This is a genomic window from Rhizobium sp. CF142 (genome assembly GCF_000281145.1).
Taxonomy (GTDB): domain Bacteria; phylum Pseudomonadota; class Alphaproteobacteria; order Rhizobiales; family Rhizobiaceae; genus Rhizobium.
Window position 1 is genome coordinate 1 of record NZ_AJWE01000132.1, and the last position, 55,765, is coordinate 55,765.

At 60.4% G+C, this 55,765-nt stretch carries 56 protein-coding genes, 1 other RNA gene and 1 pseudogene (1 of these 58 cut by a window edge); 26 read left to right on the plus strand and 32 right to left on the minus strand.

The annotated features are described in order from the left end of the window. The 3 genes and pseudogenes from PMI11_RS33370 to PMI11_RS33380 form a co-directional block, all read right to left on the minus strand. Positions 1–413, minus strand: a pseudogene (locus PMI11_RS33370) (dienelactone hydrolase); the annotation flags it as partial. A 132-nt stretch (positions 414–545) separates the two neighbouring features. Further along, complete coding sequence (locus tag PMI11_RS33375; RefSeq protein ID WP_007826450.1) at positions 546–1,520, minus strand: threonine ammonia-lyase; 975 nt, start codon at positions 1,518–1,520, stop codon at positions 546–548. 69 nt (positions 1,521–1,589) lie between these two features. Then, positions 1,590–2,648, minus strand: a complete 1,059-nt coding sequence (locus PMI11_RS33380) for an AraC family transcriptional regulator (RefSeq protein ID WP_007826451.1) — start codon at positions 2,646–2,648, stop codon at positions 1,590–1,592. 152 nt (positions 2,649–2,800) lie between these two features. On the opposite strand from PMI11_RS33380, the gene PMI11_RS33385 reads away from it, so the two are divergent. After that, a complete protein-coding gene (locus tag PMI11_RS33385) occupies positions 2,801–3,508 on the plus strand; it encodes a hypothetical protein (RefSeq protein WP_007826452.1) in 708 nt (235 codons plus the stop codon). 8 nt (positions 3,509–3,516) lie between these two features. Here the strand turns inward: PMI11_RS33385 and ggt are convergent, their stop codons facing one another. Both ggt and PMI11_RS33395 read right to left on the minus strand, forming a co-directional pair. After that, positions 3,517–5,259 (minus strand): gamma-glutamyltransferase, encoded by a 1,743-nt coding sequence (ggt, locus tag PMI11_RS33390; protein ID WP_007826453.1) that lies wholly within the window; start codon positions 5,257–5,259, stop codon positions 3,517–3,519. Between the two features lie 62 nt (positions 5,260–5,321). After that, positions 5,322–6,176 carry a helix-turn-helix transcriptional regulator gene (locus PMI11_RS33395; RefSeq protein WP_007826454.1) on the minus strand — a complete coding sequence of 285 codons (855 nt, stop codon included), beginning with the start codon at positions 6,174–6,176 and terminating at the stop codon, positions 5,322–5,324. Between the two features lie 114 nt (positions 6,177–6,290). Here PMI11_RS33395 and PMI11_RS33400 point away from each other — a divergent pair, with 114 nt between their 5' ends. Then, positions 6,291–7,007, plus strand: a complete 717-nt coding sequence (locus PMI11_RS33400) for an SDR family oxidoreductase (protein ID WP_007826455.1) — start codon at positions 6,291–6,293, stop codon at positions 7,005–7,007. A gap of 4 nt (positions 7,008–7,011) precedes the next feature. On the opposite strand, the gene PMI11_RS33405 is transcribed toward PMI11_RS33400, so the two are convergent. After that, entirely contained in the window at positions 7,012–7,377 is a 366-nt protein-coding gene (locus PMI11_RS33405) for a winged helix-turn-helix transcriptional regulator (RefSeq protein WP_007826457.1), read from the minus strand. Between the two features lie 106 nt (positions 7,378–7,483). Here PMI11_RS33405 and PMI11_RS33410 point away from each other — a divergent pair, with 106 nt between their 5' ends. Further along, positions 7,484–7,813 carry a nuclear transport factor 2 family protein gene (locus tag PMI11_RS33410; protein WP_007826459.1) on the plus strand — a complete coding sequence of 110 codons (330 nt, stop codon included), beginning with the start codon at positions 7,484–7,486 and terminating at the stop codon, positions 7,811–7,813. Beyond that, positions 7,810–8,613 carry an SDR family oxidoreductase gene (locus PMI11_RS33415; protein ID WP_007826461.1) on the plus strand — a complete coding sequence of 268 codons (804 nt, stop codon included), beginning with the start codon at positions 7,810–7,812 and terminating at the stop codon, positions 8,611–8,613. Before PMI11_RS33410 ends, PMI11_RS33415 begins: the two co-directional genes overlap by 4 nt. On the opposite strand, the gene PMI11_RS33420 is transcribed toward PMI11_RS33415, so the two are convergent. The 6 genes from PMI11_RS33420 to PMI11_RS33445 form a co-directional block, all read right to left on the minus strand. Further along, positions 8,565–9,614, minus strand: coding sequence for an alpha/beta fold hydrolase (locus PMI11_RS33420; RefSeq protein ID WP_007826463.1), 1,050 nt, complete (start codon positions 9,612–9,614; stop codon positions 8,565–8,567). The genes PMI11_RS33415 and PMI11_RS33420 overlap by 49 nt on opposite strands. 78 nt (positions 9,615–9,692) lie before the next feature. Next, positions 9,693–10,310 (minus strand): hypothetical protein, encoded by a 618-nt coding sequence (locus PMI11_RS33425; protein ID WP_007826465.1) that lies wholly within the window; start codon positions 10,308–10,310, stop codon positions 9,693–9,695. A gap of 99 nt (positions 10,311–10,409) precedes the next feature. Further along, on the minus strand, positions 10,410–10,535 hold the full coding sequence (ykgO, locus tag PMI11_RS33430) for a type B 50S ribosomal protein L36 (protein ID WP_007826467.1): 126 nt from the start codon (positions 10,533–10,535) through the stop codon (positions 10,410–10,412). 177 nt (positions 10,536–10,712) lie between these two features. Further along, positions 10,713–11,780: a 5-(carboxyamino)imidazole ribonucleotide synthase gene (locus PMI11_RS33435; protein ID WP_085990580.1), complete on the minus strand. Its 1,068-nt coding sequence runs from the start codon at positions 11,778–11,780 to the stop codon at positions 10,713–10,715. Then, positions 11,777–12,271: a 5-(carboxyamino)imidazole ribonucleotide mutase gene (gene purE, locus PMI11_RS33440; RefSeq protein WP_007826471.1), complete on the minus strand. Its 495-nt coding sequence runs from the start codon at positions 12,269–12,271 to the stop codon at positions 11,777–11,779. The genes PMI11_RS33435 and purE overlap by 4 nt, the downstream gene beginning before the upstream one ends. A gap of 16 nt (positions 12,272–12,287) precedes the next feature. After that, positions 12,288–12,491 (minus strand): YdcH family protein, encoded by a 204-nt coding sequence (locus tag PMI11_RS33445; RefSeq protein ID WP_007826473.1) that lies wholly within the window; start codon positions 12,489–12,491, stop codon positions 12,288–12,290. A gap of 230 nt (positions 12,492–12,721) precedes the next feature. On the opposite strand from PMI11_RS33445, the gene PMI11_RS36965 reads away from it, so the two are divergent. Beyond that, positions 12,722–12,895 carry a YdcH family protein gene (locus PMI11_RS36965; protein ID WP_007826474.1) on the plus strand — a complete coding sequence of 58 codons (174 nt, stop codon included), beginning with the start codon at positions 12,722–12,724 and terminating at the stop codon, positions 12,893–12,895. 154 nt (positions 12,896–13,049) lie between these two features. On the opposite strand, the gene PMI11_RS33455 is transcribed toward PMI11_RS36965, so the two are convergent. Beyond that, on the minus strand, positions 13,050–13,310 hold the full coding sequence (locus PMI11_RS33455) for an ArsR/SmtB family transcription factor (RefSeq protein ID WP_007826476.1): 261 nt from the start codon (positions 13,308–13,310) through the stop codon (positions 13,050–13,052). Positions 13,311–13,375: 65 nt separating this feature from the next. Then, positions 13,376–14,140 (minus strand): sulfite exporter TauE/SafE family protein, encoded by a 765-nt coding sequence (locus PMI11_RS33460; protein WP_007826478.1) that lies wholly within the window; start codon positions 14,138–14,140, stop codon positions 13,376–13,378. A 108-nt stretch (positions 14,141–14,248) separates the two neighbouring features. Between PMI11_RS33460 and PMI11_RS33465 the strand changes: the two genes are divergently transcribed. Beyond that, entirely contained in the window at positions 14,249–14,902 is a 654-nt protein-coding gene (locus tag PMI11_RS33465) for a thiamine phosphate synthase (RefSeq protein WP_007826480.1), read from the plus strand. Between the two features lie 10 nt (positions 14,903–14,912). Continuing rightward, positions 14,913–15,992: a tetratricopeptide repeat protein gene (locus PMI11_RS33470; RefSeq protein WP_007826482.1), complete on the plus strand. Its 1,080-nt coding sequence runs from the start codon at positions 14,913–14,915 to the stop codon at positions 15,990–15,992. 12 nt (positions 15,993–16,004) lie between these two features. Here the strand turns inward: PMI11_RS33470 and PMI11_RS33475 are convergent, their stop codons facing one another. Continuing rightward, positions 16,005–17,759 carry a methyl-accepting chemotaxis protein gene (locus PMI11_RS33475; protein ID WP_007826484.1) on the minus strand — a complete coding sequence of 585 codons (1,755 nt, stop codon included), beginning with the start codon at positions 17,757–17,759 and terminating at the stop codon, positions 16,005–16,007. Between the two features lie 343 nt (positions 17,760–18,102). Here PMI11_RS33475 and PMI11_RS33480 point away from each other — a divergent pair, with 343 nt between their 5' ends. The 11 genes from PMI11_RS33480 (at position 18,103) to PMI11_RS33530 (ending at position 32,069) form a co-directional block, all read left to right on the plus strand. Next, entirely contained in the window at positions 18,103–18,432 is a 330-nt protein-coding gene (locus tag PMI11_RS33480; RefSeq protein ID WP_007826486.1) for an STAS domain-containing protein, read from the plus strand. After that, positions 18,429–18,797 carry a response regulator gene (locus PMI11_RS33485; RefSeq protein ID WP_007826493.1) on the plus strand — a complete coding sequence of 123 codons (369 nt, stop codon included), beginning with the start codon at positions 18,429–18,431 and terminating at the stop codon, positions 18,795–18,797. The genes PMI11_RS33480 and PMI11_RS33485 overlap by 4 nt, the downstream gene beginning before the upstream one ends. Then, entirely contained in the window at positions 18,794–20,857 is a 2,064-nt protein-coding gene (locus PMI11_RS33490) for a chemotaxis protein CheA (RefSeq protein ID WP_007826495.1), read from the plus strand. Before PMI11_RS33485 ends, PMI11_RS33490 begins: the two co-directional genes overlap by 4 nt. Then, the gene (locus PMI11_RS33495; protein ID WP_007826497.1) at positions 20,854–21,363 is read left to right on the plus strand and encodes a chemotaxis protein CheW; all 510 of its coding nucleotides are present in this window, start codon (positions 20,854–20,856) and stop codon (positions 21,361–21,363) included. The genes PMI11_RS33490 and PMI11_RS33495 overlap by 4 nt, the downstream gene beginning before the upstream one ends. Before the next feature lie 30 nt (positions 21,364–21,393). After that, positions 21,394–23,106 carry a methyl-accepting chemotaxis protein gene (locus PMI11_RS33500; RefSeq protein WP_007826498.1) on the plus strand — a complete coding sequence of 571 codons (1,713 nt, stop codon included), beginning with the start codon at positions 21,394–21,396 and terminating at the stop codon, positions 23,104–23,106. 224 nt (positions 23,107–23,330) lie between these two features. Next, positions 23,331–25,268 carry a HAMP domain-containing methyl-accepting chemotaxis protein gene (locus PMI11_RS33505; protein ID WP_007826501.1) on the plus strand — a complete coding sequence of 646 codons (1,938 nt, stop codon included), beginning with the start codon at positions 23,331–23,333 and terminating at the stop codon, positions 25,266–25,268. Positions 25,269–25,466: 198 nt separating this feature from the next. Then, entirely contained in the window at positions 25,467–27,530 is a 2,064-nt protein-coding gene (locus tag PMI11_RS33510) for a HAMP domain-containing methyl-accepting chemotaxis protein (RefSeq protein WP_007826503.1), read from the plus strand. Between the two features lie 170 nt (positions 27,531–27,700). Further along, entirely contained in the window at positions 27,701–29,521 is a 1,821-nt protein-coding gene (locus tag PMI11_RS33515) for a methyl-accepting chemotaxis protein (protein ID WP_007826504.1), read from the plus strand. A 76-nt stretch (positions 29,522–29,597) separates the two neighbouring features. Continuing rightward, positions 29,598–30,074: a chemotaxis protein CheW gene (locus tag PMI11_RS33520; RefSeq protein ID WP_007826506.1), complete on the plus strand. Its 477-nt coding sequence runs from the start codon at positions 29,598–29,600 to the stop codon at positions 30,072–30,074. A gap of 33 nt (positions 30,075–30,107) precedes the next feature. Beyond that, positions 30,108–30,962: a CheR family methyltransferase gene (locus PMI11_RS33525; protein WP_007826507.1), complete on the plus strand. Its 855-nt coding sequence runs from the start codon at positions 30,108–30,110 to the stop codon at positions 30,960–30,962. A 9-nt stretch (positions 30,963–30,971) separates the two neighbouring features. Continuing rightward, on the plus strand, positions 30,972–32,069 hold the full coding sequence (locus PMI11_RS33530; RefSeq protein WP_007826508.1) for a protein-glutamate methylesterase/protein-glutamine glutaminase: 1,098 nt from the start codon (positions 30,972–30,974) through the stop codon (positions 32,067–32,069). Positions 32,070–32,128: 59 nt separating this feature from the next. On the opposite strand, the gene PMI11_RS33535 is transcribed toward PMI11_RS33530, so the two are convergent. Both PMI11_RS33535 and PMI11_RS33540 read right to left on the minus strand, forming a co-directional pair. Further along, entirely contained in the window at positions 32,129–32,869 is a 741-nt protein-coding gene (locus PMI11_RS33535) for a 3-oxoacyl-ACP reductase family protein (protein ID WP_007826509.1), read from the minus strand. Positions 32,870–32,941: 72 nt separating this feature from the next. Continuing rightward, the gene (locus PMI11_RS33540) at positions 32,942–33,520 is read right to left on the minus strand and encodes a TetR/AcrR family transcriptional regulator (RefSeq protein WP_007826511.1); all 579 of its coding nucleotides are present in this window, start codon (positions 33,518–33,520) and stop codon (positions 32,942–32,944) included. A 212-nt stretch (positions 33,521–33,732) separates the two neighbouring features. Between PMI11_RS33540 and PMI11_RS33545 the strand changes: the two genes are divergently transcribed. The 3 genes from PMI11_RS33545 to PMI11_RS33555 all read left to right on the plus strand — a co-directional run bounded on the left by PMI11_RS33545 (position 33,733) and on the right by PMI11_RS33555 (position 36,781). After that, positions 33,733–34,533, plus strand: coding sequence for an inositol monophosphatase family protein (locus PMI11_RS33545; protein WP_007826512.1), 801 nt, complete (start codon positions 33,733–33,735; stop codon positions 34,531–34,533). Between the two features lie 112 nt (positions 34,534–34,645). Beyond that, on the plus strand, positions 34,646–35,746 hold the full coding sequence (locus tag PMI11_RS33550; RefSeq protein ID WP_007826514.1) for a MotA/TolQ/ExbB proton channel family protein: 1,101 nt from the start codon (positions 34,646–34,648) through the stop codon (positions 35,744–35,746). 3 nt (positions 35,747–35,749) lie between these two features. Next, positions 35,750–36,781, plus strand: coding sequence for a peptidoglycan -binding protein (locus PMI11_RS33555; protein WP_007826516.1), 1,032 nt, complete (start codon positions 35,750–35,752; stop codon positions 36,779–36,781). Here PMI11_RS33555 and PMI11_RS33560 read toward each other — a convergent pair. The 5 genes from PMI11_RS33560 to PMI11_RS33580 form a co-directional block, all read right to left on the minus strand. Continuing rightward, positions 36,762–38,012: an RNA polymerase sigma factor gene (locus PMI11_RS33560; protein ID WP_007826518.1), complete on the minus strand. Its 1,251-nt coding sequence runs from the start codon at positions 38,010–38,012 to the stop codon at positions 36,762–36,764. The two genes, PMI11_RS33555 and PMI11_RS33560, sit on opposite strands and share 20 nt — an antisense overlap. Before the next feature lie 7 nt (positions 38,013–38,019). Then, complete coding sequence (locus tag PMI11_RS33565) at positions 38,020–38,361, minus strand: YciI family protein (RefSeq protein WP_007826519.1); 342 nt, start codon at positions 38,359–38,361, stop codon at positions 38,020–38,022. A 233-nt stretch (positions 38,362–38,594) separates the two neighbouring features. Then, positions 38,595–38,783 (minus strand): YegP family protein, encoded by a 189-nt coding sequence (locus tag PMI11_RS33570; RefSeq protein ID WP_007826520.1) that lies wholly within the window; start codon positions 38,781–38,783, stop codon positions 38,595–38,597. Positions 38,784–38,953: 170 nt separating this feature from the next. After that, a complete protein-coding gene (locus tag PMI11_RS33575) occupies positions 38,954–39,943 on the minus strand; it encodes a Bug family tripartite tricarboxylate transporter substrate binding protein (protein WP_007826522.1) in 990 nt (329 codons plus the stop codon). Between the two features lie 136 nt (positions 39,944–40,079). Next, positions 40,080–41,882, minus strand: coding sequence for an ABC transporter transmembrane domain-containing protein (locus PMI11_RS33580; protein WP_007826524.1), 1,803 nt, complete (start codon positions 41,880–41,882; stop codon positions 40,080–40,082). Between the two features lie 193 nt (positions 41,883–42,075). Here PMI11_RS33580 and rpmE point away from each other — a divergent pair, with 193 nt between their 5' ends. Further along, entirely contained in the window at positions 42,076–42,297 is a 222-nt protein-coding gene (gene rpmE / locus PMI11_RS33585) for a 50S ribosomal protein L31 (RefSeq protein ID WP_007826526.1), read from the plus strand. Between the two features lie 135 nt (positions 42,298–42,432). Here the strand turns inward: rpmE and PMI11_RS33590 are convergent, their stop codons facing one another. From PMI11_RS33590 to PMI11_RS33600, 3 genes are all read right to left on the minus strand, one after another. After that, entirely contained in the window at positions 42,433–42,948 is a 516-nt protein-coding gene (locus PMI11_RS33590; protein WP_007826528.1) for a protease adaptor protein RcdA, read from the minus strand. 374 nt (positions 42,949–43,322) lie between these two features. Then, positions 43,323–43,514 carry a DUF1192 domain-containing protein gene (locus PMI11_RS33595; RefSeq protein WP_007826530.1) on the minus strand — a complete coding sequence of 64 codons (192 nt, stop codon included), beginning with the start codon at positions 43,512–43,514 and terminating at the stop codon, positions 43,323–43,325. 121 nt (positions 43,515–43,635) lie between these two features. Further along, the gene (locus tag PMI11_RS33600) at positions 43,636–44,916 is read right to left on the minus strand and encodes an MFS transporter (RefSeq protein ID WP_007826532.1); all 1,281 of its coding nucleotides are present in this window, start codon (positions 44,914–44,916) and stop codon (positions 43,636–43,638) included. A gap of 175 nt (positions 44,917–45,091) precedes the next feature. On the opposite strand from PMI11_RS33600, the gene PMI11_RS37850 reads away from it, so the two are divergent. Then, positions 45,092–45,259, plus strand: a complete 168-nt coding sequence (locus PMI11_RS37850; RefSeq protein WP_007826534.1) for a hypothetical protein — start codon at positions 45,092–45,094, stop codon at positions 45,257–45,259. 6 nt (positions 45,260–45,265) lie between these two features. Here PMI11_RS37850 and PMI11_RS33605 read toward each other — a convergent pair whose 3' ends face one another. The 7 genes from PMI11_RS33605 to tkt form a co-directional block, all read right to left on the minus strand. Continuing rightward, positions 45,266–46,186: a PhzF family phenazine biosynthesis protein gene (locus PMI11_RS33605; RefSeq protein ID WP_007826536.1), complete on the minus strand. Its 921-nt coding sequence runs from the start codon at positions 46,184–46,186 to the stop codon at positions 45,266–45,268. Between the two features lie 162 nt (positions 46,187–46,348). Next, positions 46,349–47,374, minus strand: a complete 1,026-nt coding sequence (locus PMI11_RS33610) for a class I fructose-bisphosphate aldolase (protein WP_007826538.1) — start codon at positions 47,372–47,374, stop codon at positions 46,349–46,351. A gap of 213 nt (positions 47,375–47,587) precedes the next feature. Beyond that, positions 47,588–48,790, minus strand: coding sequence for a phosphoglycerate kinase (locus tag PMI11_RS33615; protein ID WP_007826540.1), 1,203 nt, complete (start codon positions 48,788–48,790; stop codon positions 47,588–47,590). An 81-nt stretch (positions 48,791–48,871) separates the two neighbouring features. Further along, positions 48,872–50,722, minus strand: coding sequence for a potassium/proton antiporter (locus tag PMI11_RS33620; RefSeq protein ID WP_007826542.1), 1,851 nt, complete (start codon positions 50,720–50,722; stop codon positions 48,872–48,874). Between the two features lie 279 nt (positions 50,723–51,001). Continuing rightward, positions 51,002–51,502, minus strand: a complete 501-nt coding sequence (locus tag PMI11_RS33625) for a GNAT family N-acetyltransferase (RefSeq protein ID WP_037072642.1) — start codon at positions 51,500–51,502, stop codon at positions 51,002–51,004. A 111-nt stretch (positions 51,503–51,613) separates the two neighbouring features. Further along, on the minus strand, positions 51,614–52,624 hold the full coding sequence (gap, locus tag PMI11_RS33630; protein ID WP_007826546.1) for a type I glyceraldehyde-3-phosphate dehydrogenase: 1,011 nt from the start codon (positions 52,622–52,624) through the stop codon (positions 51,614–51,616). Positions 52,625–52,705: 81 nt separating this feature from the next. Next, entirely contained in the window at positions 52,706–54,679 is a 1,974-nt protein-coding gene (gene tkt, locus PMI11_RS33635) for a transketolase (protein ID WP_007826548.1), read from the minus strand. A gap of 333 nt (positions 54,680–55,012) precedes the next feature. Between tkt and PMI11_RS33640 the strand changes: the two genes are divergently transcribed. The 3 genes from PMI11_RS33640 to ssrS all read left to right on the plus strand — a co-directional run. Next, positions 55,013–55,288 (plus strand): DUF4164 domain-containing protein, encoded by a 276-nt coding sequence (locus PMI11_RS33640; RefSeq protein WP_007826550.1) that lies wholly within the window; start codon positions 55,013–55,015, stop codon positions 55,286–55,288. Positions 55,289–55,303: 15 nt separating this feature from the next. Next, complete coding sequence (locus tag PMI11_RS33645; RefSeq protein ID WP_007826552.1) at positions 55,304–55,681, plus strand: cell division protein ZapA; 378 nt, start codon at positions 55,304–55,306, stop codon at positions 55,679–55,681. A gap of 59 nt (positions 55,682–55,740) precedes the next feature. Next, a non-coding RNA gene (ssrS, locus tag PMI11_RS36190) (6S RNA) lies at positions 55,741–55,765 on the plus strand; it runs 134 nt beyond the window's last position.

The window sequence follows — 55,765 nt, forward strand, 5'->3', positions numbered from 1 at the left end:
TCGGCAGGCCCCAGCCATATTTCGTGGAGGCTCTCCTCGCTCGTCATCGTCTGCGGATCTGGCTGGCGCATCATCGCTACCACGAAGCCTTTGGATGCGAGGCGTGACGCCATCCAGGCGCCGATGAACGGGCCGGATTTCAGGCCGCCGTGGGAAAGCAGGATCAAGGGGTGACTGCCGGCAGCGGCAGGCGCGTCCTGTTGCGCGGCCTCGCCTTTGAAAAGCGGACTGTCGCCGATAAGGATAGACGCTCCGCCTGCCATCGCCGGATACCAGAGCGTGATGTCCATGCTGCCGCCGCGTTCCGGCACGGGGACCGAGAGGAAAGAAAGGCCGATAGTGTCGGCCGCATGTGCCGGGGCGTTGGTGGCAAGGAGGCAGGCCGACAGCAGCAGGGTGAGAAGATGTCTCATGAAAACCTCGGAACGAAGACCGCCACATGACGGCAAGGCGAGGTTTCCGTTGTTTCCCAGGTGAGTGAGACCCCGATCATGATCGAGGTCGTCGCCGATCGCGATCAGGGTCTTCGAGAGCGTTGTCGAGCGTTAGCCGAAGCGTTCCAGTGCAGTGGTGAACACGTCGGCGTCGATATTGCCGCCTGAGGTGACGACGACGGCCGTGTCGCTATCCAGCTGGTCGCCGTGGAAGAGTGCGGCAGCAAGAGCGACGGCTCCGCCCGGCTCGACGACGATCTTGAGGCGGGTGAAGGCGAGGGCTACGGCGCGCAGCGCCTCATCATCCGTCACGACAATACCCTGTCCGGCCAGACGCTTGAGGATCGGGAAGGTAATGTTGCCCGGCTGCGGCGTGACGATCGCATCGCAGATCGACCCGCTCATGGTGGCATTGCGCTCGATCTTGCCTGACGCAAGCGATCGCGTGGTGTCGTCGAAATTTTCCGGTTCGCAGGGACGGACACGGAAGCCCGGCGCACTCGCTTCCAATGCCAGGGCGATGCCCGAGCTCAGGCCGCCGCCGCCGCAGGGAACGAGGACTTCGGCATTCCTGACGCCTTCTTCTTCCGCCTGTTCGGCGATTTCCAGCCCGGTCGTGCCCTGGCCGGCAATGACCAGTGGTTCGTCGAAAGGCTTGATGAGTGTCAGTCCGCGTTCGGCCGAAAGTCTCGCGCCGATCTCGTCGCGGTCTTCGTTGGCGCGGTCATAGAGCACCACTTCGGCGCCGAAGGCGCGCGTATTGGCAATCTTTAGCTTCGGTGCGTCGCTCGGCATGATGATGACGCTGGGGACGCCGTGCAAACGGGCGGCAAGTGCTACACCCTGGGCATGGTTGCCGGAGGAGAAGGCGATGACGCCCTTCTTGCGCAGTTCCGGATCGATGCCCGAGACGGCAGACCAGCCGCCGCGGAACTTGAAGGAGCCGGAATGCTGCAGGCATTCGGCCTTCACGAACAGCCGCCGGCCGGCAATTTCATCGAGGAAGGGGGAGGAGAGAAGCGGCGTGCGCCGCGCATGTCCGCGCAGGCGGGCCCTGGCGGCAACGATCATTTCAATGGAGGCCATGGGAATCTCTTCTGCTTTAATGCCGCTCATGCATAGAGCGCGCATCTTTGCTTGTGAACGGCGACTTTGTCACGGTGACATGAATATGACATTGGACGCAGCGCCACCCGATTCCCGCCGGACGCGCCGCTTTCTGAACTGTGTGGGGTTTTCGCCATTCATGCGCGCGAATTCGCGATTGAAGTTGGACTTGCTGATGAAGCCGGAGTCGAACATCACCTGTGTTATCGGATGATCGGTGCCGACCAGCTGCTCGCATGCGGCGCGGATACGGAAGTCGTTCACATATTGCGAGACGCTCATGCCGTGTATGCGGTTGACGGCCGTGGAGACGCGCCGGGCCGGGAGATTCATCTTGCGGGCAATGCGGGTGAGATTGAGATCGGGATCGCGATAGAGCTGACGGGCACGCATCAGCGTATCGAGGGCCGCGGCGACGGCCTCGTCTTCTTCCGTTGCCGGCGGCGGCGGTGGCTCCTCCGATATCACCTCCTTGCTGCTCCCACTACTCGCCACCGAAGCGGCGGTGCCAAGGATCAGCAGCGCGATGACGTTGCCGAGTGCGACGATGGCACCTGCATGAATGCCGCCGGTCTTGGTGAAATCGAAGCTGATGATGACGTCGGTGACGGCGGAGGCGATGAGGGCAAAGCCGGTGATCTGCAGCGAACGATAGGAAAGCACCGCACCGTCAAGGCGGGAGGCGACGAGCGCATCTGGACCATGCCGGGCAAGCCAGAGCAGGGCCGCGCCGTAGCCAAGGAAGATCAGAATGATGGCGAGACTGATCGGCTCTGGATAGAGCGCGATCAAGACGACGATTGAGGCCGTCGGCAAAAGGTGTGGCCAGAAACGGGAAAGGGTGGGTTGCTCTTCCATAGCAAGCCCCTTGAAGCAAACCCAGGCGAGGGCCGCGATTGTTGTCGCGATCAACGATTGAATCGGCATGATCGCGATGACGTCGTAACCCCAGCGGATGCCGATCACGACGGATTGGAGGATGTAGAACCCGATCAGCAGCAGGAAAGGCCGCTTTTCGGCAAGCGCCCCATCACCCTGACGCAGCATGCGGATCAGCAGGATGGCAAGCAGCAGAGCCACGACAAAGGGCAGGGGAACGAAAATCATCGGCGAATACCCGGACAGCGATAATGACCCTCAGAATGAACCCGATTGCGTTCGCGGTCGACCCGGATCGTGATCGAGGTCTCGAAATAGGGGCTGAAAATCCATCCTGAAAGTGTCCTCGACGGGAGGGCCTCATTCATGGACGGATTTCGATGATCATTCTTCTTGTGATGCCGGTGCTTCTGGTAGCTTCTGCAGCCGCTCTGCCGGACAAGGTATCGACAACTGCAATTCCCGATCTTTCCGGCGTGCGTGCGATTGCCATCAGCGGTGACGCAAGCTCGATCAACATCACCACGCGAAGCGACCAGCCCTATGGCGCATCGCTCAGCGGGCGACGGAAGGGCTGGTTCTCGTCCTGGTATTCGAGCTGGTACTTTGCCGATTGCCGCGACAACAGCAACATGCGGGTCGAAAACACGGTCTTGCATATCGATATCGCCGCATCGTCGTGGCTGGACCCGTCCGACTGTGTGATCGAGGTCAACGCCAATGTGCCTGCTGGTGCGGCCCTCCGGATCGATCAGAGCGCTTTTACGGCAAGGCTCACAGGGCATTTTTCCGAGCTTGCGATTGCCGGAAAAGCGGCCGACATCACCTTGGACGGCCATGCCGGGGGCATCGATATTCGCGCAGACGCCGTGCGGGCTTCCCTCGATTTCGACAGGGTCGAAGCGGACGAGAGAGTATCGATCCGCGCTCGTGCTCTCGATGCCTATCTCGGTTTCGGAGACAGCGCGCCAATCGATTACAAGGTGACGGCAAAGGCTTCCTGGGTCGATGCCCTGCAGCCAAGCGTGCCGGGCGCTATGCCACGTGTCGAGATCGATGGCGATTTCGTTCGGGTCAGGATCCGCTAAGCGGCTGTTCAATAGCCGCTGGCTGAGCCTTCAGTCGCGCGGTCGTCCATTGCGCCATTGTAGCGGGCGCCGCCGCCCTTCTGGATGGCTGCAAGGCTCTTGCCGCCGACGAGAATACCGGCGGCCTGTCCCCAGACCGGAGCATCAACGCCGCCATCGAGTTTGTAGCCCATGGCGGCGAGCGCCTTTTCGGTATCCGGCGAGAGCGCAAAAGGCTCCAGGTAGACGGTGTCCGGCTGCCATTGATGATGGATGCGCGGGGCGTTGACCGCCTGGCTGATGTTCATGCCGAAATCGACGACGTTGAGGATGGCTTCCAGGGTGATGGTAATGATGCGCGAACCGCCGGGGCTGCCGATTACCATGAAGGGTTTGCCATCCTTGGTGACGATCGTCGGGCTCATGGAAGAAAGTGGCGTCTTCTTCGGCGCGATGGCATTGGCTTCGCCCTGCACGAGGCCATAGAGGTTCGGCACGCCGGGCTTGGAGGTGAAGTCGTCCATTTCGTTGTTGAGCAGCACGCCGGTGCCGGGTGCGACGACGCCAGCGCCGAAGGAGCCGTTCAGCGTATAGGTCACGGCGACTGCATTGCCCTCGTCATCGATAATAGAATAATGCGTCGTCTCGGTGCTTTCCTTGCCGCCGAGCGGCTTCAGATTGGCCGAGGTGCCGGCCCGATACGGATCGATCTTGGCACGAATTGACGCCGCATAACTTCTGTCCAGCAGTTTGGAGACGGGATTGTCGATGAAGTCAGGGTCGCCGAGTGCGGCGTTGCGGTCCACATAGGCATAACGCATGGCCTCGACCATGATGTGGACGGTTTCTGCCGATCCGTAGCCAAGATAAGAGAGCGGATAGCCTTCGAGGACGTTCAAGATCTCGCATATGATGACGCCGCCGGAGGAGGGTGGCGGCGAGGAAATGATGTCATAGCCGCGGTAATTGCACTCGATCGGCTTCAGTTCCCGCACCTTGTACTGCTCGAAATCCTCCTTGGCGAGAATGCCGCCCTTGGCCTGGCTGGCACTGACGATCGCCTCGGCAGGCGCACCTTTGTAGAAGGCATCGGGGCCTTTTTCGGAGATCGATTGCAGGACAGCCGCAAGATCCGGCTGCACCAGCTTTTCGCCCGACGCATAGGGGCTGCCACCGGCTTTCAGGAAGATTTTGGCGGCCTCTTCATCCTTGGCGAGCCGTTTGGCGCTGCTCGCGAAAGCGGCTGCATCGCCCTGCTCCAGCGTAAAGCCTTCCTTCGCATATTTTAAAGCCGGGGCGATCAGTTCTTCACGCTTCCTGGTACCGTATTTCTCGCGGGCTGTCTCGAAGCCCATGACCGAACCCGGTGTGCCGACGGCGAGATAGCCGTCGAGGCTGGCACGTGGGACGATGTCGCCTTTGGCATCGAGATACATGGTCTTGGTTGCGGCAAGCGGCGCGCGTTCGCGGAAATCAAGGAAGGTCGTTTTTCCATCCTTCATCCGGATCGTCATGAAACCACCGCCGCCAAGATTACCGGCCGTCGGATAGACGACGGCCAGCGCGTAGCCCACCGCGACCGCGGCATCGACGGCATTGCCGCCACTCTTCAGCACGTCGACGCCGACATCGGTTGCCAGATGCTGGGCGGTGACGACCATGCCGTGTTCGGCTTCGACAGGTGCCGGTGAAGCGGCAAAAACGGGCAATGGCGCGAGACAAAGTGAAATGGCGGCGAGAATGGCGACGGATTGTCTGGGAAGGCGGTCCATGAATTTCCCCTCAAAGGACGGCGATGGGAAAGATATGGCGTCACTTCTGCGGCAGGCAATGATCAGGCAAGAAGCTCGGCGAGTTTCCTGTTCGTGTCGTGCTCGTCGAGAGGCGTATAGACGATCAGCTTCATGTCCGGCTGGCTCATCAGCGCAAGGCCGGTATGTTCGAAGGACATCAGGCCCTTGACCGGATGGTTCAGGCGCTTCATGCCGGTGAGCGGAGCCACGACCTCATGGCGTGGCCACCAGGTACGGAATTCCGGACTTGCCTGCTGGAGCAGGGTGATGAGCCGCTCGAAATCCGGGTCGCCGGCATAACGGGCGCTGTCGGCGCGGAACATGGCGAGCGAGACGCGGGCGACGGCTTCCCAGTCGACCAGCAGGCTGCGATGGAAATCATCGGCAAACAGCCGGTGCATGGTGTTGCGCTCGTCCGGCCCCAGCCGGTCATAACCACCGAAGAGCAGGTCGGCGGCACGGTTCCAGGCCAGCACGTCCCAGCGGCGACCAAGTACATAGGCCGGCTGATGGGTCAGATTATCCAGCATTCGGCGCAGCGGCTCGTCGACCACTTCCGGCGCGGACGAAAGCGGCTGCGGCGGCTGGCGGCTGTTCAGGGTGAAGAGATGCTGGCGCTCGGCCTCATCAAGACGAAGCGCATCCGAGAGCGCATTCAGCACCTGCGGGGAAGGGCGGATGTCGCGCCCCTGTTCCAGCCAGGTGTACCAGGTGGTGCCGACACCGGCGATCATGGCGAGCTCCTCGCGCCTGAGCCCCGGCGTGCGGCGGCGAAAGCCATCCGGCAGGCCGACATCGGCCGGGCGCAGGCGCTCACGGCGCGAGCGCAGGAAGGCCGCGAACTCGCGACGGCGGGCTTCAAACGTGTCCAGCTTCTGATCCATGGCGACGATCATATCAGTATCGATACCAGGATAAAATCAGGCCTGTTTGCGATTTTGGGACTCCGCAAGATGAGAGCGCACCCGGCAACGAAAGCCGGAAGTTCGATCATCCAAAGGAGTATTCTCATGTCATTGCAGCACGCAGTTGTTATCGGCGGCTCTTCGGGTATCGGCCTTGCCTCGGCGAGACTGCTTCTGGAACAAGGATTTCGGGTCACCATCGCTGCACGGGACGAGGCGAAGCTCAAGGCATCGGCTGATTATCTTTCCGGCGAGATCGGATTGATTGCCGTCGATGCCCGAGATCCCGCCACCGTGAAGCAGGCCTTCGAAAGTCTTGGATCCTTCGATCATCTCGTGCTGGCGCTGGGCAGCGGTCATGGCGCCGGTCCCTTCGCGACGCTTGACATGGCCGACCTCCTTTCTGGCTTCCAGACGAAGCTCATCCCGCATGCTGCGACGGCGCAAGCGGCTCTGCCGTTCCTGCGGCCAGACGGTAGCATTACTTTCGTGTCCGCCGTTAGTGCGCAGGCCGCGATGCCGGGGACCGCAGGCCTTGCCGCCGTCAATGCGGGGATTGAGGCGATGGTGCGGGTGCTTGCTGCCGAGTTGAAGCCACTGCGCGTGAATGGCGTTTCGCCTGGAGTGATCGATACGCCGTGGTGGGATTTCCTGCCCGCCGAACAGCGTCAGGCTGTGTTCCAGGATTTTGCCGGGCGCACGCCGGTTGGTCGCATCGGCCGGCCGGATGATGTCGCCAAGGCCGTCGCTTTCCTGGTCTCGAACGGCTTCATGAGCGGTCACGTCCTGACCTGTGATGGCGGCATTCACCTCGCGGCTTGAACGCTCATACAGTCCCGTCGGCGGCTTCCTCGGGTGCGAAAACCATCCCGGTCAGGTCCTTGTCCCTTAGGGCGGCCCATTTCAGCAGGGCGTCCAAGGCGGGGCAAAGGGCCTGACCCCAATCCGTCAGGCGATATTCCACCTTGGGCGGCACCTGATGATGGACGATGCGCAGCACGATGCCATCATTCTCCATCTGGCGGAGCTGCTGGATCAGCATCTTTTGCGAGATGGCGGGAATGGCGCGTTCGAGATCGGAAAAACGCAGCACCTTGCCGCCGAAGAGGTGGAAAAGAATGATGAGCTTCCAGCGCCCTTCCAGAATCTTCAGCACGTTTTCGACGCCGGTCGCTGCGGAATAGGGTGTCATCGCAGTACCTTACTTTCAGGTAAGTACCTGACTTTTTTGTAGGTTCTTGTCATCTGGTAAGCCTATGCCCATTCTTTTCGGCAAGCAACCGAAGAGGAGTTTCCGAATGAGTATCGAGCTTCCGAAACCGCTGGCCGCCTATTACGCCGCCAAGAATCAGAGGGATGTCGACGGCATGCTCGCCTGCTTTGCGGCAGATGCCAGCGTGCACGATGAGGGCGAGGACAGGCGCGGTCATGTCGACATCCGCGAATGGATGGAGGAGACGACGCGCAAATATGGTGTGGCGGTCAATGCCAGGGAGATTTCCGGCGACGCCGACAAGCCGATTGTGACTGCGCTGGTCTCCGGGAATTTTCCGGGCAGCCCTGTCACACTATATTATCACTTCACGCTTGCCGGCGGCGCAATCACGCATCTGGAGATCAATGCATGACTGTCGTATCGGCATTTTCGTTCGACCCGAATGAGTTCACCGGCAAGCGTGTTCTTGTCACAGGCGGCACGAAGGGCATGGGCGAAGCGATCGTGCGGCGACTTTCCGCAGCCGGCGCACGCGTCGCGACGAACGCACGTTCGCCGCTGCCCGAGGGGGAGACTTCCGCGCTCTTTGTTCAGGCGGATATCAGCACGGCGGAAGGCGTGAATAGCGTCTCCTCGAGGGTGCTGGAGGTCTTCGGCGGTCTCGATATTCTCGTCAACAATGTCGGCGGTTCATCGGCACCAAGCGGCGGTTTTGCGGCGCTGACGGATGCGCATTGGCAGGCGGATATCAATGCCAATCTGCTCGCGCCGGTGCGGCTCGACAGGGCATTCCTGCCCGGCATGATCGAGCGCGGCCACGGCGTCATCATCCATATTTCCTCGATCCAGAGGCGGCTGCCACTCTATGAAGCCACACTCGCCTATGCGGCGGCCAAGGCAGGATTGTCGAATTACAGCAAGGGATTGTCGAAAGAGGTCGGGCCGAAGGGCGTTCGGGTGAATGCCATCGCGCCGGGTTTCATCGAGACCACGGCTGCCACCGCCCTGATCCGGCGCATCGCTGATGAGGCCGGCACCGATGAAGATGGTGGCCGCAGGCTGCTGATGGATTCGCTGGGCGGCATACCGATCGGCCGGCCGGGCCGGCCGGAAGAGGTGGCGGAGCTCGTGGCCTTCCTGGCCTCGCCCCGCGCCGCCTCCATTCACGGCGCGGAATATACGATCGACGGCGGTACCGTTCCGACCGTCTGATTGAGAGAAGGGCCGGCAAGCCGCTCTTCCGCCTTGCGGGCAATCGCTGCAAGGTCACGCGGCTTGCCGGCAATCTTCTCCATGGCGGCAATGGCGACGTCGGTCGCAAGATAGTCAGGCTTGTGGCCGACGCCCCTGACCATGATAAGTTCCGAGCCCCTGATATCCCGCGCCAATCCACGCGAATGCAGATGCTCCCAGACGATCTCGTCCTTGTCACCAGTGATGATGACGGTTGGCGCTGATATTTCGGAATAGTGTGGCGCGTTGGCCGTCAGATATTCATGGAGCCGTTTGAAGTCGGTGGCGTTGTTGTAAAAGGCGCGCGGCCGCAGCACCAGCGACGGACCAGTCTTGGCGACGTAATCGAGAGGCCGGGGATTGGGATGGAAGACGTTCAGCGTGCCGCGTTCCAGCCGCCGCAGGCCAAGGGGCACGACGACCGCATGATTGAAGAGCCAGCCGACAAGCGGTGTCGTCGCGACATGATAATACCAATCGATGCCGCCTGGCCATGGATGGGAGGCCGGCGCGAGGAATAGCAGGCCGGCTGTCTTGTCGGGATGGCGGACACCGAAGGCCGCGGCGATTGCGCCGCCGAAAGAATGGCCGATGATGACAGCCTTTTCGATGCCGCGCTTTTCCATCAGTTTGGCAATGGCGTCGGCCTGGCCTGACGGCAGCGCGTTTTCCGGCCCGCCACGTTCCGAGTAGCCGTGACCGGGTCGATCGACGAAGAGCATCTCGGCGCGGCCCTCCAGTGGTTCACGAAAGGCGCCGGTCTGGTCGAGCAAATTGCCGCTGGCTCCATGAATGAAGACCAGGGGCGGAAGATCGGCGGTGCCGGGGCGCGGAACATGCACGGCATTCATGCGAAAGCCGCCGATATCGGTCAGTTCGCCGATATTGGGATAGGCGTGTTCGAACTGGCGGGCCTTGTAGGAGGAATAGCCGATGGCGGCGGCGATGGGGGCGAGGAGGGCAGAGATTTCGGCAAGCATGGCACTAACCGCACAGTGACGATATCATTGGGCTAAGATTGTGCGCCTTCCTACGCCGTCAAGTGCGCGCCGGATCTGTCAGGTGCGGCTGCCGGCAAGCTTTTCCGAGAGCGTGCTGACCTGCTCCTGCGCAGTGCGATCGGCGGGGTAGACATCCAGAACGCGCTCCCAGGCCTTGAGAGTGATCTGGTCATTGCCCGTGGTGGCGAGGATAGCCGCCATGCCTGACAGCGCGCCGAAATGGCGGGGCTCGAGCTTCAGCACCTGTTCGATATCGGCCATCGACTTGCGATAGTTGCCGAGCACGAAATTCAGCGTTGCACGACGGTTCCAGCTTTCGGCATAGGTGGGTTTCAGGGCGATGGCTTCATCGAGAAAATCGAGCGCTGCCGGATTGCGCTTTTCCTCGATCGCCTTGTCGGCCCATTGCATCAGGAGATTGATCGTCGCGCTGTTGGAATCGTTCCATTCCATGCGGATCTGATTGGCGATGCTGCTTGCCTTGTCGGGGTCGCGCTCACGCTTCAGCTGCCCATAGAGCTGGTCGAGACGTTGCTTTGGAGACGAATCGGAATCGGCCGGCTGTTCGACGATAACGTCCTTCTGCTGAGCCATAGCGGGGAGAGCAGGAGCGAACAGGATGAGGGCAAGCGGCAGGGCCGCTGAGGTCAAGGCAAAAAAGCGCATGGCGGACATATTAGCCCGCCATCGCTGAAGATCAAACAAATTTGGCGTGATCACCGAAGCGACCAACCGATATGCCCGCCTGAGGGCAGGCAAACCGGATACGCGCAATCAGCCCTGACGAGCCTTGTAGCGCGGGTTCTGCTTGTTGATGATGTAGATGCGGCCCTTACGGCGAACGAGACGGTTGTCACGATGACGCGCCTTGAGCGACTTGAGCGAATTCTTGATCTTCATTTTTCTGATCCGCGATGTTTCTGGGGGAATTCACATTCGCCCGTGTCTTTTAACAATCAAAAGCGCGCCGGCTGGGCGCGCTCTTTAGGTGGGGGAGCAGATAACCCGACCTCCGCCTTGTGTCAACCACGTGAAGGCTTTTTTCCGTGGGTTTCAGGCGCTGGCCGGGCAAACGGCTCAGCAGGCTTTGCCCGTCAGCGTTGTCACGTGGCCCATCTTCCGGCCGACACGCGCCTCGGTCTTGCCGTAGAGATGCACCAGCGTGTTGTCACGCTTCAGCCAGTTCGGAACGGCAAGGATATCGTCGCCGATCAGGTTCTGCATCACGCAATCGGAATGGCGGTGCGGATTGCCGAGCGGCAGGCCGGCGACGGCGCGGATATGTTGCTCGAATTGCGAGACGACGCAGGCGGCTTCCGTCCAGTGGCCGGAATTGTGTACGCGCGGCGCCATCTCGTTGGCGATCAGGCTGCCATCGGCCAGCACGAAGAACTCGATGCCGATGACGCCGACATAATCGAGGGCGGTGAGAATCTGTTCGGCAGCCTTGCGCGCCGCATCGGCGGTGGCGGCGGAGATTGTCGCCGGAATTGTCGACGTATGCAGGATGCCGTTGCGGTGCACGTTTTCGGCCGGGTCGAAACAGAGCACAGTGCCGTCGGTGGCGCGGGCGGCGATGATCGAGACCTCCCGTTCGAAGGCGACGAAGCTTTCGAGGATGAGCGGCACCGAGCCAAGTTCCGCATAGGCGCCCTCAGCACTGTCGGCTGCTGACCGGAAGACCTTCTGGCCCTTGCCGTCATAGCCGAGGCGGCGGGTCTTGAGCACGCCCTGGCTGCCGAAATCCGTCAGCGCCGAATCGAGATCGGCCTGACTGTCGATGGCATGGAAACGAGCCGTCGGGATGCCGCAACCATTGATGAAGCGCTTTTCGACCAGTCGGTCCTGCGCTGCTTCCAATGCCCTCGGCGGCGGATAGACGGGCACGCTCCTTGCCAGCATTTCGGCAGCTGCGACAGGCACATTCTCGAATTCGTAGGTTACGACATCGCAGAGCCCAGCCAGTTCGGCGAGCGCTGAAGGGTCATCATAGGCGGCAACGATCTGCTGGTTGGCGAGCTGAGCGGCAGGGCTGTCGGCCTGCGGCTCCAATATGATTGTGCGGAAGTTCAGCCGGGCTGCGGCCATGGCAAGCATGCGGCCGAGCTGGCCGCCGCCGATGATGCCTATTGTCCTGACCATCAGAGATCGTCCATCGGATATTCGGCGACGGAGGCGCTCTGGCGCTCGCGCCATTCGTCGAGGCGCTCTGCGATCTCCTCGTCCGAGAGGGCAAGGACCGCAGCAGCAAGAAGTGCCGCATTGATCGCGCCGGCCTTGCCGATGGCAAGCGTGCCGACGGGGATGCCGCCCGGCATCTGGACGATGGACAGCAGGCTGTCCTGGCCGGACATTGTCTTTGACTGCACCGGCACGCCGAAGACCGGCAGAGGCGTCATGGCCGCCGTCATGCCCGGAAGGTGCGCCGCGCCGCCTGCGCCTGCGATGATGACCTTGAAGCCTTCGGCGCGTGCGCCCTTGGCGAAGGTTACGAGCCGGTCGGGTGTGCGATGAGCCGAGATAATGCGCGCATCATACTCGATTTCCAGCGCCTCCAGCGTATCGGCAGCATTCTTCATGGTTTCCCAGTCGGACTGGCTGCCCATGATAATGGCGACTGGTGGTCTGTCTGTCATCGTCACAATCGTTCCTTCAGGCGATGATATCAGGGATGATCTGGTCTTCCAGTTTGGAGAGCTTGTCCTTGATGACCAGCTTCTTCTTCTTCATGCGCTGGATGCGCAGGGCATCGCAGCCCGTCTCAATCATGGCGTTGATCGCGGCGTCGTAATCCTCGTGCTCCTGGCGCAGACGCGCCACCATGAGCCTGATTTCCGCCTGTTCTTGATCGGCCATTTGCATTCCCCATAATCGTCTTCGGACCTTGTCCGGTCTGCCGATAAATTCCGCAAGCTCCTATCACCAAATAGAGGTAACGGGAAGTTAGTGTTGATCATGAATTTGCCGCTTAGTCTCCATCTTTTGGCCTTCGACAAGCCTTTAAAAATGTGTCACAGTCCGCTGGTTGACACCTTGGATCTCCAGCAATGGATGGCTGGGGAAGGGTAAGAGGAAGGAAGGGTCAAATGACTGTTCAAGCTCATCTTGAATCGCTCCAGAAAAAGCATGTCGCTCTCGAGGAGGAGTTGCATGCCCTGAGAACATCTCCCTCTATTTCCGATACTGAACTTGCCGAATGCAAGCGCCGTAAGTTGCGCATCAAGGACGAGATCGAGCGTCTCAAGTCATCCGTCCATTGATCTTTCCAGGCTATCGCCGGACATCTGTCTTGTGAAAGAAAAGGTAAATTCCCCAATTTTCTAGACTATCAAGCAAGACCCGGTGAATAACCGAAATCAAGCGCCAGTCCCTTGCATGCGGCATCGGGCTGGCGTTTTTACGATGAGGGGCGCCTTAGGCCCAGAACTGATCCAGCCAGAGATTGAGCTTGTCGAAGCCACGGTTATTGACCGTGTAAATGCGCTTCGTTCCTTCCGAGGTCACGGAAACGAGGTTGCTTTCGAGCAGCGCTTTCAGGTGTTGCGACACGGCAGGACGACTGATCGGCAGGCCCTCGGCAAGCTCATTGACCGTCTTCGGCGAGCGCCGCAATTCCTCCAGCAAGAACCGCCGGTTCGGATCGGCAATCGCAGCGAAGGGGTCCGTGTTCGACATCACAAAAAGCTACGTCAAACAGGCCTTTGCAGCAAGGAAATTGTGCATTGCAACGGAACGCAACCCTATTCGAGCAAGCCTTCGCGCAGGATGAGGGAAGCGGCGATCAGCGCCATGGCATACATGAAGGGGTAGAATATCTGCGGCTTCATGCGCCGCACACACCATGCACCGGCAATCGTTGCCAGCGGGGCGAAGGGCAAGAGCGTGGCAGAGGCCAGAAGGTTGCGGGTGTCGAGCTGGCCGAGCGCAAAATACGGAACGAGCTTTACAGCGTTCAGAATGGCGAAGAAGCGTACGCTGGTGCCGGTGAATTCGCGTGGCGGCAGCTTGAGCGGCAGGGCGTAGATCTGGAAAGGCGCGCCGCCGGCATGAGCAACGAAGCTGCCGTAACCGGAAAACGTGCCCCAAAGGCTTGCCAGTACCGGGCGCTGGGGTCGTGGCGGGATGACTATACCTTTGCCAGGGCCGAAATTGTTCCAGAAATAACGCAGACAGAAAGCAACGGTGACGGCGCCGATGAGAATGCGCAGCATGCTGCCCGGCACGAGAGCGGAGGTGGCCCAGCCGAAGGCAATGCCAAGAAGGGCGCCCGGCAGCATGATCTTCAGTGTCGTCCAGTCGCCGTGCTGGCGCCAGATGACCAGCGATATCATGTCCATGAAGACGAGGATGGGAAGCAGGATCGCGGCGGCTTCGACGGGTGCTACGACGAGGGCGAGAAAGGGAAGGCCGATCAGCGACAAAGCGTCGCCCATCCCGCCTTTGGCAAGCCCGACAAGAATGACAGCCGGGATTGCGGCGTAGTAGAATGACAGATCTTGCGGCATGCTTTTGAAGTTCCTCCCCTTGCAAGCCCCCTCTATCGGAATTACTCACTCAAAACGAGTGCGGATCCGCCATAGAGCGGGAAAAACCGCCGCAGATGGAAAGACTTCATGACCGAACCGGAAAACCGCTGCCGCCTTGTTCTCGTTGTGCCCGATATCGCCGATGCCGATGAAAGGGCGACGATCGTTGCCGATGCGTTGAAGGGCGGCGATGTTGCGTCCGTTATCCTGCCGCAATACGGTCTCGATGACGGCAGCTTCCAGAAGCACGCTGAAAAGCTCGTGCCCGTCATTCAGGACGCTGGTGCCGCGGCGCTGATTGCCGGCGACAGCCGCGTCGTCGGCCGTTCGAAGGCCGATGGCCTGCACATTGCCGGACCGGCAAGCGAGATTGCCGATGCAATCGATCGTTATGCCGACAAGCTGATCGTCGGCGGCGGCAATGCCGCTGACCGGCATACGGCGCTCGCAGTCGGCGAGGAGCGGCCCGACTATATCTTCTTCGGCAAGCTCGACGGCGACATCAAGCCGGAGGCGCATCCGAAGAACCTGGCGCTTGCCGAGTGGTGGGCGTCGATGATCGAAATTCCGTGCATCGTCATGGGCGGCACTGATCCGGCTTCCGCGCTCGCCGTTGCGGAGACTGGGGCCGAGTTTGTGGCGATGCGCATGGGCGTGTTTGCCGAGCCGGCTCAGGCGCCCTCGATCGTGGCTCAGATCAATGCCTTGCTTGACGAAAAAGCGCCACGGTTTGAGGATTGATATCGCGCTTATGCCGATCCCCGCCCGCTTTTCGAGATGCGCTCTCCTTTGTATGACCGTCTTACTGGCGGTCCGGCCGGAATTTGCGGCGGCGCAGGCAAATGAGGCGATTGCCGAGCCCTCGGCGACGCCCAGCCAGACATTCCGTACCGATCGACCGCAGCCACAGGGTATTGTGCCGTCCGATGGTGTCGGGGTTTTCGATCGCATGGGTGCGAAGCTGCCCGACCTGCCACCTGAAAAGGAATATAAGGGTCAGATCGACGAGGCGTTCGGCGCGTATCAGCGTGGCTATTATCTGACCGCCATGGACAAGGCGCTACCACGGGCGCAACTCGGCGATCCGGCGGCCCAGACCCTGATCGCCGAAATCCTGTCGCAGGGCCTCGGCGTCAAGCGGGACATGAAGAACGCTGCCTTCTGGTACGGCAAGGCGGCGGAGGGCGGCGATCCGACCGCCATGTTCAAATATGCGTTGCTCCTCATGGAGGGCAATAACGTCACGCGCGACAAGGCGAAGGCCGACGAATACATGCGCAAGGCGGCCGATGCCGGAAATTCATCCGCAGAATTCAATTGGGCGCAGACGCTCGTTGCCGACAATCCCGGCGACAAGGGATTGAAACTTGCCCTGCCTTATTATGAAAAGGCGGGGGAGCAGGGCGTCGCAGACGCGCAATATGCGGTAGCGCAGATCTATCAGCAGGTGCCGGACTTGCCCGGAGACAAGAAGCAGCTGGCCCGCGAGTGGATGGCGCGCGCGGCGCGGGCGGGCTTCGATACGGCTCAACTTGACATGGGTATCTGGCTGGTAAACGGCGTCGGCGGGCCGAAGGATTACGTGCGCGGCTTCGAATGGCTGAAGATTGCCGCCAATAGGGGCAATGTCGCCGCACAAAACAAGCTCGCGCATCTCTACATCAATGCGATCGGTACGGCGCCAGATCCGATCGAGGCTGCCAAATGGTATGTCCTGTCGCGGCGGGCAGGGTTGAGCGACCCGTCGCTCGAGGATTTCTATCTCGGCATCGAGGACGACCAGCAGAAGGCGGCGATCGAAGCGGCGAACAAGTTTCGCCGCATCAACTAACCCGCGGTCTTTCTAGAAAAGGGCGTCCTCGAACAGATCCTCGTCGCTCTGCGCCTTGGCCGGCTCAGCAGGAGCCGCTGCCGTTGTTTCCTCGGTGGCGGGAATGATGTCGCGATGGACATTGCGTTCCTGCACCATGGTGTAGAGCTTGAAGATCCTGCGGTCGAGCGGGGCGATTGCTTCGGCGATGTCGGAAATATCGGCGATCTGGTCGCCGGCCACGGTTTCCAGAACGTCGGCGCAGCGGGCAAGCACGTCGCCGAGATCGTGCTGGAAATCGAGCTTGCCGATCAGCAGGTTGATCCTGGTCGCGACCTCGCGGCCATGTTCGGCAAGTACCTTGAGCTCGTCTTCCATCAGGTTGGCAGCGGAGCGGATCGTGCCGACGGCCGAGGTGAGGCTTTCGGCAAGGCCGCCACTCTTGGTGCCGGCGGCAGGGGCAACACGTCCGGCCGAGGCCTCGAGCGCTGGCAAGCCATTGACGATGGCATCGGCTGAATCATCGAGCTTGCCGGCAAAGATGCGCAACTCGGCGGTGACGACGTTGATCGACTTGCCCTCTTCGCCGAGACGGCTGCAGCGCAGGTTGGTGTTCAGCGCCATATAGTGGATATCGGTCTTGACTGCGCGGATCGCCCCGATGGAGTGCAGAAGCGTCGCGGCGGTGCCGAGCGTTGACTGGCTGACCTGGTCGGCCTGATGGCTCGCGGCATCGACCTGCTTGACGATCTCGTGGGCGGCAGAGACGCTGGATTCCAGTGCGCGCATGAAATTGCCGTCGCTGTTTTCGCTGCCGCGGCTCTGGCCGCTCATCTGGTCGCGCAATCGCAGAATTTCCTGCGTATCCTGGCGGAAGCTCGTGATGGTCTGCACGACATTGCGGGAATCCCGCTGGAAGTCGCCGCACATATCCGCCATCTGCGCAGCCGTCAGGTGATGGATGACGTTTTGCAGGCGCTTGCGTGCATCGGTACCGAGCTTGGCGCCGTCCTCGCTTGTGAAGAAATCCTCCAGCAGAGAGAAGGTACTCTGCACATGTTCGATGCGCTGGCGGGTGATATCGCCGATCTGCAGCGCAGAAAGCGTGGATGCGACCTTGCTCTGCACGCCACGGGCAATGGCGCCCACGTCACGGGCGATTGCGCCGAGATTCTGGCGATGGTCGGTAATTTTCTTTGCATCATCCTTCAGCGCCCTGGCAACCGCAGGAACGGTATCGGCATAGTTCTTGGCGAGATTACCGCCGAAGGAGAGGGCGAGCTTGATCTCTTTGTGCAGGCTGTCGAGATGGTTGGCGAAGCGATTGACTTCGTCGGTCCCGGAATAAATGCGCTCGAGGATTTCCTGGGCGAAACCTGCGAATTCGGCGAGGCCCGCGCCTGTTATCTTCACCGTGACTGCGAAGGTGCGCAGGTAGCGCATCGTTTCCTGCATGTCCGCGACATGCCGGTGCAGTTCCGAGCCGGTCTGAGCAAGTGCCGTCAGAGCTCGCTGGCGGTTTTCTTCAGCGCCAGGAAGCTCGATCAGGTTCTGGACGGTCGCATTGAGGTCGGCGCTGGTGTCACTCGCCTCATTGTTGTCGAGCGCCTTGGTGATCTGGTCCAGTGACGTCAACAGACGATTGAGGACATCCATCACGGACAGCAGGACGGTGCCGCCTTCGAGGAAGCGTTCCTCGACCTGGGCGCGGGCCGATTCCAGGGTCCGGCTGATATCCGAACCTGATGCGTAGTGCGCAGTCTGTGCTGATGCCGTCGCGTTTGCCACTTTTGTACCTTTACTTATAAACACAGGCAATTTGACTCTATTTTTACGGGCAGGATGGAAACGGCAGGTAAACGCCGCAGACTCGTAAACGTTGTGATTAACAACCCATAAAACTATTCGGCAAGATTTTATAAGCTTCGCAGCATATGCTATCTATCGCGTTGTTTTTTCAGGTTATTTTATTATATGAAAAAGCTTCAGTATAAATTATCTCGGATGAGAATTCAGGGAGTCGGGACTCGCGTCAATTGCACTTTCCTACAACCGCTGTTTACGCACTGTTAAGCCTGTCATGAGAGTCCTTTTATGGTCGTTAAGTATTTCTCCGACCATGGAGGCTGCATTGGATACTCAGGCACAATATTGCGAATCTATATCCCTTCCCGAAGTTCTGAGCATTCGTAATGCTTCGGAAGTATATTCGAATATTATTGATCGATTTCGCGGCAATAATAACATTACCCTAAGTCTTCCCGAAAACGCGGAAGCGGATCTGAGTTTTCTTCAGCTCATCGAAGCCGCCCGCCGTCAGGCAAAGGCCGAAGGCAAGACTTTTACCCTTTCGGCTCCGGCCAGCGGTCCGCTTCTCAAGGTTCTTGAGCGCGCCGGATTTACCGAGGCCTTCGATGAAGAAGACAAGAAGTTCTGGTTGCATAAAGAGGTGACGTTATGAGCGCAAACATCCTGACTGTCGACGATTCCGCCAGCATCCGGCTGACCACCAAGGTCACGCTGACCAATGCCGGCTACACAGTCACCGAAGCCGTCAATGGCGCTGAGGGTCTGGCAACCGCCAAGAGCGGCAATTTCGACCTGATCGTCACCGACCTCAACATGCCTGTCATGGATGGGCTGACGATGATCGAGGAACTGCGGAAGCTGCCCGCTCAGGCCGGTGTGCCGATCATCTTCCTGACGACGGAATCCGATGCGGACCTCAAGGCGCGCGCCAAGGCTGCGGGCGCCACCGGCTGGCTTACCAAGCCGTTCGATCCGGAAAGTCTCGTTAAGATCGTGAAGAAGGTTCTTGGCAGATGAGCTCGCTTGATCCAGTCGCAGTATTCCGTACCGAAGCGGCCGAATGCCTCGAGGCGATCGAAGCCGGCCTTCTCGACCTCAACCACGACCTCGAAAACAAGGACCTCGTCGACGCCGTGTTCCGCGGCCTTCACACGTTGAAGGGTTCGGGTGCGATGTTCGGCTTCGAGGCGCTCGCCGCTTTCACCCATCATTGCGAAACGGCCTTCGACCGTGTCCGCAAGGGTGAGGTTCCGGCAACCGCCGAGCTCGTCGCCGCCGTCCTTGCCGCGCAGGATCACATGCGCGCCCTCGTCGAACAGCCCGATGCCGATCACGGCGATACTGGCCACAAGCTGCTTGCCCAGCTCCAGGCCGCCGTCGGCGGCCAGGCCGAAGTCAAGGAGGCTGTCGCGCCTGTCGCCGCAGCACCTGCCGTCGCGGCTCCTACCAAGAAGAAAACGACCTGGCGCATCCGCTTCAGCCTGCCAGCGAATTCCATGGCCAACGGTACCAATCCGCTCGGCCTTCTGGATGAACTGCGCGATCTCGGCGAATGCACAGTCCGCGCAAACATGTCAGGCATTCCGCCGCTTGATAATCTGGTCCCGACTGAGCTCTACGTTTCCTGGGACGTCATTCTGACAAGCGAACAGGACCGTTCGGCCATCGACGACGTGTTCATCTTCGTCATGGATGACATGGAGCTCGACGTTCAGGAAATCGCCGGCCCGCAAGCCGCACCGGCCGAGACAAAGAAGGATGTCGCTCCTGCTCCGGCCGCTCCGGTTGCCGCAGCACCTGTCGCACCGGTGCCCGCCGTTGCTCCGGAATTCCGCCCGGTCGAGGCGGTTCCGGTGAAGCGTGAAACGCCAGCGCCGGCTCAGGCGGCAGCCCAGGCAAAGGCGCAGGAAAACGTCCGCGTTCCGGCAGAGCGTCTCGACGAGCTGATGGACCGCGTCGGCGAACTCGTCATCGCCCAGTCGCGCCTCAGTCAGCTGGCAAGCTCCAGTTCGGATATCGCCCTACGCTCGGTTTCGGAAGAAATCGAACGTCTCTCCGGTGAGCTGCGCGACACGATGATGGTGCTGCGCATGGTGCCGGTCGGAACGCTCTTCTCGCGCTTCCGCCGCCTCGTACACGACCTCGCCCGCGAAACCGGCAAGGTCATCGAACTCGTCACCGAGGGCGAAACGACCGAAGTCGACAAGACCGTCATCGAGCGTCTCGCCGACCCGCTGGTGCACCTCGTTCGCAACTCGATCGACCATGGCCTCGAGCCGCCAGCCGAACGCCTTGGCGCCGGTAAGACGGAGGCCGGTACCGTGACGCTGTCCGCCCACCAGTCCGGCGGTGAAGTCATCATCTCCATCAAGGATGACGGCCGGGGCATCAACCGCGAGCGGGTTCGCGCCAAGGCAGAATCCTCGGGCCTGATTGCGCCCGGCCAGCCGCTTTCCGATCAGGAGCTGCTGCAGCTCATTTTCGCGCCGGGCTTCTCCACTGCTGCAACGATCACCAATCTCTCCGGTCGTGGCGTCGGCATGGACGTCGTCAAGAAGACGGTCGAGGCGCTGCGTGGCGCCATCGAGATCGTCAGCCTGCCGGGGCAGGGCTCGGAAGTCTCTCTCCGCATTCCGCTGACGCTCGCCATCATCGATGGCCTGCTGGTGCGTGTCGGTTCCGGCCGTTACGTCATCCCGCTCTCGGCGGTCGAGGAATGCCTCGAACTGTCGCTGGAAGAAGATCTCCGCTCGCGTGGGCGCAGCTTCATCTCGCTGCGCGACAGCCTGGTGCCGTTCCTGAGGCTTCGCGATCTCTTCCGCACCGGCACCAAGCCGGACGTGCATCAGAAGGTGGTCGTCATCTCGACGGGCACCGAACGTGTCGGCCTCGTGGTCGATCAGATCATCGGCGACCACCAGACGGTCATCAAGTCGATGTCGAAACTGCACAACGACGTGGCGACCTTCTCTGGCGCCACCATTCTCGGCGACGGCAGCGTCGCCCTCATTCTTGACGTCGGGCACCTCGTTGCCGCGGGTCAGCAACAGGAGGCGCAATTGCGCGTGGCAGGATGAGCACAGCAGCAACAGCCGAAAAATTCGACAAGCACTGGAACTATGCCGACGAAATCGAAGTTCTGACCTTCGATCTCAATGGCGAAACCTTCGCGCTGGAAGCGGTCATCGTCCAGGAAATCCTGGATCTGCTTCCCGAGACTGCGGTGCCGGGCAGCCAGCCTTTCGTCGCCAGCGTCATCAATTTCCGCGGCAAGGTCATTCCGCTTGCCGATCTTCGTCTTGCCTTTGGGATGGAAGCGTCGGAAGCGACGATCGACAGCCGCATCATCGTCATCGAGGTTGATCTGCAGGGGGAGCAGACACTCGTAGGAATGCGTACCGACAAGGTGAACGAGGTGACGACGCTGACGAAAAGCGCCAGCGAACCGCCGCCAAGCGTGGGTATGCGTTGGCGCGCGGATTACATCAACTGCCTGGTCAAGAGGGGAGGCGAGTTCATCATCCTTCCGAATTTGCAGGCGATTTTCTCATCGAGGCATGAGACGGCGGGGGCCGTCAACTAGCCGGGGGCCAATCATTGAGGGGTTAAGACGATGCGATTGACGATCAAGACTAAACTGGTGAGCGCTTTCACCTTCATCATTATCATGCTGATAGGCACCGCTGCCTACGGCATCTTCAGCCTCGGTTCGCTGAACGATACGATCAGCAATCTTCTCGCCGGTCCTGCCGCGCGCCTGGATCTGGCGCAACAGATCAATATCGCCCAGCTCGAAGCCATCCGCCAGCAGAAGAACCTTCTGACCGCGCGCAACGCCGACGACGCTTCCGGTGCAATCGAAAAAGGTAACCAGGCCCGCAAGGACTTCGCCGACGCATTCGCTGCCGTAACGAAGCTCGCAACTGAAGAAGGCAAGGCGCGTTGGGAGCGTGTTGCCGAGCTTTCCAAGACATTCAACCAGGCAGACGATCAGATTCGGGATTTCATCAAGGGCGGCAATACGGATGGCGCCAACAATGTCTCGGTCACGACGGCCCGCCAGGCAGCCAACGATATCGACTCCACGCTCGATGAAATTCTGGCGCTCGAAAAACAGCGCATGAAGGCTGCAGACGACAGCGCCGAGCAGCAGTACGGCACGACGCGCACGACGATGATCGCGGTTGCCGCCGCAGCGTTGCTGATTGCTGTCCTCACGGCCTTCTGGATCGCGAATACCATCAGCAAGGGTCTTAGCCGCGCCAACACCGTTGTCCGCGAAGTTGCCGAAGGCGACCTGACGAAGATGGCCGAAATCACCACGCATGACGAAATCGGCGAACTGCTCGGCAACGTCAATGTCATGATCGAACGCCTGCGCGGTGTCGTCGCCGATGCCCTGTCTGCCGCCGACAACGTTTCTTCCGGCAGCCAGGAACTGTCGGCCAGCTCCGAGCAGGTTTCGCAGGGTGCGACCGAACAGGCGGCTTCCGCTGAAGAGGCCTCCGCTTCGATGGAAGAGATGGCTTCAAACATCAAGCAGAATGCCGACAATGCCGCCCAGACCGAGAAGATCGCCCGCCAGTCCGCCAAGGACGCGGAAGCTTCCGGCGACGCCGTCAACCGCGCCGTCGATGCAATGCGCACGATCGCCGAGAAGATCGGCATCGTTCAGGAAATCGCCCGCCAGACCGACCTGCTCGCCCTGAACGCCGCCGTCGAAGCCGCTCGTGCCGGTGAACACGGCAAGGGCTTCGCCGTCGTCGCCTCGGAAGTGCGCAAGCTTGCAGAACGCAGCCAGTCGGCAGCCGCGGAGATCTCTTCCATGTCGAGCGACACGGTCAAGGCCGCTCGCGATGCCGGCGAAATGCTCGGTCGCCTGGTTCCTGACATCCGCAAGACTGCCGAACTGGTCTCCGAGATCAGTGCCGCCTGCCGCGAACAGGATATCGGTGCCTCGCAGATCAATGAAGCGATCCAGCAGCTCGACAAGGTGACGCAGCAGAATGCCGGCGCCTCCGAAGAGATGTCGGCTACTTCAGAAGAGCTTGCTGCTCAGGCCGAGGAACTGCAGGCTTCGATCGCCTTCTTCAAGGTTGATACCGCAGGCACGACCCGTGCTGGTGTACGGAAAACCGCTGCAAAGCCGGCTGCCAAGGTGGTCAAGGCTCCGGCCGCTGCCCCACGCAAGCCAACTCCGGCGACGCAAAACCACAATCACGGCCACACCGTCGCTTCCCAACAGGCACGTGCCAAAGGCTTTGCTCTGGACATGTCGATGGGCGGCCCGGACGCCGGCGACGACGATTTCCGCGAAAGCGCTTGAGCGCTTCTCAGTCAACCGAAATTCTCCGCGGCCGCCTCGGCGGCCTCGGACCGAAATATCCCGCAACGTGTGTATGCGTTAGCGTCGTGATCACTAGATGTCCGACTGCTGGGAAGTGAATCACTCGCTGTCCCCCCTTTTTGGCTCTTCATTGGTTTTACTTACTGGCGATCTGCTCACGGGCCGCCTTGCGAGACAGTATTTTCCGCTTTCAGGGGATAGAGATGCGTTTCACCATTAAAATGAAGCTGGGTATTGCTTTTGGCCTCGTAATATTACTTGCACTTGGGATGGCAGGTCTTGCCATTTCCAATCTTTATTCACTCAATGCCGCCATCAGCGATATCGTTGCTGGTCCTGCCAAGAACCTTTTGAATTCGGGTGGGCTCTCTGATGCGGTCGCCGCATCGATCCGCGCCGAGAAGAACGCCGTTATGAACACGGATCCGGCTGCCATCACCGGATATCGGGATACGGTCGCGCAGGAACGGAAGACTATCGACGACCGGCTGGCCGAGCTCGACAAGGAGACCAATCCGGCAGTCGTCAGCAAGCTTGCAGAATTCCGTTCGGTCTATCCGAACTGGACACGGATGCAGGACCAGATTCTTGATCTGGCAACCCAGAACACTGCTGAAAGCAACGCGCATGCCGCTCAGATTTCCATGGGCGAAGGTGCCAAGATCACCGATAATCTCCTGAAGATCGTGGGCGAACTCAACACTCATATTGTCGAAGATCTTCACGCCACCGATGTAGCGACGAATGTCCAATACGACAATTCCAGCAGCGCCCTGATCGGCATGGCGGTGGTGCTGTTCGTCTTCTCGACGGCCATCGCGGTCTGGATCGCTCTCGGTATCAACCGCGGCCTGAAGAAGGTTGCCTTCATCGCGGAAGCCGTCTCGAAAGGCGATCTTGAGCAGAAGGTCGAGATCAAGACCAATGATGAGATCAAGGATCTGATCGACACGGTCAATATCATGACCGCCAACCTGCGCAGCACTGCGGCCCTTGCCGACAAGATCGCCATGGGGGATCTCTCGGTCGACGCAAAGCCGCTGTCGGACAAGGATGCTCTCGGCATCGCCATGCAGAGCATGGTGACCAACCTGCGCACAACTGCCGAAGTGGCCAACCAGATCTCGAACGGCGACCTGACCGTTTCACCGAAGCCGCTTTCGGAAAAGGATGTGCTCGGCACTGCGCTCGAGCAGATGGTCGAGCGCCTGCGTGGTGTCGTCGCCGATGCGATCTCGGCTGCCGAGAACGTCTCTGCGGGCAGCCAGGAACTCTCGGCAAGCTCCGAGCAGGTCTCTCAAGGTGCGACGGAGCAGGCCGCCTCCGCCGAAGAGGCTTCGGCCTCGATGGAAGAGATGGCCTCCAACATCAAGCAGAACGCCGACAATGCCGCTCAGACCGAGAAGATCGCCCGCCAGTCGGCCAAGGATGCGGAAGCCAGTGGCGAAGCCGTCTCACGCGCCGTTGACGCCATGCGCACCATCGCGCAGAAGATCGGCATCGTCCAGGAGATCGCCCGCCAGACCGACCTTCTCGCGCTGAATGCCGCCGTGGAAGCGGCACGTGCCGGTGAGCACGGCAAGGGTTTTGCGGTCGTCGCCTCGGAAGTGCGCAAGCTTGCCGAACGCAGCCAGTCGGCCGCCGCCGAAATCAGCGCCATGTCCGGTGATACGGTGAAAGCTGCCCAGGAGGCGGGCGATATGCTCGGCCGGCTGGTGCCCGACATCCGCAAGACGGCGGAACTGGTTTCCGAGATCAGCTCGGCGTGCCGCGAGCAGGACATCGGGGCAGCCCAGATCAACGAGGCGATCCAGCAGCTCGACAAGGTGACGCAGCAGAATGCCGGTGCCTCCGAGCAGATGTCCGCAACCTCGGAAGAGCTCGCCTCCCAGGCCGAGGAACTGCAGACGTCGATCGCCTTCTTCAAGGTGGACATGGCCGGCAACCGCCAGTCCCGCGCGCCGGCCGCCAGGGTCACGGTCCGCAGCCCGGCTTCGGCAGCAACCCGCAAGCCAGTCGGCAAGAAGACCGCTGCCGCCAATACGGTCGCCGCCCAGCAGGCACGCGCCAAGGGCTTTGCCCTGGATATGTCGATGGGTGGCCCGGACGCTGGTGACGACGATTTTCGCGAAAGCGCCTGAGCGCTTTCTCACTCGAATACCGTCAGGGACCAGGCTTATGGCCCCTGACACAAGCTTCCGGTGTCCAGGAACGTCGGACGCAAGGTCGCAATTTCTTCGATAACTGTTTCGCCTCCGGAATGTTTTTGCTGCGTGACGCCGCGCCAAGGAAACCACCGGTCCACACTTATTCCGTCGCTTTCAAATAGGGGTATTGCGATGCGTATCACGATCAAGCTCAAGCTCGCAGCCGCGTTCGGCTTCGTCATACTGTTGCTAGTGGGTAGTGCAGTCTTTGGAATTATCAGCCTCAGCTCGCTGAACGATGCCGTCGGCAACCTGATTGCAGGTCCTTCAAAAAGACTGGAGCTGGCTCTGGAAGCAAAAGCTGCCGAGCTCGATGCCATCAGGTGGCAGAAGAACGCCCTTCTGGAAATGGATCCTGAAACGGCGATGAAAAACTACGAGAAGTCGGCAAAGAGCATGGATGAAATGCTCGCATTCGCGACAGGCGGCCAACAGCTCGCAACAGCCGACGGCAAGCCCACGTGGGACAGGCTGGTCGAGCTGAGCAAACGTTTCGTGGAAGGTTCCAAAAAAGTCGCTTCCATCCAGGAAAGTGGCGACAGGGCAGCGGCCACGGCCTATTCCGGTGGAGAGGTTCGCGCCATCGTCACGGAACTGGAAGACGTCTTTTCGGCGCTTGTCGCGCTTCAGCAGAAGTCGATGACCCAAGCCGACGACGATACGGAAATCCTCTACGGCAGCACCAGAAACCTGCTGATCGGCATCGCCATCGGCGCTTCCGTCATCGCTTTCGCTGCTGCCTTGTGGATCGCGCTCGGTATCAACAGCGGCCTGCGCAAGATTATGAACGTCGCCAGCGCCGTCGCCATCGGCGATCTGAACCAGAAGGTCGAGATCAAGAGCAACGACGAGATCAAGGATCTGGTGAACACGATCAACGTCATGACGGATAATCTGCGCAATACCGCTGACATCGCAAACGAGATTTCGAACGGTGACCTCAGCGTCACGCCGAAGCCGCTCTCCGACAAGGATACGCTCGGCATCGCCATGCTCGGCATGGTGAACAACCTGCGCGCCACCGCCGATGTTGCCAACCAGATCGCAGAAGGCGACCTCTCGGTCGACGTCAAGCCGCTTTCGGCGAAGGATACGCTCGGCATCGCGATGCAAAGCATGGTCGCCAACCTTCGTATCACTGCCGATATTGCCACGCAGATTGCTGCCGGCGACCTGACGGTTTCTCCGAAGCCACTTTCGGCCAAGGATACGCTCGGCACCGCGCTGGAACAGATGGTGGAGCGTTTGCGCGATGTCGTCGCGGACGCAATTGCGGCGGCCGAGAACGTTTCGGCCGGCAGCCAGGAGCTTTCGGCGAGCTCGGAGCAGGTATCGCAGGGTGCCACAGAGCAGGCTTCGGCGGCCGAGGAAGCCTCTTCCTCGATGGAAGAGATGGCCGCTAACATCAAGCAGAACGCCGACAATGCCGCCCAAACGGAAAAGATCGCGCGTCAATCCGCCAAGGATGCGGAGATGAGCGGGAGCGCTGTTTCCCGCGCCGTTGAGGCCATGCGTACGATCGCCCAGAAGATCGGCATCGTTCAGGAAATTGCTCGCCAGACCGACCTTCTCGCGCTCAACGCTGCAGTGGAAGCTGCTCGTGCCGGTGAACATGGCAAGGGTTTTGCGGTCGTCGCTTCGGAAGTTCGCAAGCTTGCGGAGCGCAGCCAGTCGGCGGCAGCGGAAATCAGCGCCATGTCGAGCGATACTGTCACTGCCGCCCAGGAAGCCGGGGACATGCTCGGCCGCCTGGTGCCTGACATCAGAAAGACGGCGGAACTCGTGGCGGAGATCAGTTCTGCATGCCGCGAGCAGGATGTCGGTGCGTCGCAGATCAACGAGGCGATCCAGCAGCTCGACAAGGTAACCCAGCAGAATGCGGGTGCTTCCGAGCAGATGTCTGCAACCTCCGAAGAGCTCGCTGCCCAGGCCGAGGAACTGCAGACGTCGATCGCCTTCTTCAAGGTGGATACGGCGGGTGGCAAGGCAACGGCGACGGGTGGCCGCCAGGGTCGCATACCGGCTGCCAAGGTGACCACGCGCAGCCCGGCTCCATCCGCACCTCGCAAGCCGGCCGGCAAGGCGGCTGCCGCCAATGGCGTTGCCGCTCAGCAAGCCCGCGCCAAGGGTTTCGCGCTGGACATGTCCATGGGCGGGCCGGACACGGCGGACGATGATTTCCGGGAAAGCGCATAGGCGCTTCCCGGCGGACAGGCATTGGGGCCGCGGCAACAGCGGCCCCGCTACGGCCGGCGCATGGAAGCGCCGGGGCACACCGGCTCGGCCGGCAACGCATGAAGCGTTTTTACGGCGGCACAATGTGTCATTTCGCGGGATATCCGCTGCAGTCCTAAAGGGGTCTTGGAATGCGCTTCACGATCAAACTCAAACTGGGCCTTGTGTTCGGTTTCATCGTTCTCCTGACCTGCGCCATGGCCGGTCTTTCGATCTACAATCTCTCGTCGCTGAATAGCGACATCTCGGTCATGGTTGCCGGTCCGGTTGCCAATCTGCGCGATTCCGGTGATCTCTCCGATGCCGTGATGCGTTCCATCCGCGCCGAAAAGGATGCGATCATCAATACCGATGCGACCAAGATCGCCGGCTATGTCGATGAGATCTCGCAGCAGCGCGAGCAGATCAAGACACTGCAGGGTCGCCTTGCGACTTCGGAAGACCCTGACATCAGGAATGGCATGGCTCAGTTCGGCGATCTCTACGGCAAGTGGACGGCGCTGCAGGATCGTGTTGCCGACCTCGCCACGCAGAACACCACCGAATCCAACACCCAGGCCGGCGTCATTTCGATGGGCGAAGGCCAGGCGGTGACGACCCAGCTTCTCGGCATTCTCACCAAGCTGAACGACACCGTGACCGGCAATGTCGCCGAAACCGACGCCGCCACCAATGACCAGTATGCGCAGTCGCGCAACATGCTCGTGATGATGACAATCGGTCTGATCATTGTATCCTCTGCTGCCGCCATCTGGATCCTGCTCAATATCTCCCGCGGCCTCAAGCGCGCAGTCCAGCTCGCGGATGCCGTCAGCATCGGCGATCTCGAACAGGACATCGAGCACAAGAGCAATGACGAGATCCGCGATCTGGTCAATTCCATGACGAGGATGACCGGCAACCTGCGCAACACCGCGCAGATCGCCAACCAGATCTCGAACGGCGACCTGACGGTTTCTCCGAAGCCTCTGTCCGAAAAGGATACGCTGGGTATCGCTCTGGAGCAGATGGTGGAGCGCCTGCGCGGTGTTGTCGCAGACGCAATCGCCGCTGCGGAAAACGTCTCATCTGGCAGCCAGGAACTGTCAGCCAGCTCCGAACAGGTCTCGCAGGGCGCAACGGAACAGGCAGCTTCGGCTGAAGAGGCTTCCGCTTCGATGGAAGAGATGGCTTCAAACATCAAGCAGAATGCCGACAACGCAGCACAGACCGAAAAGATCGCCCGCCAGTCCGCCAAGGATGCGGAGAATTCCGGCGATGCCGTCAACCGTGCGGTGGCTGCGATGCGCACGATTGCCGAGAAGATCGGCATCGTTCAGGAAATCGCCCGCCAGACCGACCTGCTCGCCCTGAATGCCGCCGTCGAAGCTGCGCGTGCCGGTGAGCACGGCAAGGGCTTTGCGGTCGTCGCCTCGGAAGTGCGCAAGCTTGCAGAGCGCAGCCAGTCGGCAGCCGCTGAAATCAGTGCGATGTCCGGCGATACAGTGAAGGCAGCGCAGGAAGCCGGCGACATGCTCGGTCGCCTGGTTCCTGACATCCGCAAGACTGCCGAACTGGTCTCCGAGATCAGCGCTGCCTGCCGCGAGCAGGATATTGGTGCAGCCCAGATCAACGAAGCGATCCAGCAGCTCGACAAGGTGACGCAGCAGAATGCCGGCGCTTCCGAAGAGATGTCGGCGACCTCCGAAGAGTTGGCGACCCAGGCTGAGGAACTGCAGGCCTCCATCGCCTTCTTCAAGGTGGATACGGCCGGCAACCGCCTGTCCCGCGCTCCGGCTGCCAAGGTCACTGTGCGCACGCCGGCTCCGACCGGAGGCCGCAAGCCGGTCGGCAATAAGACCACGGCTGCCAATTCGGTCGCCGCCCAGCAGGCACGCGCCAAGGGCTTTGCACTCGACCTTTCCATGGGCGGCCCTGATGATGGGGATGCCGAGTTCAAGGAAAGCGCCTGAGCATCCGGGTTCTTTCAATATGTTAACAGGCGTCTCCGATAATGGGGGCGCCCGAATCCAAGGAAAGCGGTTGATCATGGCAACAACATCTCTGGAAGCCCAATTCGTGACCTTCAGCCTCGGCGAGGAGATCTTTGCCGTTCCGGTGGAAGTGGTGCGCGAAATCCTCGACTATGCGGAAGCATTCAAGATTCCGAATGGTCCCGACTATCTGCTCGGTCTGCGCGACGTGCGCGGCCAAGGCGTTCCGACGATCGATCTGCGCCTGAAGCTCGGCATGTCGAAGACAGTGCCGACGCCTCATACGCGCGTGCTGGTTCTCGACGTTCCGATGGAAAATCGCCTTCTGACGCTCGGCCTCGTTGCCGACCGCGTTTTCGAGGTGACGCCCTTCCGTCGCGAGCAGATCGAGTCCGCACCCGATATCGGCGTACGCTGGCGGTCGGATTACATTGCTGGTGTCGTGCGCCGCGAGAACGGCTTCGTCGTCATCGTCGACCTTGCCCGGCTTCTGTCGCGCGAGGATGCCACTGTCCTGCAATCGGCCGCCTGAGGCCCTCAAGACCTGTTCGGAGCGTCGCGTTTTATGAGTATGGCAGCGGTAGAAACCCAATTGCCGGGTGACAGGATCAGCAAGCGTAATTTCGACAAGCTGGCACGGTTCATCTATGACTATAGCGGCATCAAGATGCCGCCGACGAAGCTGACGATGCTGGAGGGCCGGCTGCGCCGGCGTCTGCGCGCCACGCGCCATGCGAGCTTCGACGATTATTGTGATTTCCTGTTCAACGAGGATGGTCTCGAGCAGGAGACCGTCTACCTGATCGACGTCGTGACGACCAACAAGACCGACTTCTTCCGGGAAGCCAAGCATTTCGAATATATGCAGATGGTCGCCCTGCCGACGCTCGCCGACAGCGGCCTGCGGACGATCCGCACATGGAGTTCTGCCTGCTCGACGGGTGCAGAGCCCTATACGATGGCCATGGTGCTCGCCGAGTTTGTCGAGAACCGCAGCGATGTCTCCTACAATGTGCTGGCGACCGATCTCTCCACCGATGTGCTGCAGACAGCGCGCAAAGGTATTTATGCGGAAGATCTGATCGCTCCGGTGCCGCGCGACCTGCAGAAGAAATATGTTATGGTTGCCAAGCAGCAGGGTCGCCGCGAGGTTCGCATCTCACCGAAGCTGCGCAGCCGTGTCGGCTTCGCCCGCATGAACCTGATGGATGAGAAATATCCTATCGGCGACATGATGCACCTGATCTTTTGCCGCAACGTGCTGATCTACTTCGACAAGCAGACGCAGGCCGGTGTGCTCACGCGTCTCTGCAATTGCCTCGCGAAGGGCGGTTACATGTTTATCGGTCACTCGGAATCGATCACCGGCTTCGACCTTCCCTTGAAGCAGGTTTCGAATACGGTGTTCCAGCGCATCTGAGGGGATACCATGGCCAAAAAAGTCCGAGTCCTCATCATCGACGATTCCGCCAGTGTCAGGCAGACGCTGGCACGGGTTCTGGAAGGAGACCCGGAGATCGAAGTCATGGCCGTGGCTTCCGACCCGTTCATGGCGGCGCGCAAGATCCAGGAAGAGATCCCTGATGTCATTACCCTCGATGTCGAGATGCCGCGCATGGATGGTATCACCTTCCTGCGCAAGCTCATGTCGCAGCGGCCGATCCCGGTCGTCATGTGCTCCTCGCTGACGGAAGCGGGTTCGGAAACTCTGCTTCAGGCGCTTGAAGCGGGTGCCGTCGACGTCATCCTGAAATCCAAGATCGGTGCGGCAGATGGCCTGGCCGATGATGCCATGCGCATCCGCGAAGTGGTCAAGAGCGCTTCGCATGCGCGGCTTACCAATGTGCGCCGCGCTGCAGGCAGCATCCGCTCGGCTTCGGCAGAAGGACCGGCCAAGAAGCTGACGGCAGACGCGATGCTGCCGCCGCCAACCGGACGGGCAATGGCGAAGACGACGGAAATGGTCGTCTGCGTCGGCGCTTCGACGGGTGGAACGGAAGCCCTGCGCGAATTTCTGGAGGGGCTGCCGGCCAATGCTCCGGGCATGGTGATCGTTCAGCACATGCCGGAAAAATTCACAGCGGCTTTCGCCAGGCGCCTCAACGGTCTCTGCGAAGTCGAGGTCAAGGAAGCAGCCGACGGCGATCCGGTATTGCGCGGTCATGTGCTGATCGCGCCCGGTGACAAGCATATGCTTCTGGAGCGTCAGGGCGCGCGTTATCACGTGTCCGTCAAGCCGGGGCCACTGGTTTCTCGTCACCGCCCGTCCGTCGATGTGCTCTTCCGTTCCGCTGCCCGTTCGGCAGGCTCGAACGCGATGGGCATCATCATGACCGGGATGGGAGACGACGGTGCGCGCGGCATGCTGGAAATGCATCAGGCCGGCGCCTATACCGTCGCTCAGGATGAAGCGACCTCGGTTGTTTTCGGCATGCCGAAGGAAGCGATCGCCAAGGGCGGTGTCGACCGTATTCTGCCGCTCGACCAGATCGCCCGCGAAGTGCTGATCACACAGCAGAAGTCCTGAATTTCGGACACTGAGCAATGGAACGGCGGCGTATCTGCGCCGCCGTTCGCTTGTCTGCATCAGGCCAGATAACCGCCGTCGATCGTCAGGCTGGCGCCGGTGATGAAGGAGGCTTCGGGGCTGGCGAGATAGGCGGTGAAGCTGGCGATTTCCTTGTCCTCGCCGATGCGGCCGAGCGCCATCAACTGTTTCAGCATCTCATGGCTGGCTTCGTTCGAGTTCATGTCCGTCGCCGTCGGGCCTGGCTGGATGTTGTTCACCGTGATGCCGCGCGGGCCGAGATCGCGGGCAAGGCCACGTGTCATGGCGGCCACTGCACCCTTTGTCATGGAATAGACCGACGAGGTCGGGAACCCGCTCCGCTCGGCGACGATGCTGCCGATGGTGATGATGCGTCCGCCTGCTTTCATGTGGCGCGCGGCCGCCTGCGTGCCGGCGAAGACTGCGCGGACGTTGACCGCAAACATGCGGTCGAAGTCTTCGAGCGGGAATTTCTCTACTGAATTCAACATGAGAATTCCGGCGCTGTTGACGAGAATGTCGATGCCACCGAATGTCGAGACGGTCTCATCGACCGCATCCTGAACAGCCCTCGTATCAGCGCTGTCGGCCTTGATGGCCAACGCCTTCGCACCCTTCGCCTCTATTTCGGCGACGATGGCCTTCGCCTTGTCACGGGAGGCGGAATAGGTGAACGCAACAGCCGCGCCGTCGCTGCTGAGGCGGCGGACGATTGCGGCGCCGATACCGCGCGAGCCACCGGTTACGAGGGCGATCTTGCCGGAGAGTGGTTGGGACATTGTGGTTACCTTCCTTTTTTGGACTGATTAGTCTAGAATTGGGCATGCTAAATCGGGTTTGAACTTCCGGTTTTACCGGAGGCTTCGAATGGCGAGACGGGCTATCCCGCGGAGTGCTTCTGGGGAGGCGCCGTTGCGGGCGCTGACCTTCATGCCCGACAGGGTCGAGCCGAGGAACTGCACGGCATCGGTGGTATCGACATCATCAGCAATCTCGCCCCGCTTCTTGCCTTCCTCAAGGATTGTCCGCACGGCAGATGAAAGCAGGCGGGAGGCCTTGTCGGTCAGATCAGAGACTTCGCTGTCCGTGCGGCCGAACTCGCATACGGCGCTGACGCCAAGGCAGCCACGGCCGGCTTCGGTTTCCGGGCGAGAGGCAAAGGCAATGAGCGTCTCTTCCAAAGCTTTCAACGGTGTCGTATCGCGGCGCAGATCGGCCACGAGTTGAGAGACGCTGTCGAGATTGTAGCGGTCGAGTGCTGCCAGGTAGAGGCTGCGCTTGTCGCCGAAAGTATCGTACATGCTTTGCCGGCTGATCTTCATGGCCGACAGCAGCGCATCCGTCGACGTGCCCTCGTAGCCATGTTCGGTGAACACGATGATGGCCGCCTTGAGTGCGGTGTCGCGATCGAATTCCTTATGCCTTGCCATGACGCCTCAATAAGCTTTCCAGACTGATCTGTCCAGAATAATTTGGGAACTATCCTTTCGTGCTGCAACCCTGCCATGCGGCATTCCCCTTGAAATTTCCCTGATTTTGTGGTCTTGAGGCCGCCAATCTATGCAGCGCTGTCGCTTCCGGCGTTCAGGGACATATCCCGCCCCTGACAGCGCGTCCCGTATTATCCAAGGAAAATGCCCACATGGCCCGTTCAGCTCTTCTCAATGTCATGGTTCAGGCTGCCATCAAGGCAGGCAAGTCGCTGGGGCGTGATTTCGGGGAAGTGCAGAACCTGCAGGTATCCGTAAAGGGACCGGGCGACTTTGTTTCGAATGCCGACCGCAAGGCCGAGAAGATCGTCAAGGAAGAGCTTCTCAAGGCTCGTCCGACCTATGGCTTCCTTGGCGAAGAGAGCGAAGAGATCAAGGGTACCGACGGTGCGCACCGCTGGATCGTCGATCCGCTCGATGGCACGACCAACTTCCTGCACGGTATCCCGGCCTTTGCCGTTTCCATTGCACTCGAGCGCAACAATGAGATCGTCGCAGGCGTGGTCTTCAATCCGGCGACGGACGAGCTTTACACTGCTGAGCGTGGCGGTGGCGCGTTCCTCAACGATCGCCGCCTGCGCGTCGCCTCGCGCCGGGTGCTTTCCGACAGCGTCATCGGCTGCGGCGTGCCGCATCTCGGCCGCGGCAATCACGGCAGGTTCCTGATCGAGCTGCGCCATGTCATGGGCGAAGTCGCTGGCATCCGCCGCATGGGCGCAGTCTCGCTCGATCTTGCCTATGTGGCCGCCGGTCGTTTCGACGGCTTCTGGGAAGTGGCGCTGTCGCCCTGGGACATGGCGGCCGGCATTCTGCTCATTCGCGAAGCGGGTGGTTATGCGACTGACTGGAACGGCGGGGCGTCAATACTGGAGACCGGCGCGATCATTGCCGGCAACGAGCACATCCACAAAGCGCTTACGGAAGTCGTCAAGCGGCCGGTTCCGACCAAGTGACGATCCGGGCAACAGCCTGTTGTAAAGTCCGGCTTTTCGCCCGCGCATACTTCAATTCGGCACAATGTTGATCTAGTCTTCGGCTGTAATGAGTCCGGAGGCCGAGGAACCTATGGAAAATGTGAATGTGGCCGAGTTCGGCTCGACCGAGAAGACGGCCGGTGGCTACGCTTACAAACTCTCCAGCCCCATGTCGTTCTTCTGGACGATGGTGTTGTTCCTCATCATCGTCGGCTTCATAGCGGCGATCCTATTCCGGCAGACACAGACTGCCTTCATGCATAATCCCGGCCTCAACGGTCTCATCGTCGGCGTTCTTGCCGTTGGAATCATTCTCGTTTTCAATCATGTCCTGTCGCTTCGCCCCGAAGTACGCTGGTTCAATTCTTTCCGCGCGGCCGGCAGTGCCGACAAGGTGAACCGCAATCCGCGGCTGCTCGCGCCGATGCGGGCGCTGATCGGAAATCGTAGCAGGTCCGGGGTTGCATTATCGACCACCGCGCTGCGCTCCATTCTGGATTCGATTGCCAACCGCCTCGACGAATCGCGTGACGTTTCCCGCTATCTCATCGGCCTGCTCGTTTTCCTCGGCCTGCTCGGTACCTTCTGGGGCCTTATCGGCACGATCGGCTCGATCAGCTCTGTCATCCAATCGCTCGATGCCGGCTCGAACGGCACGGGCGATGTGCTTTCGACGCTGAAAGAAGGGCTTGCGATGCCGCTTTCCGGCATGGGCCAGGCTTTCTCGTCTTCGCTGCTCGGTCTTTCGGGTTCGCTGATCCTCGGGTTCCTCGATCTGCAGGCCGGACGTGCGCAGAACCGTTTCTATACGGAGCTGGAAAACTGGCTCTCCTCCGTTACCGATGTCGGCTCCGATATTCCGGTACCTGCGCTCGATGGCGTTTCCGGCGGCTCGTCGGAAGATATGAAAGCCCTGTCGGAATATCTGCGAAAGGTCGCCGAAGGGGACGGCGCGTCCAGCCAGCGGTCGGTCGCCGCCATGGCAAGCCTTGCCGAAGGCATTCAGGGTCTCGTCAAGAACATGCGCAACGAGCAGCAGATGCTGCGTGACTGGATCGAGGTCCAGCAGGACGAGGCAAAGGCGATGCGCCGCACGCTCGATAGACTGGCTGAACGCATCGGTGTCCAAGACCGCGGCAGCGACAGGGCGCGCGAACGGTCCAGTCAGGTCGAAAAGAGCGAGGGCAAGTAAGCCATGCCTCTTGGCCGCAACCGCCGCCACCAACGCGCGGTGGACTACTGGCCGGGCTTCGTCGATGCTCTATCGACGCTGCTCATCGCCATCATGTTCATCCTCACGGTTTTCGTTGTCGGCCAGTTCATTCTCAGCCGCGAAATCAGCGGCCGTGACGAGGTGCTGACGCGTCTGAACGGTCAGATCAACGAGCTCACGCAGTTGCTGGCGCTTGAGAAGGGCAGCAATCAGGATCTTCAGGATTCCGTCGCCAATCTGCAGGCGTCGCTTGCGAGTGCCGAGGGCGAGCGTACGCGATTGCAGGCTCTTCTCAGCGCCGGTGCCGGCGGCCAGGATGCGGCAAAGCAGCAGATCGGAACGCTGACGCAACAGCTCGATGAGCAGAAACAGGTCAGCGACCGTGCCCTCAGCCAGGTCGAGCTCCTCAACCAGCAGATCGCGGCGCTACGCAGCCAGATCGCTGCTGTCGAGGCAGCACTTCAGGCTTCCGAGGAGAAGGATCAGACCTCGCAGACGAAAATTGCCGATCTCGGCCGCCGCCTGAACGTTGCGCTGGCTGCGCGCGTGCAGGAACTCAATCGCTACCGCTCGGACTTCTTTGGCCGCTTGCGCGAAATCCTGTCCGATCGCGAGAACATCCGCGTCGTCGGCGACCGTTTCGTCTTCCAGTCCGAAGTGCTGTTTCCATCCGGCGGTGCCGACCTCAATCCGGATGGCCAGGCGGAAATGGCAAAGCTTGCCGCCGCGCTGCTCGATCTCGCCAAGGAAATTCCGCCTGAGATCAACTGGGTTCTGCGCGTCGATGGCCATACGGACAATGTCGCGCTGTCGGGCTCGGGCCGCTACCGCGACAACTGGGAGCTTTCATCCGCCCGCGCGATTTCGGTCGTGAAGTTCCTGATCGCGCAGGGCGTGCCCGCAGACCGGCTCGTTGCGGCAGGTTTTGGCGAATTTCAGCCGATTGCACCGGGCGATACGCCGGACGCGCGCGCCACCAACCGTCGTATCGAGCTCAAGCTGACCGAGAAATAACGGCCTGAAGTTTGCTGGTGAGGAAGGTGCGGACGGCGGGACTGTCGCTGAGGTCGATCGCCATCCTGTAGGCTGCTGCCGCGGTATCGCTTTCGCCAAGGTCTTCCAGCAGATGCGCCCGCACCGCCCAGTAAGGCTGGTAGCTGGCGATGCCCCGTTGTTCCAACCCGTCCAGCAGGGCGATGGCCGGGGCTGCGCCGTCGACCCTGCCGACGACGGCGGCATGGCTGACCTTTGAGCCGAGTGTCGGTTTCATCGCGATGAGTGCCCGGTAGAGGGTAATAAGCGCCTTCCAATCCGTCGTGCCCGTCCGGCGGCGCGTGGCGTGGACGGCCTGGATCGCCGCCTGGCACTGGAACGGACCGAAGCGGTCGAAAGTGCCCGCCTTGCGCAGCAATGCGTCGGCTTCGGCCATCATGATTTCGTTCCAGAGACCGGTATCCTGCTCCTCAAGCGGTATGTAGGCGCCATCGACATCACGCCGTGCGTGTCTTCTCGCCTCGCAATAAAGCATCAGCGAGAGCAGCCCGATGACCTCCGGCTCCTCGGGCAGGATGGTCATGAGTGCGCGGCCGAGCCAGATCGCCTCATCGGTCAGGCCCGTGCGACTGTCTCCTTCGCCATCGAGACTGTCCCAGCCGAGCCCGTAGGCGGCATAGATTGCCGAGAGCACGCCTGCCAGCCGTTCCGTCAGGATCTGCCGCTCGGGAATAGCGAAGGGAATGCCGGCGTCCCGGATCTTGACCTTGGCCCGCACCAGGCGCTGGCTCATGGCATCCGGCAAGACGACGAAGGCCTGTGCTATTGTCTTCGCATCAATGCCGAGCACGGTCTGAAGCATCAGCGGCGTGTGAACGGACCGGTCAATTGCCGGGTGTGTGCAGGCAAAAAGCAGCTTCAGCCGTTCATCGGAAAAGTCGGCGTTGCGTGCATCGTTCATGCGCTCCTCGGCTTCCTCGACGGCCAGCGCAATCGTTTCGCTGGCGTTGTCGCGGACAGTTCGATGACGGGCAGCCTGTATGAGGTTGCGGCGGGCTGCAGTTAGCAGCCAGCCCTCGGGATTGTCGGGAATGCCGCGCTCGAGCCAGACCCGCAACGCAGCCGCCAGTGCATCAGACAGGGCGTCCTCCGCCGCCGGAACATCGCGGGAGCGGGCGGCAAGGAAGGCGATGAGCTTGCCGTAGGATTGCCGCGCCACCCTCTCGGCGGCACGGCCCGCATCAGATGTCACAACGGCCTCACGCGACCTGCAGCCGGGGCCGTATTTCCACCGAGCCCTGTTCGGAGACGGGAACGCGCGTGGCCCATTCGAGTGCCGTATCGAGATCGGGCACGTCGATCACGTAGAAGCCGCCGAGCGATTCCTTGCCTTCCGGGTAGGGGCCATCCTGCACATCATGGTTCTCGCCCTTGCGACGCACGATCGTGCCTGTCTCAGGCGGAGTCAGGCCGGCACCTGCGGTCAAGATCCCGGCTTGCACCAGTGCCTTGGTATAGGCCGTCCAGCCGTCGCGGTAAGCGGGGTCGCCGCGGCGGACGAAGTCTTCTGCGGATTCACGGATGATAAGTGCGTATTGCATCGGAAACTCCTGATCCTCTGGGGGCGTTTGACCGGGCAGACAGCATGTAAGGCCGAATTCGCCCATGCTGCAATGCTCCGGTGGCACGGCCTCAAGCCGTTCCGAAACAATGAGGTGTCAGTCGTCCCCATTTCGACATTGCGGTCGAAAAAAATCGATCAGATGGAAATGCGTGCAAAAAAAACGCTGAGCGCAAAGTGCTGGAGGCGACTGATGCCGCCTCCGCTTCTCAGTCAGGCTTCCGCCTTTGTCTGATCCACTACATCAGCGCCAGGCGAATTCTTCTTGATGGATTCGATGGCGTTTATCGCGGATGCCTTCGCCTTGTAGCCTTCGGACGAGAACATGGTCTCTCCGTTCGACGCCTTGAAGCGGAAGCGGAATTCACCGGCCTTATCCTTGTAAACTTCAAATCTGTACATGGATCCCTCCTGGTAAGCTGAAATTGTGCATCAGCCTTTTGAAAGCTAGCCCAGAATTGTGAGCTTTTCCACTACCTTAATTAGAATTCAATTGCATGGCGTCCAATTGCCGCCGGTTGGATTGAGCGCGAGAGAAGGGGATAACGGCATGCTGTCCCCTCCGGTTGTGATCATTCCATCTGGATATGGGCGCCGTCCACGACTGGTTTCCATTTCGCAAGCTCGGCCTTCACATGGGCGCCGAGTTCTTCCGGCGTGGAGCCGACGATCGTTGCGCTGAATTCCTTCATCCGCTCAGCAACGGTCGGATCGGTCAGCGCCTTGTTGGCAGAGGCATTGAGGCGTGTGATCACATCGGCCGGCGTATTGGCCGGCGCAAAGAGAGCGTTCCACGTATAGGTCTCGTATCCTGATATACCGGATTCCGCGATGGTTGGAATATCAGGGAAGGATGACGCGCGTTCGGCGGTCGTTACGGCGAGTGCTCGCAGCGTGCCGGCCTTGATGTGGCTCGAAGACGAGGGCAGGTTGTCGAACATGATCGGCACCTGATTGCCGATGACGTCGTTCAGTGCCGGTCCAGCGCCCTTATAGGGAATATGCTGCATGTCGACACTCGCCATACTTTTAAAAAGTTCGCCGGAAAGATGCAGCGGCGTGCCGTTGCCGGATGAGGCATAACTGTATTTGTCCGGATCGGCTTTCAGGAGCGCGATCAGTTCCTGCACGTTCTTTGCGGGCAGTTCCGGATTGACGACCAGCACGTTGGGGACGATCACGAGCAGCGAGATCGGCGCGAAATCCTTCTCTGCATCGTAGGGGGTCGATTTCAGGATCAGCGGATTGAGCGCGTGGGTGGCGACAGTGCCCATCAGGATCGTATAGCCGTCCGGCGCGGCACGCGCGACGTTATCAGCGCCGAGATTGCCGCCGGCTCCCGCGACATTCTGCACGATGACCTGCTGGCCGAGATCTTCGGACATTTTCTGCGCGACGATACGCGCGACGACATCGGTCGAGCCTCCGGCCGCGAAGGGCACGATCATGGTTATGGATCGGTCAGGATAGCTCTGGGCCGATGCGGCCGTGCCTGTGGCTGCTGCGAGCAGGCCAAGGCCGAGCGCCAGGCTCATGCGACGGGTAATATCAGAAAGCGCCATTCGAATCTCCTCCCACAGACTTCAACAGCAAAGGCCCTACCTCGGGCATAGGGAGGTTAGGGCAGGTTGCCGCAAAGGCAACCGCGTCCGGGGAGCTATAGCGATCAGACTTTAGTCGCGATGACGTATGAGGCAGCTATTTGGCGGCAGCCAACACATCCTCGTTGGCTGCATCGAATTGCAGGCGGGCGAGCTTCGCATAGATACCGCCGTGCCGGATCAGGCTCTGATGCGTGCCTTCCTCGACGACCCGGCCCTGATCCATGACGAGAATACGGTCGGCCTTGAGAACGGTGGCGAGACGGTGGGCGATGACAACAGTAGTGCGGCCATGCATAAGCCCGTCAAGCGCCCTCTGCACAAGCGTTTCGCTCTCGGCATCAAGGGCCGAGGTCGCTTCGTCCAGGAGCAGGATAGGTGCGTTCTTCAGGATCGCGCGGGCGATGGCGATGCGCTGGCGCTGGCCACCGGACAGCGTGATGCCGCGTTCGCCGACCTGGGTATCGTAGCCCTTGTCCAGCCGATTAATGAACTCATCGGCCTGGGCCGCGATCGCGGCGGCGCGTACCTGCTCGCGCGTGGCGCCTTGAACACCGAAAGCGATATTGTCGTGGATCGAGGCGACGAAGATGGTGACATCCTGCGGCACGATGGCGATGCGCTGGCGTAGTGCATCCGGGTCCGCCTGGCGGGCATCGACACCATCGATCCTCACGCTGCCTTGCTGCGGATCGTAGAAGCGCAGCAGGAGCGAAAAGACCGTGCTCTTGCCGGCGCCGGATGCACCGACGATCGCGACCGTTTCCCCCGGCAGCACCGTGAAATCGAGGCCGTGCAGAGCCGATCTGCCAAGGCGGGAGGGATAGGCGAAATGCACGCCGTCGAATTCCACGCGGCCCTGGGTGGGCGAGGGGAGCGGCTGCGGATTTGCGGGGGCGGCGATCGGCGAGACTTCGTCGAGAAGTTCAGTCAGGCGGTCAGCTGCACCTGCTGCCTGCGAAAGCTCGCCCCAGACTTCCGAGAGTGCACCGAGCGATCCGGCCGCGATGACCGCATAGAGCAGAAACTGTCCGAGCGTGCCGGCCGAAAGCGTGCCGGCGAGGACACTATGGGCGCCAAACCAGAGAACGGCGACCACGCTGCCGAAGATCAGGGTGATGGCGATGCCCGTCAGCAGGGCGCGGGAGGAGACGGCGGAACGTGCGGCCTGATAGGCGGATTCGACAGCCGAGCCGTAGCGGTCCGCTGCGGCGGTTTCGGCGTTGAAGGCCTGCACGGTGCGGGTTGCAGCGATCGTCTCATTAGCGAAGGCGGAAGCCTCTGCCAGCGTATCCTGCGCCGCTCGGGAACGCTTGCGCACCGACCGGCCGCCGGCGACAAGCGGAAAGACGATGATCGGGATTGCGACGATGACGAGGCTCGAAAGCTTTGGCGAGGTCACGATCATCATGCCGAGCGCGCCGATACAGAGGATCAGGTTGCGAAGCGCCACGGAAGCGGTGGCGCCGACGGCGGATTTGATCTGCGTGGTATCGGCCGTCAGCCGCGAGACGATCTCGCCCGACTGGTTGACGTCGAAGAACGAGGGTGAGAGCCGTGTGACATGAGCAAAGACGTCACGGCGCAGATCCGCAACGATGCGTTCGCCGATGGTAATGACGAAATAGTAGCGAAGAGCGCTGGCGACGGCGAGCACGATGGCCATGATCATCAGCATGGCAAAGTAGCTGTTGATGAAGGTACCATCGGCCTGGGTGAAGCCGTGGTCGATCATGCGGCGCACGGCAAGCGGTATAGCAAGCGATGTGACGGCGGCGAGCGCCAGGGAAACCAGAGCGCCCGCGACTAGGCCGCGATAACGCGCCACATAAGGTGTCAGCCTGCCGAGCGGCCTTAGCGAACGCGACTTCTTTTCCCCAAGCTCTGCCTGCTCTGCCAAATCATCTCCGATCGCCCTCAAAGACCGCGTATTGCGGCTCCTTGGCCCTTGTTATCCCGGCGCCCTTCATGTATAGGCACCGCATCCTAATGGGAAGCCGTAGCCTTCACGACTGCGGCTTCATTTATTCAATCGGTTCTTTCCCCGCAACTGTCTGCGGCAAATTGAACCCCGGCATCGCAGGAAGATTGTCATGAAGGAAGGCATCCATCCCGACTACCACGTCATCAAGGTAGTCATGACCGATGGCACCGAGTACGAAACCCGCTCGACCTGGGGTTCGGAAGGTGCTGTCATGAACCTCGAAATCGACTCCAAGTCGCACCCGGCCTGGACCGGCGGTAACCAGCAGTTGATGGACCGCGGCGGTCGTGTTTCGAAGTTCAACAAGCGTTTCGGCGGCCTCGGCCTCTAATTCGCTTCCGCTTGGCGGAATATTCAAAAGCCCGGCCTTGTGCCGGGCTTTTTGTTTTCCGGGTCTGTACCGGTGAGCAAACAAAAAACCGGCCGCGTTGCCGCAGCCGGTTTCATGACATTCTATGATGCCAGATCAGTTGTTGCCGAAGGCCGTCTGCAGCAGGGAAAGCTGAGCCTGGACGCTGTTCTGGTTGTCCGGGACGATCGCAGCTTCTGTCGGGCGATAGATTTCGCGGTCGAGCAAGGCGATGCGGTTCTGCAGGCGAAGCGAGCGCTCTACGAGATCGCGGAAGGATTCCGGCAGGTCACCCCAGCCCGGAGCGTTGCGGTCAACGTTGAAGCCGTCGAGGCGAACCTTGTTCTTCTCGGCCAGAACCTGATCGCGGGACATTTCGCCATTGTTGACGGCGCGCTGCAGGAGCAGCCAGGAAGCCATCTGCATGAGGCGCGTGGTCAGGCGCATCGATTCAGCCGCGTAAAGGACCGAGGCCATGCGCGGCAGCACCTTGGAGGCTGCGCGACCCTGGCCGTCGAGGTAGGATGCGGTTTCTTCGACCAGCGACATGCCCTCGGCATACAGCGTCTTGAACTGCGAGGATGCGGCAGCGCGACCCGCAAAACTGATCGTATTCAATCCAAGTTCCGACATCTAAAGAATCCCTGTTGCACGCATCCACTATCAGGTAACGCCGGTTTCCGCGGAAAAGTTTCCCAGGCCGGTCTTTATGATTTCAAGATGGTATCTTTAGCCTAATTGCGCAAGCCGTTTCTTAAGAAAAGGTTAATCTCCACAGTTTCGTGGAAAGGTCTAAGGCAGCGCAAAAAAGAAGAGCCGCAAAAGCGGCTCTCAAGGTAAAACAGGGAGAAAAATCAGACCAATTCACCGCTTGGAAAACTGTCTGAGGTCCAGAAAGATCTGAACGACATGAGTAATATCTTATAAAGCTTAATTTTTTATTAATATCGTCCCAATTTAAGACTTACCGAAAGTAATTTTGAAGCAATAGTTGCTCGTTCACAGTCTTATGATCGGAAAAGGCCTTCGGCGGCAATCCGGCCGGACGCCTTCCTGGCCGCCTCGGCTTCGAGCCGCGCGATCTCGGTTTTCAAGAGTTCCACGCGCGCCTTCAACTCATCCACCGAAAGCATGGAGAGATCGGAGCCGATCTCGTGTGCGGTCTTCTTCTGCGGCCTGTCGTCATCCATGAAGCTCATTGTCGCTCCTCCTTTAAACCGTGTCGCGATCTTCAGATTCGCTTCCACGCTTTAAGTCTCTGTTTCAAGCGTGTCGTTATCGCAAACCGCTGCACAGTTTTGCCCGACATGCTTCAGTTCGTCAGCCGAACTTTACAGCAGGATCGCCGCTTTCGGGAGACTTGTTGGAGCCGCGATCGGCAAGCGACATGCTTTGCGGCGTGAGCGTAGGAGATGTTGCTGTCGGGATCGTGGTATAGGCATCGCGGTCGCTCGCCGGAATGGCTGCGCGAATACGGCTCCTGACGATGGCATAGCCGGTGATCAGAAGATGGGCGAGCGCCGTCACCAGGAAGAGTGCATGCGGGCTGATGACCGACATGACCGGACCTCCGATCGTCGGGCCGATGACGGTGCCGATACCGTAGAGAAGCAGCAGTCCGCCCGAGACCTTCACGAAATCCTCCGATGCGGCAAAGTCATTCGCATGGGCGACGGCGATTGGATAGAGCGTATTGGCGACGGCACCGTAGAGGATGACGAGGCCGATCAGGAAGGTAGGGGACGAGGGGTGCAATACGAAGATCAGGAGGCCGGCGAGCGCTGCGATGGCTGACATGGCCGCCAGCACATAACGGCGGTCGATGCGGTCGGAGAGGCGCCCGGCCGGAAGCTGCATTATGGCGCCGGCAAAGATGGTGGCGCTCATCATGACAGCAATCGAGGTATCCGAGAGCCCGGCACCCGCGCCGAAGACGGCGCCAAGCGTACCATAGGCGCCGTTGGCGATGCCGACGAGCAGGATGCCAAGGCAGGAGACAGGCGAGTTGCGATAGAGTGCCGGCAGGTCGAGTTTCACCGCCTTCAGCGGCTGCGGCGAGGCGGCGGTCGAGAGCGTCGTCGGCAGCATGGCGATGCAGTAGAAAATGCCGCAGATCATGAAGAGCACCGGCGTGCGCACGTCTTCCAACGGGATCATCAGCTGGCCGCCCACGACGCCCAGAAGGGTGATGCCAATATAGAGAGAGAAGATCGCGCCGCGGCTTTCATTGTTCGCCCGTTCGTTCAGCCAGCTTTCGATGATCATCGAGGTGCCAGCGGTTGAGAAGCCTGTGACGGCGCGCAGGATGACCCACCAGACCGGGTCGATGATGATGCCGCTGACCAGCGCGATGATGGCGATAATGGCGATGAAGCCGGAGAAGGCGCGTACATGGCCGACGCGTCGCACCATCTTCGGGGCGATAAGGCAGCCGATGACGAAGCCCGCCGCCCAGGATGTGCCGAGCAGGCCGAGCGTGGTCGTTGCGTAACCTTCGAGATTTCCGCGTACGGGAAGCAGAATGCCCTGCAGTCCGTTGCCCATGAAAAGGAAGAGCGTGCCAAAGAGCAGCGCAGCGACGGACAGCAGATTTCTTGTCATATCCCCAGACTCGGCGTGTTCGCTTTGAAAAAGGACATAAGGCGAGACCTGTATCTGCCCAGTCCATAAGAATGTTGATTGTGTCCCGGAATGCCTTTACGGCGAGTAGATATTCTCTGTTCGCGTGAAAAAATGTCCGTCCTGTGACATTCTGATAAATGGAAAAAATAAAGCCATGACAAAGCTGATAGCGTTGCTACTCATCCTTGCCATGGCAATCCAGATCATCAAGCCGCTTGGTTATCCGGGGCTGCGCCGCCGGATGGATTTCTGGAGAATCGCGTTGATTGCTTTTGCTATCTGGGCGGTGGCGCTGCTGGCGCGCGATTTCCTGGTGCAATAGGCTGGTTCAGTCCTGCAGGATGATCTCGCCTTTCATGACCGGTACGCAGGTTCCCGAGATCGTCACGTCGGTGACTGTGCCTGCCTTCTTGACGAGATCGAGTTCGATGACGCTGCGCCGGCCCATTTCGACGCCTTGTTCGATCGTCACATGCTGGCTGATGTCCGCCTCCGGCAGCAGCGAGACGAGATAGGCGGAAAGGGCTGCCGAAGCGCTGCCGGTCGCCGGGTCTTCGATGACGTTGTCCAGCGGCGCGAACATGCGGGCGCGGATATTCCATGGGGTAGCGGCGGGGCGGACGTAGAGGAACAGGGAGAAATCATGGCTGCCGGTTACAGACTTGGCCGCAGCCTGGAAGCCGTTGATATTAGGGCTTGCCGCGGCCAGAGCCTCGAGGCTTTCGAGTTCGGCAACGGCAAATTTCAGGCCGACGGAGACGAAGACCGGGGCATGCGTGGTCTTGCAGATTGACGCCGGATCGATGGAGATGCAGCTGGCGACGATCGCATCGGGTATCGTGTCTTCTATTTCAAGCGGTCGTGGGGCGCGGATCGTTGCTGCGGCGACACGACCTTCACTGCGCTGCAGGGCGACTTCCACGAGGCCAGCCTTTTCCTCGAACCGCAGCGTATCACCGATGGGCCGGCCGAAGATTTCGCTCTGCTGGCCGAGTACATAGGCGGTGCCGACATTGGGATGACCGGCGAAGGGTATCTCCATCGTCGGCGTGAAGATGCGCACCCTTGCCGTGTTTTGCGGGTTCTCCGGAGGAAGCACGAAGGTCACTTCCGAATAGCCGAATTCGGCGGCGATCTTCTGCATTGCCGTGTCGCTGACGCCCCTGGCGTCGCTCATGACCGCGAGCGGATTGCCCTCGAAGCGAGTGGAGGTGAAGACGTCGACGGTGATGTAGGGCAGGCTGTTCATGGCGGCTCCAATGGTTAAGGCGCCATGATTAATGAGGCCAGCGATTGCAGCGAAGGATTATCTTGTCGCCATGACAAATCGTCTTTGCGACAGGCAAGCGCAAATAAAACAGGCGGCGAAGATGTTCGCCGCCTGTCTCATTTTCTCAAGCATCAAAAAGGCTCATGCAGCCTTTTCGAGTTCGGCCTTCCAACTGCCCTTGGCGGCGAGACTGTTCATTTCGGCGCGATGAGAGAATTCGCGCTGGCCGGCGGCGACGTTTTCCTGCTTGCCGTTCCAGGCCTTGAGCGCGCTGTCCTGCAGGGCGCGGCCATAGGAGAAGGTGACAAACCAGGGCAGCTCATAACCGGAGTTGATTGCGGAGAGATGGGCGGTGGCCTCTTCCGTGGTCTGGCCGCCGGAGAGGAAGGCAATGCCTGGAACGGCGGGCGGGACCGTGCGTTTCAAAACCTGGACGGTGCGCTCTGCAACTTCGGCGACGGAGGCCTTGCGGGCATTCTTGCCGTCGATGACCATGTTCGGCTTCAGGATCATGCCCTCAAGGCTGACACGGGCATCGGCCAGTTCCTCGAACACGATGCGCAGCGTGGATTCAGTCACTTCGGCGCAACGGTCGATATTGTGATCGCCCGGCTTGCCGTCCATCAGGCATTCCGGCTCGACGATCGGTACGATCTCGGCCTCCTGGCAAAGCGCAGCATAACGGGCAAGCGCCTGGGCATTGGCGCGGACGGAACCGCGGCTCGGCAACGTTTGCGAGATGGCGATGACGCCGCGCCACTTGGCGAAGCGGGCGCCGGCCTCATAATATTTGGCAAGGCGGTCTGCGAGGCCGTCGAGGCCTTCGGTGATGGTTTCACCCGGGTATTTTGCCATCGGCTTTGCGCCGATATCGACCTTAATGCCCGGAATGCTGTCGGCGGCCCTGATGATGTCTACGAAGGGCGTGCCGTCGGCCGCCTTCTGGAAAAGGGTTTCCTCATAGAGAATGACGCCGGAGATGTACTTCTTCATCGCTTCGTCGGAGCGGAAGAGCATTTCGCGATAGTCGCGCCGGCTGGTTTCGGTCGATTCAAGATTGATCGCGTCGAAACGCTTCTTGATGGTGGCGGTCGATTCATCGGCGGCAAGCAGGCCCCGACCACCAGCAACCATCTTAACTGCAATGTCTTCCAGTCGTTCGCTCATCTCGTTCTCTCCACAATGAAACCCGGTAGAATTGACAATATAGAACTCGGATAACAGAAGTTTATAGGGAGAAAAAAGGGAGCGCTAAGTCATTGAAACGATTGAAATGATTTCAATCGTTTGAAAGTTCGGGAATTTTTTCTCTTCTTGAGCAAAAGACCGCGGAAGCGTTCGCTCCGCGGTCTATCCTGCTGGAATATCTGCCGAATCGGCTTATCGATTGGCGGAGAGAACGGCCACGCCCGGCAGTTCCTTGCCTTCCATCCATTCAAGAAAGGCGCCGCCTGCGGTCGAAACATAGCTAAACTCTTCGGCAACGCCGGCATGGTTCAGCGCCGAGACCGTATCACCACCGCCTGCGACTGACGTGAGCTTGCCGGCCTTGGTGCGTTCGGCGGCATATTTCGCGGCGGCGACGGTCGCTGTGTCGAAGGGCTCGATTTCAAAGGCGCCGAGCGGACCGTTCCAGACGAGCGTAGTGGCGCGTTCGATCCAAGCCTTGACGGCATCGACCGATTTCGGGCCGACATCGAGGACCATGGCATCATCAGGAATGGCTTCGATGGAGACGATCTCATTGGCAGCACCTGCCTTGAACTCACGGGCGACGACGCCGTCTTCCGGCAGAACGATGGCGCAGCCGGCGGTGGCGGCTTCGATCATGATCTGCTTGGCGGTATCGGCGAGATCATGCTCGCAAAGCGACTTGCCGACATCGGTGCCGCGGGCGGCGATGAAGGTGTTGGCCATGCCGCCGCCGATGACGAGCGCGTCGACCTTCTTCACGAGATTCATCAGAAGGTCGATCTTGGAGGAGACCTTGGCGCCGCCGACGATTGCGACGACCGGACGGACCGGGTTGCCGAGGCCCTTTTCCAGCGCCTCGAGTTCGGCCTGCATGGTGCGGCCGGCATAGGCTGGCAGGTGATGGGCAAGACCTTCGGTGGAGGAGTGGGCGCGGTGCGCGGCCGAGAAGGCGTCGTTCACATAGATATCGCCGTTTGCGGCGAGCGCCTTGGTGAAATCTGGATCGTTCTTTTCCTCGCCCTTGTGGAAGCGGGTGTTTTCCAGGAGCAGGATATCGCCATTATTCATCTTCGCGACGGCGGAAGCGGCCGCCTCGCCGATGCAGTCGGATGCCGTCAACACAGCATGGTCAAGCACCTGCTCGACGGAGGGGGCAACCAGCGAAAGCGAGAATTCTGCCGAGGGGCCATCCTTCGGGCGGCCGAAATGGGCGAGCAGGATGACTTTGGCGCCCTTTTTCGACAGTTCAAGGATCGTCGGCGCGACGCGCTCGATGCGGGTCGTATCCGTAACCTTGCCATCCTTGACCGGGACGTTGAGGTCGACGCGGACGAGAACGCGCTTGCCGGCGATATCGTTGAGGTCGTCGAGGGTCTTGAAAGCTGCCATGGGAGGATCCGTTCGTAGTTGGCGTAAATTGCGCCGACCATAGCAAGGATCGGGGGAGACGCAAGGCAGTCGGCGGCCGTTTTAGCGCGGGCTTTCGTCACGTCCGGCAGCGCTTTCCGCAGCCGTCGCCTCATGCTTTTTGCGGCCCTTCATACGCTCGCGGGTGCGTTGGATAATCTCGCGCAAATTGATGAAGATCGGCAGCGTAATGGCAGGCTCCACGGCCTCCAGCGACATGCCGACGGAGGTGATGTGATCCTGGTCGTCGAGGTCGCGGACGATAAGGATAAGCGAGCCGAGACGGACGCGATCGGCATAATCCGCCTTGCCGCCGAGGCGCTGTTTCATCAGTTCGGCGATCGTCAGACCCTTTTCGGATTCGTTGAGCAGACCTGGACCATAGGCGGCATCGAGATCGGCTGCAGGGCGGGTCGGCGACAGCGCAAAGGCGCCGAAGAATTCCGCGTCGTCCTCATCAACAGGGGCGCGGCTGGCGAAGAGCCGGTCGAGCAGGCGTGAATAGCTGGGTGCGATGAAGAGGTAGACGAGATCGTTTTCCCTGAGCCGGCCGGCATATTGATAACGCATCGACTTGCCATCGCGGATCACGAGCGAGGGTGCTGCCCAGCGCGGAATGCGCTCGCCGCGCAGAACCGGGCTATCCTTGATGACGCGATAGGAAAGCAGCTCGTGATTGGCGGCGCCCGGCAGGTCAACCTCCACCTTGTCGACCGCGCCGATGCGCGGCGGGATGATGAGGCCGAGGCGCTTGGCAACCGGTTTGATCGTCCAGCCTTGTACGAGCAGTGAGACGAGCACGATGATGAAGGCGGTGTTGAAATAGATCTGGCTATGCTGCAGCCCGCCGAGGATCGGCATGATGGCAAGCAGGATTGAGACGGCGCCGCGCAAGCCGACCCAGGCGACAAAACCGATTTCCTGCTGCGTATAATCGAAGGGAAGCAGAGATAGCCAGACGGCGAGCGGGCGGGCGACGAAGATCAGGAACAGTGCCAGCAGGATTGCCGGTACGATGATGACAGGAAACTGCGAGGGCGTCGCCAGCAGGCCGAGCACGAGGAACATGATGATCTGGGCAAGCCAGGTCATGCCGTCCTGAAAGCGCCTGATGGTACCAATCGCCTGCATCTTGCGGTTTCCGGCATAGATGCCGGCGACATAGACCGCAAGGAAGCCGCTGCCGCCGACAGCGCCGGTGAAGGAGAAGACGAGCAAGGCGAGCGCCAGCACGAAGATCGGCGTCAGGCCACGATCCGTTTCCAGCCGGCCGGCGATCAGCACGATCATCATGCCGCCGAGCAGGCCGAGGATGACGCCAAGCCCCATCTGCTGGATGAACATGGCAAGCATACCGATATTGATGCCAGCGTAGCGTTCGCCGCTCGCGAGAACCTCGACCAGTGCGATGGTGAGAAAAATCGCCATCGGATCATTGGTGCCGGATTCGACTTCCAGCGTGGAACGCACTTTGTCTCTGATATTGATGCCGCCGATGCGCAGCAGGAAGAAGACGGCGGCGGCATCGGTGGAGGCAACGATCGAGCCGAGCAGCATGCCTTCCAGCCAGGTGAAGTTGAGCAGCCAGCGGGCGGCGAAGGCGAAGAGTGCTGCTGTCAGAAGCACGCCGATCGAGGCCAGCGTCAGCGACGGCACCGCGGCGATGCGGAAGGCCTGCATCGGCGTGCCGAAGCCGGAATCGAAGAGGATGATCGCAAGGGCGATCGAGCCCAGAACATAGGCGAGGTAGTTATTGCTGAATTCGATGCCAAGACCATCGACACCAGCGGCAAGCCCAATCATCAGGAACAGCAGAAGCAGAGGGGCGCCGAAGCGGAAGGCCAGCAGGCTCGAAAAGGCTGCAAGAAGCACGAGCGCCGTTGCGACCAGCACCACGATGTAAAACGCTTCCATGCCTACCCCTTTCGCCTCATCACCGTCCCGAAACCGCCCTCGGCCTGTCCCTTACCCCTCCGTGTGCAGCACGATCTGTTAGTAAACGGCAAAAAACAGCGGAAGGGTAGGCCTTGCGGCTTAACCTCGGCTGCATCGCTGCATCATGCTGCTGGACGGTCCTTGGGGTTAGGACCAATAAGAATGCTACGGGAAAAACTCTGTATAAAGAATGTATAAGCAAATCAGGCGAGAGCAGGGCAGATAGGCGGAGCACTGCACTTTTTATTGATGCGGCCGTTAGAGGCTGCTTCGGTCTTTCCTGATCAGATATTGTTTCTGGATTCTGTCCACCGGCGTACCGTCGTTAAGCGGCACCCGCTCCAGCGTGTTGTAGGTGCGGAAGCCCATCTTCTCGTAATAGGCCAGCCCGCCGGTATTATCGGCGCGAATGGTTGCATTGATGACTTCGATATTGCGCTCTTCTGCGGCGGCAAGGGTTGCCGCGAAAAGTGCGGTGCCGACGCCCGGTATCTTCGGGCTCTGCCGGGCAAAGGTCGCGATATCGGCCCAGCCCTCCGGTGGGTTTCCGTAGAGGCTCAGGGATTGAAAACCGGCGAGACCAGAACTGGTCTCGGCGACATGGCATGTCAGAGGCCATTCGCCTGTTATGAACCAATCGGCCAGTTCCTCCGGCGAAAGAGGGGTCTCGAGGGCGGTCGTACCGCCGATTGCGATAATCTCGTTGAGAATTTCGGAGAGTTCTCGGGCGTCGCCCGGATCAGCCTTTCGAATATTCAGATACACCATGTCCTGTCCTTCCGACTTGATCCAGCGAGGATTGCCACGCAGTTTCTCTAAACAAAACGGCCCGGTTTCCCGGGCCGCTTTTCAATACATTTGCCGTTGCGGTCAGATGAGCTTGGCGAAAGCGACTGCCGTGTCGGACATGCGGCTGGAGAAGCCCCACTCGTTGTCGTACCAGGACAGAACGCGCACGAAATTGCCTTCCATGACCTTCGTCTGATCGATTGCGAAGATCGAGGAGTGGCTGTCGTGGTTGAAGTCACGCGAGACGAGCGGCTCGTCGGTGTAGCCGAGGATGCCCTTCAGCTTGCCGTTTGCGGCTGCCTTGATCGCTTCGTTGATTTCGCCGACCGTGGTGGCCTTCTTGGCAACGAACTTGAAGTCGACGACCGAAACGTTCGGGGTCGGAACGCGGATCGAAGTGCCGTCGAGCTTGCCCTTGAGGTGCGGCAGCACGAGGCCAACGGCCTTTGCGGCGCCCGTCGAGGTCGGAATCATCGAGAGGGCAGCAGCGCGGGCGCGATACAGATCCTTGTGCATCGTGTCGAGCGTCGGCTGGTCGCCAGTATAGGAGTGGATGGTCGTCATGAAGCCGTGGTCGATGCCGACGGCGTCGTCGAGAACCTTCACGACCGGCACGAGGCAGTTCGTGGTGCAGGATGCGTTGGAGATGACCAGGTGCTCCTTGGTGAGCTGGTCATGGTTGACGCCGAAGACGACCGTGAGGTCAGCGCCGTCGGCAGGAGCCGAAACGATGACGCGCTTGGCGCCGGCCGTCAGGTGGGCTGCAGCCTTGTCGCGGGCGGTGAAGATGCCCGTGCATTCCATCGCGATGTCGACACCCAGTTCCCTATGGGGAAGGGTTGCCGGATCCTTGATCGCGGTGACCTTGATCGGCTTGCCGTTGCCGACGATGATCGTGTCGCCTTCGACCTTTACTTCGGCCGGGAACTTGCCGTGGATGGAATCGTAACGGAGCAGGTGAGCGTTGGTCTCGACCGGGCCGAGGTCGTTGATGGCGACGACTTCGATGTCGGTACGGCCGGATTCGACGATGGCGCGAAGTACGTTGCGGCCGATGCGTCCGAAACCGTTGATGGCAACTTTGACTGTCATGTGCATTTACTCCCTAGAGGTGGGGCTTGCTGATAGTAAATGAGGAAGTGCCCGAAGGCACTCCCGTCGAAACCTAGCCCGTTAGAGCTTGGCTTCTGCAGCGGCGACGACGGCGTCAGCCGTGATGCCGAAGTGTTCGAAGACCTTCTTGGCCGGACCGGAGGCGCCGAAGCCCTTCATGCCGATAAACGATCCTTCCGGACCGATGAAGGCATCCCAGCCTTCGCGAACGGCAGCTTCGACGGCGATTTTGACCGGCGAGTTCCCGAGGACGTCCTTGCGGTAGGCCTCCGGCTGGTCGAAGAAGAGTTCCGTGCAGGGAACTGAGACGACGCGGGTACTGACACCTTTGCCTTCCAGCGTTGCGCGGGCCGCAACTGCGAGTTCCACTTCCGAACCCGATGCGAAGATCGTGACCTTGGCATCGGCATTGCCTGCGAGCGTGTAAGCGCCGAGTTCGCAGAGGTTCTTCTCATTGTACTCTGTGCGGACGGTCGTCAGGTTCTGACGGGTGAGAGCCAGAGCGGACGGATGGTCCTTGCTCTTCATGGCGATCTGCCAGCATTCCGCGGTCTCGACTGCATCGGCCGGTCGGAAGACGCGCAGGTTCGGCACCGCACGCAGGCCGGCGATCTGTTCGACAGGCTGGTGAGTCGGGCCGTCTTCGCCGACGCCGATCGAGTCATGGGTGAGCACGTGGATGACACGAATGCCCATAAGTGAGGCGAGGCGGATCGGCGGGCGGCAATAATCCGAGAAGATCATGAAGCCGCCGCCGTAGGGAATAAGACCGCCATGGAGTGCGATGCCGTTCATGGCAGAGGCCATGCCGTGCTCACGGATGCCCCAGTGCACATAGCGGCCGGCGAAATCCGTCGGCGTGATCGAATGCATCTGGCTGGTCTTGGTATTGTTCGACGGAGTCAGGTCGGCGGAGCCGCCAAGCGTTTCCGGTACGAAGCCGTTGATGACTTCCAGCGCGTCTTCGGAGGCCTTACGGGAGGCGATCGTGGGCTTGGTTTCGGCAAGCTTCTTCTTGTAGTCGTCGATGGCCTTGTCGAAGCCCTCAGGCAGGTCACCGGTAAAACGGCGGGTGAACTCAGCCTTGGACGGCGACTTGGAAAGCGTTTCTTCCCAGGCCTTGACGATATTGTCAGAGCGGGTACCGGCGGCGCGCCATGCGTCGAGGACGTCGGCGGGGACGACGAAGGGCTCGTATTCCCAATTCAGCGCCTTGCGGGTGGCGGCGATTTCGTCGGCGCCGAGCGGGTTGCCGTGAACCTTATGGGTGCCCTGCTTGTTCGGAGCGCCGAAGCCGATAACCGTCTTGCAGGCGATGAAGGTCGGGCGGTCGGACTTGTGGGCGGCTTCGATCGCGTCTGCGATGGCGGCCTGGTCATGACCGTCGATCTCGATCGTGTTCCAGTGAACGGCCTTGAAGCGGGCAACCTGGTCCGTCGAGTCCGACAGCGATACGGCGCCGTCGATGGTGATCGAGTTGTTGTCCCAGAAGAGGATCAGCTTATTGAGCTTCAGGTGGCCGGCAAGCGCGATCGCCTCATGGCTGATGCCTTCCATCAAGCAGCCATCACCATTGATGACGTAGGTGTAGTGGTCCTGCAGGTCCGGACCGAATTCCTCGCGCAGCTTGCGTTCGGCGATCGCCATGCCGACGGCATTGGCAATGCCCTGGCCGAGCGGACCAGTGGTCGTTTCGATGCCGGTGGCATGACCATATTCCGGATGGCCGGCGGTCTTGGAGCCGAGCTGACGGAACTGCTTCAGGTCCTCGACCGACATGTCCGGATAGCCGGTCAAATAGAGCAGCGAGTAGAGCAGCATCGAGCCGTGGCCGGCAGAGAGAACAAAGCGGTCGCGGTTCGGCCAGTGCGGCTTCTGGGGATCGAAGCGGAGATATTTGGTGAAGAGGACCGTTGCCACATCCGCCATACCCATCGGCATGCCCGGGTGGCCGGAATTCGCCTTTTCGACGGCGTCCATGGAGAGGAAACGGATCGCATTCGCCATCCGGTCGTTTTGTTCGCGTGAGGTCATGGCTTTTCCGCTAGTTCCGGGTTTGAGGATGGCCTCGAGCCTGCCAAGACCATCAATGAGAGCGGTCGAGACATAGCAGTTGGAACGGCCAAGTCAACAAAATGGAAGCCGTTTGGAGGCCGGGTGCGACGATTTTTGACATTTGACCGTCAAGTTTTACAAAAGACAAATCTTGTGTGACAGGCTTGTGTAAATCGCTCATCCACAGAATAGGGCAGGGGGCAGCGGGGAGGCTTTATTGACGCGCTCCAACCTAGCTGCATATCCTCTTGAAAATACAGGGTCGGCGGCAGAGGCCGATTCGCGGGTCTTGTGCGGGGAACCGGAAAAGACATGACGCCTAACGGCAAAACCATCGAAGCTGCGCTTACGGAGCTGAAACAGGCAATCTCGGGCCTCGAGAATGCTGTCGACATGCGTATCGAGCGCCAGCGCGAGCAGGGCGAGATCGAGGGCGAGGTTCGCCGCGTGCATGCCGACCGCTCGCGTCTTGCCCAGGAGCTGGATCAGGCCGAATTCCGTGCGAACCGGCTGGAAGAGGTCAATCGCGAGGTTTCGCGGCGTCTGGTGACGGCGATGGAAACCATCCGCGCGGTGCTTGACCGCTAAGAGGACTTGGAAGACATGGCGCAGGTAACGGTAACGATCGACGGCAAGGCCTATCGCATGGCCTGCGAAGAGGGGCAGGAAGATCATCTGACTGACCTCGCGGTTCGTTTCGACCGTTATGTCGGCCATCTCAAGGGGCAGTTCGGCGAAATCGGCGATCTCAGGATTACCGTCATGGCCGGAATCATGGTCATGGACGAGATCTCGGAGCTGACGCGACGTGTCACAGGGCTGGAATCGGAGCTGGAGACACTCCGCAGCAATCGAGACACGGTACTCGCCGCCACCGCCCGCACGGAAGAAGGCATTGCAGTGGCGCTTTCGGAAGTCACGAGCCGTATTCAGGGCATTACCGACAAGCTGAACGGCCGCACGCCAGCCGAGCTTAATTAATTTTGGAGAGCAGTGCCGACCCACTGGTGCGGTGCTGCAAATGTCCCTATATTCCCTCACGCGGTCTGTGCTTCTCGACAGGAA

Coding starts and splice junctions, on each gene's coding strand:
- PMI11_RS33375 (WP_007826450.1), bottom strand. CDS start 1,520: ATGGCCTCCATTGAAATGATCGTTGCCGCCAGGGCCCGCCTGCGCGGA.
- PMI11_RS33380 (WP_007826451.1), bottom strand. CDS start 2,648: ATGATTTTCGTTCCCCTGCCCTTTGTCGTGGCTCTGCTGCTTGCCATC.
- PMI11_RS33385 (WP_007826452.1), top strand. CDS start 2,801: ATGATCATTCTTCTTGTGATGCCGGTGCTTCTGGTAGCTTCTGCAGCC.
- ggt (WP_007826453.1), bottom strand. CDS start 5,259: ATGGACCGCCTTCCCAGACAATCCGTCGCCATTCTCGCCGCCATTTCA.
- PMI11_RS33395 (WP_007826454.1), bottom strand. CDS start 6,176: ATGATCGTCGCCATGGATCAGAAGCTGGACACGTTTGAAGCCCGCCGT.
- PMI11_RS33400 (WP_007826455.1), top strand. CDS start 6,291: ATGTCATTGCAGCACGCAGTTGTTATCGGCGGCTCTTCGGGTATCGGC.
- PMI11_RS33405 (WP_007826457.1), bottom strand. CDS start 7,377: ATGACACCCTATTCCGCAGCGACCGGCGTCGAAAACGTGCTGAAGATT.
- PMI11_RS33410 (WP_007826459.1), top strand. CDS start 7,484: ATGAGTATCGAGCTTCCGAAACCGCTGGCCGCCTATTACGCCGCCAAG.
- PMI11_RS33415 (WP_007826461.1), top strand. CDS start 7,810: ATGACTGTCGTATCGGCATTTTCGTTCGACCCGAATGAGTTCACCGGC.
- PMI11_RS33420 (WP_007826463.1), bottom strand. CDS start 9,614: ATGCTTGCCGAAATCTCTGCCCTCCTCGCCCCCATCGCCGCCGCCATC.
- PMI11_RS33425 (WP_007826465.1), bottom strand. CDS start 10,310: ATGTCCGCCATGCGCTTTTTTGCCTTGACCTCAGCGGCCCTGCCGCTT.
- ykgO (WP_007826467.1), bottom strand. CDS start 10,535: ATGAAGATCAAGAATTCGCTCAAGTCGCTCAAGGCGCGTCATCGTGAC.
- purE (WP_007826471.1), bottom strand. CDS start 12,271: ATGACAGACAGACCACCAGTCGCCATTATCATGGGCAGCCAGTCCGAC.
- PMI11_RS33445 (WP_007826473.1), bottom strand. CDS start 12,491: ATGGCCGATCAAGAACAGGCGGAAATCAGGCTCATGGTGGCGCGTCTG.
- PMI11_RS36965 (WP_007826474.1), top strand. CDS start 12,722: ATGACTGTTCAAGCTCATCTTGAATCGCTCCAGAAAAAGCATGTCGCT.
- PMI11_RS33455 (WP_007826476.1), bottom strand. CDS start 13,310: ATGTCGAACACGGACCCCTTCGCTGCGATTGCCGATCCGAACCGGCGG.
- PMI11_RS33460 (WP_007826478.1), bottom strand. CDS start 14,140: ATGCCGCAAGATCTGTCATTCTACTACGCCGCAATCCCGGCTGTCATT.
- PMI11_RS33465 (WP_007826480.1), top strand. CDS start 14,249: ATGACCGAACCGGAAAACCGCTGCCGCCTTGTTCTCGTTGTGCCCGAT.
- PMI11_RS33470 (WP_007826482.1), top strand. CDS start 14,913: ATGCCGATCCCCGCCCGCTTTTCGAGATGCGCTCTCCTTTGTATGACC.
- PMI11_RS33485 (WP_007826493.1), top strand. CDS start 18,429: ATGAGCGCAAACATCCTGACTGTCGACGATTCCGCCAGCATCCGGCTG.
- PMI11_RS33490 (WP_007826495.1), top strand. CDS start 18,794: ATGAGCTCGCTTGATCCAGTCGCAGTATTCCGTACCGAAGCGGCCGAA.
- PMI11_RS33495 (WP_007826497.1), top strand. CDS start 20,854: ATGAGCACAGCAGCAACAGCCGAAAAATTCGACAAGCACTGGAACTAT.
- PMI11_RS33500 (WP_007826498.1), top strand. CDS start 21,394: ATGCGATTGACGATCAAGACTAAACTGGTGAGCGCTTTCACCTTCATC.
- PMI11_RS33505 (WP_007826501.1), top strand. CDS start 23,331: ATGCGTTTCACCATTAAAATGAAGCTGGGTATTGCTTTTGGCCTCGTA.
- PMI11_RS33510 (WP_007826503.1), top strand. CDS start 25,467: ATGCGTATCACGATCAAGCTCAAGCTCGCAGCCGCGTTCGGCTTCGTC.
- PMI11_RS33515 (WP_007826504.1), top strand. CDS start 27,701: ATGCGCTTCACGATCAAACTCAAACTGGGCCTTGTGTTCGGTTTCATC.
- PMI11_RS33520 (WP_007826506.1), top strand. CDS start 29,598: ATGGCAACAACATCTCTGGAAGCCCAATTCGTGACCTTCAGCCTCGGC.
- PMI11_RS33525 (WP_007826507.1), top strand. CDS start 30,108: ATGAGTATGGCAGCGGTAGAAACCCAATTGCCGGGTGACAGGATCAGC.
- PMI11_RS33530 (WP_007826508.1), top strand. CDS start 30,972: ATGGCCAAAAAAGTCCGAGTCCTCATCATCGACGATTCCGCCAGTGTC.
- PMI11_RS33535 (WP_007826509.1), bottom strand. CDS start 32,869: ATGTCCCAACCACTCTCCGGCAAGATCGCCCTCGTAACCGGTGGCTCG.
- PMI11_RS33540 (WP_007826511.1), bottom strand. CDS start 33,520: ATGGCAAGGCATAAGGAATTCGATCGCGACACCGCACTCAAGGCGGCC.
- PMI11_RS33545 (WP_007826512.1), top strand. CDS start 33,733: ATGGCCCGTTCAGCTCTTCTCAATGTCATGGTTCAGGCTGCCATCAAG.
- PMI11_RS33550 (WP_007826514.1), top strand. CDS start 34,646: ATGGAAAATGTGAATGTGGCCGAGTTCGGCTCGACCGAGAAGACGGCC.
- PMI11_RS33555 (WP_007826516.1), top strand. CDS start 35,750: ATGCCTCTTGGCCGCAACCGCCGCCACCAACGCGCGGTGGACTACTGG.
- PMI11_RS33565 (WP_007826519.1), bottom strand. CDS start 38,361: ATGCAATACGCACTTATCATCCGTGAATCCGCAGAAGACTTCGTCCGC.
- PMI11_RS33570 (WP_007826520.1), bottom strand. CDS start 38,783: ATGTACAGATTTGAAGTTTACAAGGATAAGGCCGGTGAATTCCGCTTC.
- PMI11_RS33575 (WP_007826522.1), bottom strand. CDS start 39,943: ATGGCGCTTTCTGATATTACCCGTCGCATGAGCCTGGCGCTCGGCCTT.
- rpmE (WP_007826526.1), top strand. CDS start 42,076: ATGAAGGAAGGCATCCATCCCGACTACCACGTCATCAAGGTAGTCATG.
- PMI11_RS33590 (WP_007826528.1), bottom strand. CDS start 42,948: ATGTCGGAACTTGGATTGAATACGATCAGTTTTGCGGGTCGCGCTGCC.
- PMI11_RS33595 (WP_007826530.1), bottom strand. CDS start 43,514: ATGAGCTTCATGGATGACGACAGGCCGCAGAAGAAGACCGCACACGAG.
- PMI11_RS33600 (WP_007826532.1), bottom strand. CDS start 44,916: ATGACAAGAAATCTGCTGTCCGTCGCTGCGCTGCTCTTTGGCACGCTC.
- PMI11_RS37850 (WP_007826534.1), top strand. CDS start 45,092: ATGACAAAGCTGATAGCGTTGCTACTCATCCTTGCCATGGCAATCCAG.
- PMI11_RS33605 (WP_007826536.1), bottom strand. CDS start 46,186: ATGAACAGCCTGCCCTACATCACCGTCGACGTCTTCACCTCCACTCGC.
- PMI11_RS33610 (WP_007826538.1), bottom strand. CDS start 47,374: ATGAGCGAACGACTGGAAGACATTGCAGTTAAGATGGTTGCTGGTGGT.
- PMI11_RS33615 (WP_007826540.1), bottom strand. CDS start 48,790: ATGGCAGCTTTCAAGACCCTCGACGACCTCAACGATATCGCCGGCAAG.
- PMI11_RS33620 (WP_007826542.1), bottom strand. CDS start 50,722: ATGGAAGCGTTTTACATCGTGGTGCTGGTCGCAACGGCGCTCGTGCTT.
- gap (WP_007826546.1), bottom strand. CDS start 52,624: ATGACAGTCAAAGTTGCCATCAACGGTTTCGGACGCATCGGCCGCAAC.
- tkt (WP_007826548.1), bottom strand. CDS start 54,679: ATGACCTCACGCGAACAAAACGACCGGATGGCGAATGCGATCCGTTTC.
- PMI11_RS33640 (WP_007826550.1), top strand. CDS start 55,013: ATGACGCCTAACGGCAAAACCATCGAAGCTGCGCTTACGGAGCTGAAA.
- PMI11_RS33645 (WP_007826552.1), top strand. CDS start 55,304: ATGGCGCAGGTAACGGTAACGATCGACGGCAAGGCCTATCGCATGGCC.